This window comes from Micromonospora sp. WMMA2032 (assembly GCF_002688545.1).
Classification (GTDB): domain Bacteria; phylum Actinomycetota; class Actinomycetes; order Mycobacteriales; family Micromonosporaceae; genus Micromonospora; species Micromonospora sediminicola.
Window position 1 is genome coordinate 1,792,501 of record NZ_CP024052.1, and the last position, 56,026, is coordinate 1,848,526.

Below are 56,026 nucleotides of genomic sequence, written 5' to 3' on the forward strand. Positions count from 1 at the left end.
AACCGGCGATGACCTCGGGCGGGTTCAGCGTCCGCTCGGCGCTCTCCTTGGGGTCGCCGATCTGACCGGTGGCGCCGCCGACCAGCAGCAGCGGCCGGTGTCCGGCGAGCTGGAGCCGGCGCGCCATGACGACCTGCATCAGGTTGCCGATGTGCAGGCTGGGCGCCGTGGGGTCGAAGCCCACATAGAAGGTGGTGCTCCCGCCGTCGAGCAGCTCGCGCAGCTCGTCGAGGCCGGTCGAGTCCTGGATCAGGCCCCGCCACAGCAGGTCTTCGGTCAGGGAGTCCCGCCCCTGCGGGAGGTTGCTGTCGGTCACGGTCACCGATTCTCCCCCATCCCCCGGCCCGGGCCGTACCCGGTTTGCCGACGGTGGGGCCGACTAGGCTGGCGGCGCCGTCGAGCGCGAGGAGGAACCGCGGTGGAGATGCCGAACCTGAGCGGGGGTTTCGTGGCCCTGTTGGGGCTGACGTTCGACGAGGTCAGCGGCGACCGGGTGGTGATCCGCTGGAAGGTCCGCCCGGAGCTGCACCAGCCGTACGGGATCCAGCACGGCGGCGTCTACTGCTCGGTGGTGGAGACCGCGGCCAGCGTCGGCGGCGCACTCTGGCTGGGCGAGCGGGGCAACGTGGTCGGGGTGTCGAACCAGACCGACTTCCTGCGCGCGGTCCGCGACGGGGAGCTGACCGCCGTCGGCACGCCGGTGCACCGGGGGCGCAGCCAGCAGCTCTGGCTGGTGGAGATCACCGACGGGGACGCCCGGCTGGTCGCGCGCGGCCAGGTGCGGTTGCAGAACCTCACCGCCGGCTGACCCATTCGCCCGAAACCGGGCGCTGACGCCGATATCGTCGCGTCGATGAGACCGCGTGCCGCCGACCCGACGTGAGGAAGCTCCTCGCCGTCACCCTGGGCGTGCTGTCGGCGGTCGGCGGCTTCGTCGACATCGGCGACCTGGTGGCCGCCAGCCAGGCCGGCGCGCTGTTCGGCATGGCCCACGCCTGGGTGCTGCTGGTCGGGGTGGTGGGCATCTGCGCGTACGCGGAGATGGCCGGCCGGATCGCGGCGGTGAGCGGCCGGGCGGTGTTCGACCTGGTCCGGGAGCGGCTCGGCCCGCGGGTGGCGCTGCTCAACCTGGTCTCCTCGTGGCTGGTCACGGTGGTCACCCTGGCGGCGGAGCTGGGTGGGGTGGCGCTCGCGCTGCAACTGGCGACCGGGCTGAGCCACCTGCTCTGGGTGCCGCTGGCCGCGCTGGCGGTCTGGTTGGTGCTGTGGCGGATGCGGTTCGAGCTGATGGAGCGGATCTTCGGCCTGGCCGGGCTGGCGTTGCTGGTGTTCGCGGTCGCGCTGGTCGCGCTGCCGACCGACTGGGCGGAGCTGGGGCGCGGGGCGTGGCAGGTCGGCGCGGCCGGGCACGGCTGGCCGCTGTACTGGTTCGTGGCGGTGGCGCTGTTCGCGTCGACCGTCAGCCCGTACGAGGTGTTCTTCTTCTCCTCCGGCGGGGTCGAGGAGCGGTGGAGCGCGGCGGACCTGGCGCACGCCCGCTCCAACGTGCTGATCGGTTTCCCGGTGGGTGGGTTCCTGGCGCTGTCGCTGATCGCCGTGGCGACGGTGGCCTACCACCCGTCGGGGACGTCGCTGGGCACGCTGGACGAGGTGGCCCGGCCGGTGGCGGCCGCGCTGGGCGGGGCCGGGCTGGCCGCGGCCGTGCTGGCGTTCTTCGCGGTGACGTTCGGCGCGGCGTTGGAGACCGGGCTGTCCGCGGCGTACGCGGCGGCGCAGTACTTCGGGTGGCAGTGGGGCAAGCGGGTCAGCCCGCGGGAGGCGGCCCGGTTCCACAGCGTCCTGCTGGTCGGGCTGCTGCTCGGCGTGGTGATGCTGATGACGACCGTGGACCCGGTGCGGTTGACCGAGTACATGCTGGTGCTGAGCGCGGTGGTGCTGCCGTTGACCTATCTGCCGATCCTGGTGGTGGCCAACGACCGGGGATACCTCGGGGACCGGGTCAACGGGTGGTGGACCAACCTGCTCGGCGCGGTGTTCCTGCTGCTGATCGTGGCCGCGTCGGTGGCGGCGATCCCGCTGGCGGTGATGACGGGGATGGGGCGATGAGGGTCCAGCTCGCGAAACGGCTGCTCGACCGGCAGATCGTCGACGTCGACGGTCGGCTCGTGGGGCGGGTCGACGACATCGCGTTCGCGGTCGACGACGAGGGCTATCCGTACGTGGACTGTCTGCTCACCGGTCAGGGAGCACTCGGCCAGCGGATCGGCGGCTGGGTGGGGCGGCTGCTGGTGGGGGTGGCCGACCGGTTCACCGACGACCCGCCGGTGCCGCCGTTGCGCGTGCCGCTGGCCCAGGTGGCCCGGGTGGACAGCGCGGTCCGGTTGCGCTGCCGGGCCGCGGACCTGCCGCCGTCACCGGTGGAGTCGTGGCTGCGGCGGCACCTGATCGAACGGATCCCGGGGTCGAACCGTGCGAGCGGGTGAACTTCTCGGCCGCGCCGCGTACGACCTGCACGGGCGGCGGCTGGGCCGGGTGGTGGACGTGGTGGTGCGGGGCGGCTGGCCGCCGGACCGGCTGCGGATCACCGACGTGATCGTCGCCGGGCACTGGTGGACCCGGGTGACGAGCCGGCTGATCGGACCGGAACTGCACCCGTCCGGGCCGTGGCTGCTGCGGGCGGTCGCCCGGCTGATCGGGCGCAGCACGCACCAACTTCCGGCGGACGCGGTGCAGCTGCGGCCGCCGGTGCCCGGTTTCCCGTTCGGCCCGCCGGCCGACCGTCGGTGACCCGGGCCGGCCGGGGGACGGCTCAGTGCCGGGCCTCGTCCAGGGCCCGGTCCGTGGAGCCGTCGGTCGCCTCGTCCGTGCCGTCGGCCGGGTCCCCGTCGCCGTCGTCCGGGCCGCGCCGGCTGCGGCGGCGGACCTGCACCTCGGTGATGGCGCGCTGGTCGACGCCGGCGACGGTCAGCTCCCAGCCGTCGACCTGGACCGTCTCCCCGGCGACCGTCGGGATGTGGCCGAGGCAGATCAGGACCAGCCCGGCGACGGTGGTGTAGTCGCCGGCCGGCCGGTTCGGCAGGTCCACGCCGAGGTCGGTGAGGTCGTGCACCGGGAAGGTGCCGGGCAGCACCAGCGTCCCGTCGGCCTCGGTGCGGACCGCGCGCAGGTCCCGGTCGGTCTCGTCGTAGATCTCGCCGACGATCTCCTCGAGGATGTCCTCCAGCGTGACGATCCCGTCGACCGCGCCGCGCTCGTCCACCACCAGCGCGATGTGCTGGCGCTCGGCCTTGAACTGACGCAGCGCGTCGACCACGGGAAGCGAGTCGGGCAGCAGCATCGGCGGTCGGGCGATCTCGTCGACCGGCCGGTCGTCGGGGACGCCGACCAGGTCGCGCAGGTGGATCACGCCGACCGCGTCGTCCAGGCCACCGTGGCGGACCACGGGCGCCCGGGAGTGGCCGGTGGCCGCGAGGACCAGCCGCGCGGCGTCCGCGGTGGTGCCGCTGTCGAGCGTGAAGACCTGCAACCGGGGTACGAGGACCGCGCGCAGCTGACGGTCGGCGATCTCCACCGCGCCGGCGATGATGGTGCGCTGCTCCTTGGTGAAGCCGTGGTTGCCGGCGACGATGTCGCGCAGCTCGTCCGGACCGATCTCGTCGGGCTCGTGCTTGGGGTCGAGGCCGAAGAGGCGGACCACCAGGTCGCTGGTGGCGCCGAGCGCCCACACCGCCGGCCGGGTCACGCTGGCCAGCATGTCCAGCGGGCGGGCCACCAGCAACGCCCACCGCTCGGCGGACTGCATGGCGATGCGCTTGGGCGCCAGCTCGCCGAAGACCAGCGTGACGAACGTGAGGACCAGGGTGACCGCGACGATGGCGACGGTCTCGGCGGCGTCGCCGAACGCGCCGAGCAGCGGCACCAGCGGGCGGGCCAGCGAGACCGCGGCGGCGGCGGAGGCGAGGAACCCGGCGAGGGTGATGCCGATCTGGATGGTGGCCAGGAACCGGTTCGGGTCCTTGGCGAGGCGGGCCAGCGTACGGCCGGCGCGGCTGCTGCGCTCCAGCCGCTGCAGTTGGCTGTCCCGCAACGAGACCAGGGCCATCTCGCTGCCGGCGAAGGCCGCGTTGACGATCACCAGCACACCGACCAGGGCCAACTGGCTCCAGTAGCTCTGCACGAGCGGTTCTCTCCCTCGGCCCGATCCCAGTCGGCCGATGGCCGACTCGCCGGCCGGCAGATCCGGTCGGCGTTGCCCCTCTGTGCCCCGCCGACGCGCGCCTGAATCCTGTGCGGGCACCGGCCGTACGGGCAAAAAATGCGCGGTCCGCATCTTTGCGTTCCACGCATCTTTTGCTACCGTGGCATCGTGAGCGGACTGCGGGAGCGCAAGAAGGCCGAGACCCGGGCGGCGCTGAGTTGGGCGGCGATCCGGCTGACCGTGGCGCGCGGCTACGACAACGTGCTGGTCGAGGACATCGCCCAGGCCGCCGGCGTGTCCCCGCGCACGTTCAACAACTACTTCGCCAGCAAGGCCGAGGCGATCGCGGCCCGGCACCTCGACCGCAGCCGCCGGGTGGCGGACGCGCTGCGGGCGCGTCCGGCCGGCGAGCCGCTCTGGTCCGCGATCGAGGCGGCGGTCCTGTCGGCGTGGGCGCCGGGGCCGGAGGTTGCGCAGTCGCCCCCGAACGCCCACGACGAGTGGGTCGCCGGCCTGCGCGTGATGCTCGCCGAGCCGGCGCTGCAGGGCGAGATGCTGCGGTCCGGCGCGCTCGCCGAGGCGGAGCTGGCCGAGGCGGTCGCCGAGCGCACCGGCACCGACGCCGCCCACGACCTCTACCCGCACCTGGTGGCCGCCGCGGTCGGCGCGGCTTCCGGCGCGGCGACGCGGCACTTCCTCCGCGCCGACCGGCCGGAGCCGGTCGCCCGACTCCTCTCCGACGCGCTGGCCCAGCTCGCCGCCGGCCTGCCCCCGCCCCGCTGACCCGCCCGCTCCCCCGCCCGGTCGGCCGCCGGCCCACCGGCCGGTTCGCCGTACCCTGGAAAGATCTTGCCATGATCGATGTCCTGGTCGTCGGGGCCGGGCCGAACGGCCTGATGCTCGCCGGCGAGCTGGCGCTGGCCGGGATCCGGCCGGTGGTGTGCGACCGGCTGGTCGAGCCGACCACCGAGAACCGGGCCAACGGCCTGGTCGGCCAGGTGGTCCGGATGCTCGACCGGCGCGGCCTGTACCAGCGCCTCACCGGCGACGCCGCGCCACCGCGACCGGCACCCCGGTTCGTCTTCGGCGCGTTGCCGCTGGACCTGAGCGGTGTCGCGGACAACCCGCTGCACGGGCTGGCCGTGCCGCAGCGGCAGATCGAGCGGGTGCTCGCCGAGCGGGCCGCCGAGCTGGGCGTGCGGATACGCCGGGGGCACGAGGTGACGGCACTGCGGCAGCGCGACGACGCGGTGGAGGTCGGGTTCGCCGACGGCACGTCGCTCACCTGCCGGTACCTGGTCGGCGCGGACGGCGGGCACAGCACGGTCCGCAAGCTCGCCGCAATCGGCTTCCCGGGCGTGACCACGGACCGGTCCGTCTCGCGTACCGCCCAGGTCGGCGTGCCGGCGGAGTCGATCGACCCGGCCACCGGCGGCATCAGGGTGCCCGGTCACGGGGTCGTCCCGCCGTTCCACCACACCCGCACCGAACGTGGACTGATCGTCTGGGCGCCGTTCCCCGACCGCCCGCCCCTGGTCAGCACCACCGAGTGGCCGGACGAGCCGGAGGCGTCGACGCCGATGACGCTCGCCGAGATGCGGGCCAGCATCGCCCGGGTGATCGGCGCCGAGGTGCCGCTCGCCCCGCCGGCCGGCGCCGGACCGCACGTGCTGCGCCGCTTGGTCGGCGGCAACACGCGGCTGGCCGAGCGCTACCGCGACGGGCGGGTGCTGCTGCTCGGCGACGCCGCCCACGTGCACTCCGCGATCGGCGGCCCGGGACTCAACCTGGGGTTACAGGACGCGGTCAACCTCGGCTGGAAGCTGGCCGCGCGGCTGCACGGCTGGGCGCCGGACGGGTTGCTCGACACCTACGAGACCGAGCGCCGCCCGGCGGCCCGGCGGGTCACCGTGTCGACCCAGGCCCAGTCCGCCCTGATCGCGCCCGGAAGCGAGGTCACCGCGCTGCGCGAGCTGGTCGCCGAGCTGCTCGCCCGGCCGGAGAACGCCGCGCACGTGGCCGCGCTGATGGCCGGCGCGGACGTGCGCTACGACCTCGGGCCGGGTGCGCCGCCGGTCGGGAGCTGGGCGCCGGACGTGCAGGTGCACGGCGACGCCGGGCCGGTACGGCTGGCCGAGCTGACCCGCGAGGCGCGCCCGTTGCTGCTCGACGGCACCGGCGCCCTGGCCGACGCCGCCGGGCCGTGGCGCGACCGGGTCGACCTGGTCACCGGCCGGCTGGGCGGCACCACCTCGACCGCGCTGCTGCTGCGGCCCGACTGCTACGTCGCCTGGGCGTCCACCGCCGGCGACCCGGACCGGGACGGGCTGCGCGCCGCGCTCGGCCGCTGGTTCGGCCGGCCCCGGGACTGACCGGACTCAGGCCGGGGCGGGCAGGTCCAGCACGTACGCGTCGCCCTCGGGACGGAAACCGAGCCGGTGGTAGTAGGGGGCGACCATGCCCGGCGGGCTGACCACCCGGCGGAAGCCCCGGTCGGTGAAGAGGCGGCTGCGCCGGTAGACGAACTCGCCGGGGGTGAAGTCGCGGAACGGCGGGGTGACGTAGTCCAGGTCGATCTGGGCCACCCCGTCGGCCTCGGCGTGCGACACCATCACGCCCACCACCTCGTCGGACCGGACCACCAGGAAGGCGGAGCGGTCGGCGTCGGTCGGGTCCCACCGGAACGCCGGGTTGAACCGGGCGATGTCGGCGGCGTGCACCCGCAGCGTGTGGGCCAGGAACGCGTCGTCGGTGCCCACCTCCACCACCTGGTAGGTCTGCTCGTCGTGCCGGGTGGCCAGCAGCCGGCGCAGGTACCAGACGTTGATCACGGCGAGCACCACGTTCAGCCCGACCATCGGCCAGACGTGCACGGCGGCGTTGTAGCCGATCAGGATCAGGCAGCCGACCAGGTTGAGCGCGCGCAGCCGCAGGATGCGCGTCTGCAGCAGGGACCAGACCAGCAGCGCGGAGCCGGCCCAGCCGACGAGTTCCAGCCAGTTCACCCCGGGGAGACTAGTGGGCGCCCTGGTCAGCCGCCCCGGCGGGCAGCTCCAGCACGTACTCCTCGACCTCCGCGCCGCGGCCCGCGGCGTATCCGGAGTCCTCGCCGACCACGACGAAGCCGCACTTGCGCAGCACCGCGAGGGAGGCGGCGTTGTCCTTGGCGGCGCGGGCGTGCACCGGCCCCGGCGGCAGCTCGCGCAGCAGCGCGCGGAGCGCGGCGGTGGCGTGACCGCGACCCCAGCGGGCCGGGTCGATCCAGTAGCTGACCTCGGTGCGCTCACCGACCGGGAACGCGGCCACCCGCCCGACCACCTCGCCGTCGACCACCACGGCGCGGTTGACGATCCGCTCGTCGGCGCGGATGCGCGCCCAGTGGGCGTCGAACGCGGCCCGGTCGGACGGGTCCGCCGGGCCGAAGGCGGCCATCCAGGTGGCCTGCGGATCCTGCTCGTGGGCGAAGAACGCGGGCAGGTCGTCGTCGCGTACCGGGCGGAGCCGCACCTCACTGGTCACGGCCGGGAACGATACGCGGCCCCACCGACACGCTCGGGACCTCCGGCCCGCCTGAGGTCCCGTCCGGCCCTGCCGCGCCGACCGCCGGCACCGCTACCAAGGAGGAGGAACGACACAGCCGAGGAGGCCGGACCATGCCGAAGTACGTCTACGACTTCATCGAGGGTGACCGGAGCCGGGCCGACCTGCTCGGCGGCAAGGGCGCCAACCTGGCCGAGATGACCCGGCTCGGGCTGCCCGTGCCACCCGGGTTCACCGTGACCACCGACGCCTGCCGCGCCTACCTGGCCACCGGCGCCCCGCCGGCCGGGCTGTACGAGGAGATCAACGCGCACCTGCGCGAGGTCGAGGCGCGGCTGGACCGGTGGCTGGGCGACCCGCGCGACCCGCTGCTGCTGGCGGTCCGCTCCGGCGGGCGGTTCTCGATGCCGGGGATGATGGAGACGATCCTGGACATCGGGCTGAACGACGCCACGGTGGCCGGGCTCGCCGCGCGCACCGGCGAGGAGCGCTTCGCCTGGGACTCCTACCGGCGGTTGATCCAGATGTTCGGCCGCACCGTGCACGGCATCCCGGCCGAGGAGTTCGAGCACGAGCTGGCGGCGGTGCGGGCCACCGCCGGGCCGGGCGGGCCGAGCGCCGAGCAGCTGCGCGACCTGGTCGACACGTACAAGAAGATCTTCGCCCGGCACGTCGGTCACGACTTCCCGCAGGCCCCGCACGAGCAGCTCTTCCTGGCCGTGCGGGCGGTGTTCTCCTCGTGGCACTCGGAGCGGGCCCGGATCTACCGGCGCCAGGAGCGGATCCCGGACGACCTGGGCACCGCGGTCAACGTGATGGCCATGGTGTTCGGCAACCTCGGCCCCGACTCCGGGACCGGGGTGGCGTTCACCCGCGACCCGGCCACCGGCGCGCCCGGCGTGTACGGCGACTACCTGACCGACGCGCAGGGCGAGGACGTGGTGGCCGGCATCCGCAACACGGTGCCGCTGACCGAGCTGGCCCGGCTGGACCCGGCGAGCTTCCACCGGCTGCGGGAGATCATGGCGACGCTGGAGCGGCACTACCGCGACCTGTGCGACGTCGAGTTCACCATCGAGCGCGGCCGGCTGTGGATGCTGCAGACCCGGGTCGGCAAGCGCACCCCGGCGGCAGCGTTCGTGATCGCCGCGCAGCTGGCCGAGGAGGGGCTGATCACCGCCGACGAGGCGCTGACCCGGGTCACCGGGGCGCAGCTCGCCCAGCTCGCGTTCCCCGCCTTCGACACGACCGGCGCGCCGGAGCCGCTCGCCGTCGGGGTGGGCGCGTCGCCGGGAGCCGCGGTGGGGCGGGTGGTGTTCGACTCCGCCGCCGCGGCGGCGGCCACCGGGCCGGTGATCCTGGTCCGCCCGGAGACCACCCCGGACGACCTGCCCGGCATGATCGCCGCGGCCGGCGTGCTCACCTCGCGCGGCGGCAAGACCTCGCACGCCGCCGTGGTGGCCCGGGGCATGGGCCGCACCTGCGTGTGCGGGGCGGACGCGCTGCGCATCGACGTCGAACGCGGCGAGTTCCGCGTCGGCGACCGGGTGGTGCCGGCCGGCGAGCTGATCTCGATCGACGGCACCAGTGGACGGATCTGGCTCGGCGAGGTGCCGGTGCAGCCGTCCCCGGTGGCTCGCTACCTGGCCGGTGAGCTGCGCCCGGAGAGCGACCCGCTGGTCGCCGCCGTGCACCGCCTGCTCACGCACGCCGACGCGGTGCGGACGCTCGGGGTGCGGGCGAACGCGGACACGCCGGAGGACGCGCGCCGGGCCCGCCGCTTCGGCGCCGCCGGGATCGGGTTGTGCCGGACCGAGCACATGTTCCTCGGCGAGCGCCGGGAACTGGTCGAGCGGCTGATCCTGGCCACGGACCCGACCGAGCTGCGGGCGGCGCTGGACGCGCTGCTGCCGTTGCAGCGGGCCGACTTCGTCGGGCTGCTGGCCGCGATGGACGGTCTGCCGGTCACCGTGCGGCTGCTGGACCCACCGCTGCACGAGTTCCTGCCCCCGCTGGCCGAACTGACCGCCCGGGTGGCCCGTGCCGAGGCGCGCGGCGAGGACCCGGGTCGCGACGCCACGCTGCTGGCGGCGGTGCGGCGGATGCACGAGGCGAACCCGATGCTCGGGCTGCGCGGCGTCCGGCTCGGGCTGGTGGTGCCGGGGCTGTTCGCCATGCAGGTGCGGGCGCTCGCGGAGGCGGCCGCGCAGCGGCTGCGGGCCGGCGGCGACCCGCGCCCGGAGATCATGGTCCCGCTGGTCGGGGACGTGCGGGAACTCGCCGCCGTCCGGGACGAGGCGCGCCGCGTGCTGGCCGCTGTCGACGGCGCACCGGAGATCCCGATCGGCACCATGGTCGAGACGCCCCGGGCGGCGCTCACCGCCGGGGAGATCGCCGGCGAGGCGAGCTTCTTCTCCCTCGGCACCAACGACCTGACGCAGACCACCTGGGCGTTCTCCCGGGACGACGTGGAGGGGTCGTTCTTCCCCGCGTACCTGGCCCGGGGCATCTTCGGGGTGTCGCCGTTCGAGAGCGTCGACACCGCAGGCGTCGGGCGGCTGGTCCGGCTCGCCGTCGCCGAGGGCCGGGCGGCCCGACCGGACCTGACCGTCGGCGTCTGCGGCGAGCACGGCGGCGACCCCGACTCGATCGCGTTCTTCGCCGCGGCCGGACTCGACTACGTGTCCTGCTCGCCGTACCGGGTGCCGGTGGCGCGGTTGGCCGCCGGCCGGGCCGCGGTCGAGGCCGGCACCGACAACTCCGACTCCCGCTAGGAGGGCACCGTCATGACCGCCATCTTCAACCCGACCGGCCTGGCCACCGTTCCCCCGGTTCCCCGGCCCGCGCCGCCGGCCGCGGACCCGGCGCCCGCCGCCCCCGAGCCGGTGGCCCCGGCCGCCGTCGGTGCGGTGGGGCCGGTGCTGGAGCTGCCCGGCACGCCGGGCGCCGCGCTGGTGCCGGTGACCTGCTCCGGTCGCCCGGTGGGCGCGTTCGTCCTGGCCGACGGCCGGGTCCGCTACCGCCGGGTGGTCGACCCGGACCAGCTGGTCGCGGCCGCCACCGGCGCGTTCGCGGTGGCCGCGCTCACCGCCGCCGTGGCGCTGTGGTCCCGCCGCCGCCCACCGGCGGTCGGCACGGTGACGATGGGCCCCGGCGGCTGGCTCAGCCTCCGCGGCGCGTCGATCCCCCGCCCCCGCCCCGACGACCGTCCCTGGTGGGCCCGCCTCCTGCGGGCCCACCCCCTCCCCCGCTGACCCCCCTGTCCGCGCCGGGCGGCCGCCCGGCGCGGCAGCGGTCGTCGCGTCGACCCGGTCGGCGGGAGGGGCGTAGGTCCCGGGCACGGGGGTCCGTGGGGCTCTGCCGGGAGGGCGGGCGGGGCGGGAGGCTCGGGGTGAAGGTCGAACGAGGGAGCGAGCATGAGCGGCAACCAGCGCACCGTGGATCCGTGGCGGGGATTCCGGGACGGACCGTGGCGGGAGACCGTCGACGTGGCCGACTTCGTCCGGCGCAACCACGAGCCCTACCCCGGCGACGCGTCGTTCCTCACCGGCCCGACCGAGCGCACCCTCGCGGTGTGGGACCGGCTGCGGGCCCTGTTCCCGGAGGAGCGCCGGCGCGGGGTGTACGACGTGGACCCGGCGACCCCGTCGACCATCACCTCGCACGCGCCCGGGTACGTCGACCGGGAGCGGGAGCTGATCGTCGGGTTGCAGACCGACGCGCCGCTGCGCCGGGCGATCATGCCGGCCGGCGGGCTGCGGATGGTGGAGACCGCGCTGCGGGCGTACGGCCGTGAGCCCGACCCGCGCGTGCACGAGATCTTCACCCGGTACCGCCGCACCCACAACGACGCGGTCTTCGACGCGTACCCGCGGGCGGTGCTGGCCGCCCGGCGCTCGCACGTGATCACCGGGCTGCCCGACGCCTACGGGCGGGGCCGGATCATCGGCGACTACCGCCGGGTGGCGCTGTACGGGGTGGACCGGCTGGTCGAGGAGCGGCGCGCCCACCGGGCCGCGCTGGACGACCGACGCAGCACCGACGAGGTGATCCGGGACCGGGAGGAGCTGGCCGAGCAGATCCGCGCGCTCGGCGAGCTGAAGGAGATGGCGGCCTCGTACGGCTTCGACATCTCCCGCCCGGCCGCCACCGGGCAGCAGGCGATCCAGTGGCTCTACTTCGCCTACCTGGCCGCGACCAAGGAGCAGAACGGCGCGGCCATGTCGCTCGGGCGCACCGCCGGCTTCGTCGACGTCTACCTGCGGCGGGACATCGCCGAGGGGCGGCTGGACGAGACCGGCGCGCAGGAGCTGGTCGACGACTTCGTGATCAAGCTGCGGATCATCCGCTTCCTCCGCACCCCCGAGTACGACCAGCTGTTCTCCGGCGACCCGACCTGGGTCACCGAGTCGCTCGGCGGGATGGGCGCGGACGGCCGACCGCTGGTCACCCGCACCACGTTCCGCTACCTGCAGACGCTCTACAACCTCGGTCCGGCGCCCGAGCCGAACCTGACCGTGCTCTGGTCGCCCCGGTTGCCCGACGGGTTCAAGCGCTTCTGCGCCCAGGTGTCGCTGGACACCAGCGCGATCCAGTACGAGAACGACGAGCTGATCCGCCCCGCGTACGACGACGACACCGCGATCGCCTGCTGCGTGTCGGCCATGCGGGTCGGCCGGGACATGCAGTTCTTCGGCGCCCGGGCGAACCTGGCCAAGGCGCTGCTCTACGCGATCAACGGCGGCCGGGACGAGCTGACCGGTGCGCAGGTGGCCCCGCCGACCCCGCCGGTCGGCGGCGAGACGCTCGACCACGACGAGGTGCTCGCCGCGTACGACCGGACGCTGGACTGGCTCGCCGAGACGTACGTGGACGCGTTGAACGTGATCCACCACCAGCACGACCGGTACGCGTACGAGCGGCTGGAGATGGCGCTGCACGACCACCCGGTGCGGCGGTTCATGGCCACCGGCATCGCCGGCCTGTCGGTCGCGGTGGACAGCCTCTCGGCCATCCGGTACGGCCGGGTCAAGGTGCTGCGCGACGCTACCGGGCTGGCCGTCGACTACGCGGTCGAGGGCGAGTTCCCGACGTACGGCAACGACGACGACCGGGCCGATGACATCGCCGTGTGGCTGGTCGAGACGTTCGCCGCGAAGCTGCGCCGGCAGCGCACCTACCGGGACGCCGAGCTGACCATGTCGGTGCTCACCATCACGTCGAACGTCGTCTACGGCACCCACACCGGCGCCACGCCGGACGGGCGGCGGGCCGGCGAGCCGTTCGCGCCCGGCGCCAACCCGATGAACGGCCGGGACACCCACGGCCTGGTCGCCTCGGCGCTGTCGGTGGCGAAGCTGCCGTACGACGCGGCCCGCGACGGCATCTCGTTGACCGGCACGGTCACCCCCGACGGCCTGGGTCACACCCGCGAGGAGCGGATCGCCAACCTGGCCGGCGTGCTCGACGGCTACACCGACGCCGGCGGGTTCCACCTCAACGTCAACGTGCTGGACCGGGCCACGCTGCTGGACGCGATGGCCCACCCGGAGCGGTACCCGCAGCTCACCGTCCGGGTCTCCGGGTACGCGGTGAACTTCGTCCGGCTCACCCGTGAGCAGCAGCGGGACGTGGTGTCCCGGACGTTCCACGGGTCGCTGTGACCGACCGTCCGCCGGTGGCGCCCGTCGCGGCGCCACCGGTCCTGCGCGGGGCGGTGCACTCCTGGGACACCTCGGTGGGGGTGGACGGGCCGGGCACCCGGTTCGTCGTCTTCCTCGCCGGCTGCCCGCTGCGCTGCCGCTACTGCCACAGCCCGGACACCTGGTACGGGCGGAGCGGCCGGCGACGCACGGTGGACGAGATGGTGGCCCTGGCGACCCGGTACCGCCGGTTCGTCGCGGTGGCCGGCGGCGGCGTCACGGTCAGCGGCGGCGAACCGTTGCTGCAACCGGCGTTCACCGGGGAACTGCTGCGCCGCTGTCACGCGCTCGGCCTGCACACCGCGCTGGACACCTCCGGGTTCCTCGGCGACCGCGCCGACGAGGCGCTGCTGGACGCCACCGACCTGGTGCTGCTCGACGTGAAGGCGGGCAGCCCGGCGACGTACCGGCGGGTCACCGGCACGGGCCGGCTCGCGCCGACGCTGCGGTTCGCCCGCCGGCTGGCCGACCGGGGCACGCCGATGTGGATCCGGTACGTGCTGGTCCCCGGGCTGACCGACGCCCCCGACGAGGTGGCCCGGGTGGCCGACGCGGCCGCCGGACTGGCCACCGTCGAGCGGGTCGAGGTGCTGCCGTTCCACCGGCTCGGCGCGCACAAGTACGCCGAGCTGGGCCTGGCCTTCCCGCTGGCGGACACCGCGCCGCCGGACCCGGAGCTGCTGGCCCGGGTACGCGGCCAGTTCGCCGAGCGCGGCCTGACCGTCACCTGATCCGGCCGGCGCGACCCTAGGATGGGCGCATGCCTTCCGTACGATCGCGCCGCCGCCGGACCGCAGACCTCCGCACCGCGCTCGCGAGCGTGACCGGTGCGCGGGCCACGGGCGCGACGGCCGTCGGGGCGAGGGCCACCGGAGCGGGCGCGACCGGAGCGCGGGCCGTCGGCGCGCTGGCCCTGGGCGCCGTGGCGGTGGGTGCCCTGGCGGTGGGCTCGCTCGTGATCGGCCGGCTGGCCGTGCGCCGCGCGGTGATCCGCGAGCTGCGCATCGGCCGGCTGGAGGTGGGCGAGCTGGTCGTGCGGCGCACCACCGACCCGGGTCAGCTCGCCACGGACGTGGGATAGCCGTACAGGTCGAGCAGGCGCACCCGGGAGGCCTGCAGGCGATCCACCACGACGCTCATGAACCGGGCGGTGAGCTGCCGGCCGAGCGTGTCGTCGGACTCCATCAGCCGGCGCACCCCGTCCGCGTCCAGCTCGACCGCCGTGCTGCGCTGGGTGGCCACCGCGCCGAACTGCCAGCGGTAGGGCGGGAACAGCCAGGACCAGCCGAGCACCCCGCCCGCCCCGATCGTCTCGATGCCCACGTCGCCGCGACCGGGCACCGGGAAGTCCAGCGCGACCTGGCCGCCCCGGACCAGCCAGAACCGCTCGGCGGGCTGGCCGGCGCGGAACAGCCGGTGCCCGGGGTGCCAGACCACCGGGCGGGCGTACCCGGTGAGCCGGGGCAGCCACTCGTCGGGCAGCCCGGCCAGGAACGGGTGGACCCGGAGCATCTCCAGCGGGGTCATGGCGCCTCCACGGTCGGCAGAAGGAAGCCGTGGTTCCATCACACCCCGTCACGCCCCCGACGCGGAAGGGGCCGATGGTCCCGAGCTGCGCGGGGCGGTCGCCCCTGCCCGGGCACGGCCCGCCGGACCAGGCTGGAGGTGGACGAAGGAGGACGTGATGACCGACAGATCCGGTGCCCCCGTCGTGGTGGGTGTGGACGGTTCCCCGTCGGCGCTGGACGCGGTGCGGCTGGCCGCGCGGGAGGCGGTGCTCCGGCACCGGCCGCTGCGGGTGGTGAACGCGTTCCTGTGGCCGTTGCTCGGCACGCCGCTCGGCCCGGTCGCCGCCACGCTGCCCGACGACGAGCTGCGGCAGGAGGCCGGCAAGCTGGTCCAGGAGGCGATCGACGAGGCCCGCAAGGTCGACCCCGACCTGCCGGTGAGCGGCGCGGTGGTGGACGGCGGGCCGGTCGCGGTGCTGCTGCGGGAGAGTCGCGACGCGGCGCTGCTGGTGCTGGGGCACCGCGGTCTGGGCGGCTTCGCCGAGCTGCTGGTCGGTTCGGCGGCGGTGCAGCTCTCCGCCCGCGCCGACTGCCCGGTGCTGATCGCCCGGGGCGACGCCCGGGCGGCCGGACCGGTGGTGGTCGGGGTGGACGGCTCCGCGCTGTCGACCGAGGCGGTCGGCTTCGCGTTCGCCGAGGCCGCCCGGCGCGGCGCCGACCTGGTCGTCGTGCACACCTGGCTCTATCCGCAGCCGGTGACGCGGCGGGAGAGCTACGGCGACATCATGCCCCTGGTGTACGACCCGGAGCGGCTGCGCGCGGACGAGGAGCGGGTGCTCGCCGAGGCGGTGGCCGGCTGGGCGGAGCGCTACCCGGAGGTCACGGTGCGGCCGAAGCTGATCGCCGCCACCCCGGCCCGGGCGCTGGTCGAGGAGTCCACCGACGCGCAGCTGACCGTGGTCGGCGCGCACGGACGGGGCACCCTCGGGGGGCTGCTGCTCGGCTCGGTCAGCCACGCGGTGCTGCACCACTGCCGCAGCCCGCTGGCGATCGTGCGGCACCGGCGGGAGCCGGCCGGCTGACCGGTCCGCGTCCACGGGCGCCGGTCGGGCGCGCAGCCGCCCGACCGGCGCCCGGATCCGTGGCGTCGCCCGCGCGGCGGGGCCCGGACGGCCACAATGGCGGGAGTCGACCGAGGGGGTCCCGATGAACCGACCCGTCGTGGCGGGGGTGGACGGATCGCCGTCCAGCCTGGCCGCCGCCGAGCTGGCCGCCGCGACCGCCGTCGCGCGGTCCCGGCCCCTGCTGCTGGTGCACGGCTACCTGCACCCGCTGCGCTACGGGGTGCCGCTCAACCCGTACGACCTCGGGGTGCCGGCGCCGACCGAGGAGGCGGAGAAGATGCTGGAACGCGTCGCCGCCGAGCTGGCCGAACGGCATCCCGGCCTGCGGGCACAGGTGCGGCAGGTCGCCGGCGGCCCGGGCGCGGCCCTGGTCGAGGAGTCGCGCCGGGCCGAGCTGGTGGTGGTGGGCAGCCGGGGCGTGGGCGGCTTCGCCGGCCTGCTGCTCGGCTCGGTGGGCGGGCAGCTGGCGCAGCACGGGCACTGCCCGGTGCTGGTGGTCCGCCCGGCCGAGGAGCCGATCCCGGTGGGCGGCCCGGTGGTGGTCGGTGTGGACGGCTCCGCCTCCGCGGCGTACGCGGTGGAGCTGGCCGCGGACGAGGCCGACCGCCGCGACGCCGAGCTGGCGCTGCTGCACGTCCGGTCACCGGAGCGCGGCGCGGTGGCGCCGGAGGTCGCCGCCGAGGCGGGCACCGCCGAGCGGGCCGAGGCGACGGAGCTGCTGGCCACGGCGGCCGACACGGTCCGCCGGGCGCATCCGGGGCTGCGGGTGACCGAGCGCGCCGTCGTCGCCGCCTCCCCGGAGACCGCGCTGCGGGAGGCGAGCGGCGAGGCGTCGCTGGTGGTGGTCGGCTCCCGGGGTCGGGGCGGCTTCGCCGGGCTGCTGCTCGGCTCGGTCAGCCAGGCCCTGGTGCAGCACGCCCACTGCCCGGTGCTGGTGGCCCACCGGCCGGAACCGGCCGACGACTGACCTCGGTCGGCGACCGGTCCGGCCGACCCGGGTTCAGGACGGGTCGCGGCCGGCGAGCAGGTCGGCGAAGTCGGTGGTGAGCGCGAACGGGTCGGCCGGGCCGGTCGCGGGCGGCCGGTGGTCCACCTGCTCGGCCAGTTCGCCGGCGGCCCGCCGGATCCGGGCCCGCAGCGCGCTGTCGCCGTCGTCGCCGGCCCAGTCCTCGGGCGCGGCGAAGACCGCCGTCGGCAGCACGACCGCCCGCAGGTACGTGAACATCGGGCGCACCGCGTGCTCCAGCGCCAGCGAGTGCCGCGCGGTGCCACCGGTCGCCGCGATCAGCACCGGCTTGCCGGCCAGCGCGTCCCGGTCGACCACGTCGAAGAAGGACTTGAACAGCCCGTTGTAGGACGCGTTGAACACCGGCGTGACGGCGATCAGCCCGTCGGCCGCCGCGACCGCGTCCAGCGTCCGGCGCAGCGCGCCCGGCGGGAAGCCGGTGAGCAGGTGGTTCACCACGTCGTGCGCGTGCTCGCGCAGCTCCACCGCGCGCAGGTCCACGTCCGCGCCGCGACCGGCCAGCTCGTCGCGGGCGGCCGCGGCGAGCTGGTCGGCGAGCAGGCGGGTGGACGAGGGCTGGCCGAGACCGCCCGAGACGACCGCGAGCGTACGCCGGGTCATCGGTCCTCCTCCGTGGTCGTCGCGGCGTCGCGGGCGGCGAGCAGGGCGGCGTGGGTGGGCGCCTCGGGCACGTGCGCGGGACGCATCGAGTCGAACTCCTTGCGCAGCACCGGGACCACATCCTCGCCCAGCAGGTCGAGCTGCTCCAGCACCGTCTTCAGCGGCAGGCCGGCGTGGTCCATCAGGAACAGCTGCCGCTGGTAGTCGCCGACGTACTCGCGGAAGCCCAGCGTGCGGTCGATGACCTGCTGCGGGCTGCCCACGGTCAGCGGCGTCTCCCGGGTGAACTCCTCCAGCGACGGGCCGTGCCCGTAGACCGGGGCGTTGTCGAAGTAGGGCCGGAACTCGCGCACCGCGTCCTGGGAGTTGCGGCGCATGAAGACCTGCCCGCCGAGGCCGACGATCGCCTGGTCGGGTGAGCCGTGGCCGTGGTGCGCGAAGCGCTCGCGGTAGAGGCCGACCATCCGCTGGGTGTGCTCCTTGGGCCAGAAGATGTGGTTGGCGAAGAAGCCGTCGCCGTAGTAGGCGGCCTGCTCGGCGATCTCGGGGCTGCGGATGGAGCCGTGCCAGACGAACGGCGGGATGCCGTCGAGCGGGCGTGGGGTCGAGGTGAACGACTGCAGCGGGGTGCGGAAGCGGCCCTTCCAGTCGACCACGTCCTCGCGCCACAGCCGGTGCAGCAGGTCGTAGTTCTCGATGGCGAGCGGGATGCCGTTGCGGATGTCCTGCCCGAACCACGGGTAGACCGGGCCGGTGTTGCCGCGACCCATCATCAGGTCCACCCGGCCGTCGGCCAGGTGCTGGAGCATCGCGTAGTCCTCGGCGATCTTCACCGGGTCGTTGGTGGTGATCAGCGTGGTCGAGGTGGACAGCAGCAGCCGTTCGGTGCGCGCGGCGATCCAGCCGAGCATGGTGGTCGGCGACGACGGCACGAACGGCGGGTTGTGGTGCTCGCCGGTGGCGAACACGTCCAGCCCGACCTCCTCGGCCTTGAGCGCGATGGTGGTCATGGCCGTGATCCGGTCCCGCTCGGACGGCCGCCGACCGGTGGTCGGGTCGACCGTGACGTCACCGACGGTGAAGATTCCGAACTGCATGACCAGCTCCTCGGGTGGGGTGCGGACCGGGCGGTCCGGGGATCGCCCCGCACAACATACTTGACGAGTCAACTATTCCGGGAGGCGCGTGGCCCCGACCGTCCGGCTAACCTTGCCGCGATGACGTACCCCTGGCTCCGGGCCCCGGCGGCGCAGGTCGCGGCCACCGCGCAGACCCTCCTCGGCTGGACCGTCTCGGCGAACGGCGTGCGCGTGCGGTTGACCGAGGTCGAGGCGTACGCCGGCACCGGCGAGGACCCCGCCTCGCACGCCCACCGCGGACCCACACCCCGCAACCAGGTCATGTTCGGCCCCGCCGGGCACGTCTACGTGTACTTCGTGTTCGGCATGCACTGGTGCGCCAACATCGTCTGCGGTCGGGACGGCGAGGCGGCGGCCGTGCTGCTGCGCGCCGGCGCGGTGGTGGACGGGATCGAGACCGCCCGGGAGCGCCGCCCCCGCGCGTCGGACCGGGACCTGGCACGCGGGCCGGCCCGCCTGGTCAGCGCGCTCGGCCTGGGTCGGGACGCCAACGGCACCTCGGCGGTCGACGGCACCGGCCCGCTGCTCCTGACCCCGCCCGGGACGCCGGTCGACCCGGCGCGGATCGTCGCCGGCCCGCGGGTCGGCGTGGCCGCCGCCCACGACCTGCCGTGGCGCTTCTGGCTCGCCGACGAGCCCACCGTGAGCGTCTACCGCCGCCACACCCCCCGCCGCCGCTCCCCGCTCCCCCGCTAGCCGCCCACCCCGCCCGCACCCGCCCGGCGCCCGCGCCGCGCCCGCCGACCCCAGCCACGCCGATCAAGGGGTTCGCGTCACGGCAGGAGAGGGCGGCTGACGCGAACTCCTTGATCAACGCGCGGCTCGCGGGCGGGAGGAGCGGGACAGGCAGGTGGGGTGGGGTGGCAACCCGACGGTCCCGCGAAGCGTCTCACTGTCAGGAGAGCAGGGCGTTGCGCACGAGTGACTTTCAACGGGGTGTTGACAACATGTCGCTCTCGGGTGTGGGATGGACGACATGGTCACCGTGGACAACGACCCGTTCACCGCTCCGGATGCTGCCCAGGCCCGCGCGCACCGCAACTACGCGGCGCTGCTGCGGATCGCCGAGCGGCACGCCGGCACGAACTCTCGCCGTCGCCGCTACGCGCACCCCGACGTGCCCGACGCGTACGAGGCGGCCACGCTGGTGATGGCGCTCGCCGGCGGCGCCGAACTGGAGGAGGGCGAGGAACCGGTCGACCAGGCCGACCTGATGGCCGCGCTGACCCTGATCCCGCACGTGCGGGCCGAGGTCGACGTGCTGGAGGCCGGGCTGCTGCAGGTGGCCCGCGGGCGCGGCATGACCTGGCAGGCGATCGCGTTCGGGCTGGGGCTGGGCAGCGCTCAGGCCGCCCGGCAGCGCTACGAGCGGCTCACCGTCCGCACCGGCACCGGCGACTGAGCCGGGGCCGGCGGACTGTCACAGCGGCGGGCGAGACTGTGCCGGACGACGGCACGGGAGGACGCGATGACGCGCGAGGAGATGCTGGCCTACTGCCTGGCCAAGCCGGGAGCCTGGCTCGACCGGCCGTGGGAGGGCGACGAGGTGGTGAAGGTGGGCAGCCGGATCTTCGCCTTCCTCGGCTCGCCCGAGGGCGAGGCCAGGATCGGCGTCAAGTGCGGCCCGACGCGGGAGGTCGCCGACGAGTGGGTGCACCGGTTCCCGGCCGACGCCCGCCCGTCGCCCTACATCGGCCGGTCCGGCTGGAACACGCTGCGGCTGGAGGGTGGCATCCCCGACGACGAGCTGGTCGACGCCGCCGACGGCTCCTACGACGCGGTGGTGGCCAAGCTGCCGAAACGCGAGCGGCCGGCCGGTTGACCGCGCGTGGAGCAGGACGCGGCTCGACCGGGGCGGGCGAGCGCCCGCCCCGGGACCGGGTGGCTCAGCGGGGCACGACCCCCTCGGCGGCCCACTCCCGCCAACCCGCCAGCTTGTCCGCCGCGGCGGCGAGCTGATCGGCGACCGGCCCGGGGCCGGTGGAGCCGGGGGTGGTGCGGGCCGCGAGGGCCGAGCGCACCGAGAGCACGTCGCGCACCGACGGGTCCAGGTGCTCGCTGACCGCGGCCAGATCGGCGTCGGAGACCTCGTCCAGCGCGCAGTCGCGGGCCGCGCAGAGCGCGACCAGCCGGCCGGTGATCTCGTGCGCGTCGCGGAACGGCACGTTGCGCCGGACCAGCCAGTCGGCGACCTCGGTGGCCAGGGAGAAGCCGGACGGCGCGCTGGCCACCAGACGGTCCACCCGGACCGTCATCGTGGAGATCATCCCGGCCAGCGCGGGCAGCAGCAGCTCCAGCGTGTCGACCGCGTCGAACGCCGGCTCCTTGTCCTCCTGCATGTCCCGGTCGTAGGTCATCGGCAGGCCCTTGAGCATGGTCAGCACGCTCATCAGGCCACCGACCAGCCGACCGGACTTGCCCCGGGCCAGCTCGGCGATGTCCGCGTTCTTCTTCTGCGGCATGATCGACGAGCCGGTGGCGAACGCGTCGTCCAGCTCGACCCAGCCGAACTCCTGCGACGTCCAGAGCACCACCTCCTCGCCGAGGCGGGACAGGTGCACGCCGACCATCGCGGTGACGAAGAGGAACTCGGCCACGAAGTCCCGGTCGGCGACCGCGTCCATCGAATTGGCGAACGAGGTGCGGAAGCCCAACTCCTTGGCGACGGCCACCGGGTCCAGCGGCAGACCCGAGCCCGCCAGCGCGCCCGCGCCGAGCGGGCTGATCGCGGTCCGCTCGTCCCAGTCGCGCAGCCGTTCCAGGTCGCGCAGCAGCGGCTGCACGTGGGCCAGCAGCCAGTGCCCGAACGTCACCGGCTGGGCGTGCTGCAGGTGCGTCATGCCCGGCGCCGCGGTGTCGACGTGCCGCTCCGCCTGCTCGATGAGCGCCTCGGCCAGCTCGACCAGCCGGGCCGCCACCCCACGGGCGTGGTCGCGCAGGTAGAGCCGCAGGTCGGTGGCGACCTGGTCGTTGCGGGACCGGCCGGCGCGCAGCTTGCCGCCGAGGCTGCCCAGCCGTTCCAGCAGGCCCCGCTCCAGGGCGGTGTGCACATCCTCGTCGTCCACCGTGGGACGGAACGCGCCGGACGCGCACGCCGCCTCCAGGTCGTCCAGCGCGGCCAGCATCCGACCCAGTTCCTCCGGGTCGAGCAGACCGGCGCCGGCGAGGACCCGGGCGTGCGCCCGGGAGCCGGCGAGGTCGTACGGGGCGAGACGCCAGTCGAACTGGACACTCACCGACAGCCGCGCGAGCGCCTCGGCGGGACCGCCGGCGAACCGGCCTCCCCAGAGGCTCGTCCGGTTGGTGGCGGCGCTGTTCTCGGTCAGGCTCTTGTCGTCCACCCCACCCATTGTGAAGGTCACCAGCTCACCTCTCCCAACCGGGCGTCCCGCGCGGCGGCCAGGCCGCTGGGCAGGCCCCACAACCGCACGAAACCCTTCGCCAGCGACTGGTCGAACGTGTCGCCGGTGTCGTAGGTGGCCAGGCCGAAGTCGTAGAGGCTGGCCTCGGAGCGCCGACCGGTCACCACGGCCCGGCCGCCGTGCAGGGTCAGCCGCACCTCGCCGGTGACGTGCCGCTGGGCGTCGTCGACGAACGCGTCCAGCGCCCGGCGCAGCGGGGAGAACCAGAGACCGTCGTAGACCAGCTCGCCCCAGCGCTGGTCGACGCCGCGCTTGAACCGGGCCAGGTCCCGCTCGACCGTGACCGCCTCCAGCTCCTGGTGGGCGGTGATCAGGGCGACCGCGCCGGGCGCCTCGTACACCTCGCGGCTCTTGATGCCGACCAGCCGGTCCTCGACCATGTCGAGGCGGCCCACGCCGTGGGCGCCGGCGCGCCGGTTGAGGTCCAGGATCGCCTGGTACGGGGTGACCGTCTCGCCGTCGATCGCCACCGGGACGCCGCCGTCGAAGGTGATGACCACCTCGTCCGGGTCGCGCTCCAGGGCCGGGTCGGACGTGTACGCGTAGAGGTCCTCCACCGGCGCGGTCCAGATGTCCTCCAGGAAGCCGGTCTCCACGGCCCGGCCCCACAGGTTCTGGTCGATCGAGTACGGCGACCGCGCCGTGACGTCGATCGGCAGCCCCTTCTCCTCGGCGAAGGTGATCGCCTTGTCCCGGGTCCAGGCGAAGTCCCGGGCCGGCGCGACGATCCTCAGGTCGGGGGCGAGCGCGGCCAGGCCGACCTCGAACCGGACCTGGTCGTTGCCCTTGCCGGTGCACCCGTGCGACACGATCGTGCCGCCGTGCCGGCGCGCGGCGGCCACCAGGTGCCGGACGATCAACGGCCGGGACAGCGCGGAGACCAATGGGTAGCGGTCCATGTAGAGCGCGTTGGCCCGGATCGCCGGCACGCAGTACCCGGCGGCGAACTCGTCCCGCGCGTCGATCACCTCCGCCTCGACGGCGCCGCAGTCCAGGGCGCGCTGCCGGACCACGGTCATGTCCTCGCCGCCCTGGCCGAGGTCGACCGCGACCGCGATCACCTCGGCGCTGGTCTGCTCGGCCAGATACGGGATGGCGACGGAGGTGTCGAGACCCCCGGAGTACGCCAGGACGACCCGCTCGGTCATGGTGTGCTGTTCCCTTCGACGTTCTCGTCCCGGCGGGCCCAGGCGGCGAGCCGGTCGCCCAGTGCCGCGCCGCCGTCGGGCTCGCGGGCCACGACGAGGATGGTGTCGTCGCCGGCGATGGTGCCGACGATCTCGGACAGGCCGGCCCGGTCCAACGCGCTGGCCAGGTAGTGGGCCGCGCCCGGCGGGGTGCGCAGCACGGCGATGTTCCCGCTGGCGTCGACCCCGTTGAGCAGTTCCCGCAGCAGGCGTACCAGCCGGGCCGGCGCGCCCTCGGCGTCGCGCAACGGACGGTGGCCGTCCTCCGGGATCAGGTAGACGCCCCGCCCGTCGCCGCCGCGCGCGGTCACCGCCCCCAGTTCCTTCAGGTCCCGGGAGAGCGTGGCCTGGGTGACCTGGATGCCGTCACCGGCGAGCAGGTCGGCCAGCTCGGTCTGCGAGTGGATGGGCGTGTCACGGATCAGCTCGACGATGCGGGCGTGCCGCGCGGCGCGGGTCAACGGGGCGGTCATGTGGATGCCTCCAGGAGAAAGGTCAGCAGCGCCTTCTGGGCGTGCAGGCGATTCTCCGCCTGGTCGAACACCGCGCTGCGTGGGCCGTCGAGCACCTCGTCGGTGATCTCCTCGCCGCGGTGGGCGGGCAGGCAGTGCAGCACGATCACGTCGGCCGCGGCGTGGGCGAGCAGGGCGTCGCCGACCTGGTAGGCCCGGAACGGGGTGATCCGGTCCAGCCCGTCGGCCTCCTGCCCCATGGACGTCCAGGTGTCGGTGGCGACCACGTGCGCGTCCCGGACCGCCTCGACCGGGTCGACGAGCACCCGGACCGAGCCGCCGGTGCCGGCGGCGATCTTCTCCGCCCGGGCCACGATCTCCGGGTCCGGCTGGAACCCGGCCGGGCCGGCGATCCGCACGTGCATGCCGGCGGTCGCGCCGGCCAGCAGGTACGAGTGCGCCATGTTGTTCGCCGCGTCGCCGACGTACGTGAGGATCCGGCCGGCCGTGGCGCCGAACCGCTCGCGCACGGTGAGCAGGTCGGCCAGGAGCTGGCAGGGGTGGTAGGTGTCGGTGAGCGCGTTGACCACCGGCACCGTGGCGTGCGCCGCCACCTCGGCGATCCGGTCGTCGCCGTGGGTCCGCAGCACGATCGCCGCGACGTAGCGGGACAGCACCCGACCGGCGTCGGCCAGCGTCTCGCCCCGACCGAAGTGGGTGACCTGGGTGTCCACGACGAGCGGGTGGCCGCCCAGCTCGGCGATGCCGGCGTCGAACGAGATCCGGGTGCGCAGGCTCTGCTTGTCGAACAGCACCGCCACCGACCGGGGCCCGGCCAGCGGCTTGTGGGCGTACCGCTCGGCCTTCATCCGGGCGGCGAGGTCGAGCACGGCGGCCTGCTCGGCCGGCGTGAGGTCGTCGTCGCGCAGGAAGTGGCGGATCATGCGAGGGCCTCCGTGGCGGTGGGTCCGGTCGGCGCGGGAGCGGCCGCGTCGAGCGCGGCGGGTAGGGCGGCCAGGAACGCGTCGGCCTGCGCGGCGGTGAGGATCAGCGGCGGCGCGAGCCGGACCACGCCGGGCTGCACCGGGTTGACCAGGAAACCGGCGGCGCGCAGCGCGTCGGTCACCGTGCCGGCGACCGGGGCGGCCAGCTCGACGCCGAGCAGCAGGCCGGCGCCGCGCACCCCGCGCACCAGCGGGTGCCCGAGCGCCTCGACGCCGCGCCGCAGCCGCTCGCCGACCCGCTTGACGTGGTCGAGCAGCCCCTCGTTCGCGATCGTGGCGACCACCGCGAGCGCGGCGGCGCAGCTGACCGGGTTGCCGCCGAACGTGGTGCCGTGCGAGCCGGGGGTGAGCAGGTCGGCGGCCGGGCCGAAGGCCAGGCACGCGCCGAGCGGCAGGCCGCCGCCGAGCCCCTTGGCCAGCGTGACCACGTCCGGCTCGACGCCCTCGGCCTGGTGGGCGAACCAGTGCCCGGTACGCCCGACGCCGGTCTGCACCTCGTCGAGCACCAGCAGCGCGCCGCGTGCGGCGGTGATCCGCCGGGCCGCCGCGAGGTAGCCCGGCGGCGGGACGACCACGCCGTTCTCCCCCTGGATCGGCTCCAGGATCACCATCGCGGTGGCGTCGGTGACCGCCTCGGCCAGCGCGTCGACGTCGCCGTAGGGCACGTGGGTCACGTCGCCGGGCAGCGGGCGGAACGGGTCGGCCTTGGCCGGCTGACCGGTGAGCGCCAGCGCGCCCATGGTCCGGCCGTGGAAACCACCGTGGGCGGCCACCACGTGGCGTCGACCGGTGAGCCGGGAGAGTTTGAACGCCGCCTCGTTGGCCTCCGCGCCGGAGTTGGCGAAGAAGACCCGGCCCGGTCGGCCCGCGAGCGCCAGCAGCAGCTCGGCCAGCGCGACCGGCGGTTCGGCGACGTACAGGTTCGACACGTGCCCCAGCGTCGCGACCTGCCGGGTGACGGCGGCCACCACGGCCGGGTGCGCGTGGCCGAGCGCGTTGACGGCGATGCCGCCGACCAGGTCCACGTACTCCCGGCCGGCCTCGTCGACCACGACGGCGCCGGAGCCGGAGACGAGCGCCAGCGGCGGTGTGCCGTAGTTGTCCATCATGGTGGCGCGCCAGCGCCGCACCAGCGTGCTCATGAGCCGATCACCATCGTTCCGAACCCTTCCGAGGTGAAGACCTCCAGCAGCGTGGAGTGCGCGACCCGGCCGTCGACGACGTGCGCGGCGGGTACTCCCCCGCGCACCGCCCGCAGGCACGCCTCCATCTTCGGGACCATGCCCGACTCCAGCGACGGCAGCAGCGTCGCCAGCTCGTCGGCGGTGATCTCGCTGATCAGGCTGGACGTGTCGGGCCAGTCCGCGTACAGGCCGGGCACGTCGGTGAGGACGACCAACTTGCGCGCGTCCAGGGCGACCGCGAGCGCGGCGGCGGCGGTGTCCGCGTTGAGGTTGTGCAGCACCCCGTCGGCGTCCGGGGCGACGGTGGAGATGACCGGGATCCGGCCGGCCGCGATCAGGTCGGTGACCGCGGAGGCGTTCACCGACTCCACGTCGCCGACCTGCCCCACGTCGACCGGCTCCCCGTCCACGTACGCCGGCCGGCGCACCGCGGTGAACAGGCCCGCGTCCTCGCCGGAGAGCCCGACCGCGAACGGGCCGTGCGCGTTGACCAGGCCGACCAGCTCCCGGCCGACCTGCCCGACGAGGACCATCCGGACCACGTCCATGGCCTCGGGGGTGGTGACCCGCAGGCCGCCCCGGAACTCGCTGGCGATGCCGAGGCGGCCCAGCATGGCGGAGATCTGCGGGCCGCCGCCGTGCACGACGACCGGCTTGAGACCGGCGTAGCGGAGGAAGACCATGTCCGCGGCGAACGCCCGCTGGAGCGCGGGGTCCACCATGGCGTTGCCGCCGTACTTGACCACGACGGTCGCGCCGGCGAGGCGGGCCAGCCAGGGCAACGCCTCGATCAGCGTGGCGGCCTTGGCCTGGGCCCGGCTGAGGTCAGCGGTGAGGTTCATGTGGAATACGCCGAGTTCTCGTGCACGTACGCGTGGGACAGGTCGTTGGTCCAGACGGTGGCGGCGGCGCCACCGGCGTGCAGGTCGATCCGGATGGTCACGTCGCGGCCGGTGAGGTCCACCTTGGCGCGGTCCTCGGCGGCGGCCCCGGCCCGGCACACCCAGATCCCGTTGACCGCCACGTCGACGTCGTCCGGCTCGAACGCGGCGGCGGTGGTGCCGACGGCGGCGAGGATCCGACCCCAGTTCGGGTCGTTGCCGAACAGCGCGGTCTTCACCAGGTTGTTGCGGGCCACCGCGCGGCCCACCTCCACGGCCTCGTCCTCGTTCGCCGCGCCCACCACGTCGACGGCGACCTGCTTGGTCGCGCCCTCCGCGTCGGCGAGGAGCTGCTGAGCCAGGTCGTGGCAGGCGGCGGTGACCGCGGCGGTCAGCTCGGCCTCGGTCGGCTCGATGCCGGACGCGCCGCTGGCCAGCAGCAGCACGGTGTCGTTGGTGGACATGCAGCCGTCGGAGTCGACCCGGTCGAACGTGACCCGGGTGGCGGCCCGCAGCGCGGCGTCCAGCACGTCCGGGCCGGCCACCGCGTCGGTGGTGAGCACGCAGAGCATGGTGGCCATGGCCGGCGCCAGCATCCCGGCGCCCTTCGCCATTCCGCCGACGGTCCAGCCGCTGCCGCGCGCCACCGTCGTCTTGGGTCGGGTGTCCGTGGTCATGATCGCCTCGGCGGCCGGTCCGCCGCCGTCGCGGGACAGTCCGCGCACCGCGTCGCGTACGCCGGGCAGCAGCTTGTCCATCGGCAGCCGCTCGCCGATCAGGCCGGTCGAGCAGACCGCGACCTCGCCGGCGCCGACGATCAGCCGGGGGCTGCTGCCGGTGAGCGCGGCGGCGGTGTGCTCGGCGGTGGCGTGGGTGTCCTGGAAGCCGGCCGGGCCGGTGCAGGCGTTCGCGCCGCCGGAGTTGAGCACCACGGCCCGGACCACGCCGCCGTGAACGACGCGCTGGGTCCAGAGCACCGGGGCGGCCTTGACCCGGTTGGCGGTGAACACGCCGGCGACCCCGGCGTCCGGGCCGTCGTTGACGACCAGCGCGACGTCACCGGCGCCGGAGGTCTTGAGGCCGGCGGCGACACCGGCGGCACGGAAGCCGCGGGGGGTGGTGACACTCATGGGGTTACTCCGAAGACGGACAGACCGGTGGTCTCGGGGAGACCGACCATCAGGTTGGCGTTCTGCACGGCCTGGCCGGCCGCGCCCTTGCCCAGGTTGTCGATGGCGCTGACCACGATCACCCGCCCCGAGTCGACGTCCACGGTCGCCTGGAGGTGGCAGGAGTTCGAGCCGGCGGTGGCGGCGGTGTGCGGCCACGCCCCCTCGGGCAGCACGTGCACGAACGGCGCGTCGGCGTAGGCGGCGGCCAGCACCGCGCGCGGGTCGGCGTCGCCGGTCGGCAGCGCGGTGACGGTGGCCAGGATCCCGCGCGGCATGGGCGCGAGGACGGGTGTGAACGACAGGCCGGCCGCGCCGCTGGCCTGCTTGATCTCCGGCACGTGCTGGTGCGCGCCGACCTTGTAGGGCGACAGGTCGCCCATCACCTCGCTGCCGAGCAGGTGGGCCTTCGCGGCCCGGCCGGCGCCGGAGGTGCCGGAGGCGGCGACCACCACCACGTCGTCGGGGCGTACCGCGCCGGCGGCGATCAGCGGCGCCAGGGCGAGGGTGGTGGCGACGGCGTAGCAGCCGGTGCTGGCCACCCGCCGGGCCGCGGCGATCTCCGCCCGCTGGCCGGGCAGCTCGGGCAGGCCGTACGTCCACGCGCCGGCGTACGCGCCGGCGTAGTAGCGGGCCCAGGCGTCCGCGTCGCGCAACCGGTGGTCGGCGCCGAGGTCGACCACCGCGACGCTGTCAGGGAGGGCCGCCGCGAGCGCCGCCGACTGGCCGTGCGGCAGGGCCAGGAAGACCAGGTCCGCGTCGGCCAGGGCCGCCGGCTCGGTCGCCCCGAACACCAGGTCCAGGCCGACGAGCTGCGGGTGTACGGCGGCGACGGGCTGACCGGCCTGGCTGTGCGCGGTGGCGGTGACCAGGTCGAACTCGGGGTGACCGGCGAGCAGGCGCAACAGTTCGCCGCCGGCGTATCCACTCGCCCCGGCCACCGCAACTCGAATGCCCATACTGCCCTCCGCATGACTATGCATAGAGGTTAGCAGGGCCACCCCCTCACTGCAAGTTCATGCGGTCCACTGCATGGACGTGCGCTTCTCGGGCGGAGCCGGGTCAGAGCGGTATCGCCCGCTCGTCCTCCGCGCGCACCATGCGCTCCAGCGGACCCGTGCAGTGCTCGGCCGCCGAGCGGAACTCGCCGTTCATCGCCAGCAACCGGTGCCCGATCTCGATCCACCGCAGGATCCGGCGCGCCGTGCTCTGTTGCTCGTCCTCGGTGAAGAACACACCGCGCTGCAGCCAGCTCGTCCCGTCCCGGACGATCGTGACGATGGTGTGCGGTGACCGGTCGCCCTCCTGCTTCGCGATGCGCTCCAGCTCCCGGAACGCGTCCACCGCCACCTCGTGCAGGCCGTTGTCGGTCGGGCGGGCGCTGGCCCGCCGCAGACACACCATCGCCCAGGTGGTGACCACCTTGAAATGGTCCTGGCCGCCGTCGCAACCCCGGGACGTCTCCAGGTAGGTGGCGGCCAGGTCCAGGTTCCGCCGCTCCAGCTCGTACGACCCGCACTGGAGCCAGTAGTGGAAGTCGTCCTTGAGGTAGTCGTGCAGCTGCTGATAGACCTCGCGCACCGAGTCGATCGGCAGGCCCGACTTCATCATCACCCGGTGGTTGATCAGCGCCACCATGGCGCGGCGGGTCGGGTCGTTGCGGTCGGTGATGCCGGCGCCGCGCTGGACGTAGAACAGCAGCAGCCGAGTGAAGATCTCCAGGAAGTAGTCCTTGTCCTCCCGGATCGACTTCTCCATCGCCTCCGCCACCACCCGGTGCCGGCTGCGGATGTGCCCCGACTCCCGCCGCACCAGCATCCGGCGACCGGACACCAGACGCTCGATCGCCTGGTTGACGGCCGGGTCCGGGGGGCCGTCCGAGGCGATCTGCAGCAGGGCGTTCTGCGGCAGGGTCAACGACCGGTCCTCGTACTGCAGCGCCTCGAAGAGGCAGACCGTGGCGTAGATGTCCCGTTCCCGCGGATCGAGCTGGGCGAACTCGCTGTTGACCCGCTCCTCGAACCGGTATCCGGTGATCACCTCGACCATCGCGGCCATCAGGTCGCGGTCGGAGACCTGCCGCAGCCGGTCCACCCGCGTGTCGTGCAGCTTGTACTGCTTGAGCTTGCCGAGCTGCCGATACGCCTCCAACCTCTCCACCAGGCTGTTCAGGTCGTCGTCGGTCAGCCGCAGCGGTGGCACCCGGGTCAGGCCCGCCACCTCGTCGAGCAGATGACCCCGGGTGCTGCGGATGGTCGCCGCGACCAGGATCGTGCCGCGCTGGCCGAGCCGGGTCATCAGGCGGGCCGCCTCCGCGCCGAAGATGTCGACGTCGTCGATCAGGACCGCGTCCAGTCCGAGTTCCACGCACTCGCTGATGACGTCCTGGCTCGACTTGGTCGTCGCCCGGTCCACCCACCCGACCGCCAGGCCCCGGACGTGCAGGGCGACCGCGAACTGCATCAGCGTGGTGGACTTGCCGGTGCCGGACCGGTCGTTGAGCACGAGCACCGGCTGTTGCGGCCCGGCCGAACCGGCGCGTTCCAGCATCGCCGACAGGGTGGACAACTGCGCCGGGATGTTCTGCGCGACGTCACCCCACGTCGGGTCGGTCCCCCTCAGGTACAGCGGGTCGCCGGGCGGCGCCGCCTCCAGCAGGGTGGAGACGAGCTGCACCCCGGCATTGCGGTCGAGCACGGACCGCATCCGGGCGCGCAGCTGCGCGCCCCGACGCATCGGCTCCCGGGTGGCACCGAGCCGCTCGCGGGCCAACTCGGCGACGGTGAGTGGAACCTGGACGGTGCCCGCCCCGGCCAACTTCCACGAGGCGGTCGCGTCGTCGCCCGGCGCCACCACGAAACGCCGGGGCGCACCCGACGCCCCGGCGTCGCCGGTCAGCGTGTCCAGGTAGAGCGACAGGTGCCGACTGTCGACGGTGCTCGCTCCGAACACCACCGGGTGGGTGATCAGATCCGCCTTCAACTGCCGGAACCACTGGCCGCGGGCGCCACGCCCCCGGTCGTCGATGTCGAACGTCACCGGCCCGGCGGCGCTGCCCGGCGCGATGCCGTGCATCGCCACGACCTCCAGCTGCGGGCGGCCCCGGCCGGGCGGGTCCCGGTGCGCGTCCACCACGACCACATTGCTGCCGACCTCCATCCGCGCGGCGATGTCGTGGAAGACGTTCGTGCCGGTGCAGTCGTACACCCGGTACCACGGGGCCAGCAGCAGTCGCAGGGCGGTGTCGTTGATGGTGGTGCCGTCCGCCACCAGCATCCCCCCGATGGTGCGCCGCACCAGCGACGGGTCCGCCTGCCGCAGCCGCTGCATCAGCGCCGCCAGGGTCACCCGGCCGTCCGCGATCGGTTGGGCGAGCTGGTCCGCCAGCGCGTCGAACAGCTCGTCCGGGCTGGCGAGCGGGCTGGACCACTCGCCGCGCGACTCCGCCTCGATGCCGGAGGTGAGGACCAGGACGGCCTGCCCGGTCGCCATGATCTGGTCGATCTCCGCGAGCAGATCGCCCGGGTCCGCGCGTGCCGGCTCCGGCTCCACCACCGGCTCCGCCGCCGGCGGCACCGGTGCGGGCCGGACGGCGTCGAGCAGGGTGCCCCCGTCCAGGTCGACCAGGCGTACGCCACCCTCGACCCGCCGGGCGACCACGACCTGCGGCCCGGCGTCGGGGATCAGCCAGCCGGATCCGCTCCCGCCCTCGGAGCCGGCGACCGGGAGCACCGGGATCGCGGCATCCCCCGGCAGCTCGGCGCCGGTCGGCGCGACGACCGCCACGGCGTCCACCGGCCGGGCCCAGCCCGTGGTCAGGGCGCTCACCTGACGGGAGTGCAGGGTGGCGAGTTCGGGCGAGGCGTCCGCGGTGAGCATCCGGAAGGCGGTGTTGACGGTCGCCACGCCGAGGCGAACGTTTCCGGTGTCGAGCACCAGGCCGCCCTCGCCGGGCAGCAGCCCGGGCTGCCAGCCGCCCTCGGGCACGTAGCCGGCGTACCAGTCCAGGCAGGGCCGGAAGCCGGCCCGGATCGCCTCCCGTACGTCCGGCGTCTCGTCGCGCCAGAAGTCGTCCCGCACCATGTGCCACCAGTCGGTCAGCGACCGGACGGTCGGCAGGGCCGGGGAGAGCGGTGCGCGGTCCGCGAGGCCGGGCACGGCCAGGACGGCGGGGAGTTCCGTCGGCACCGGAGCCTCACAGCATTCGGCGAGGATCCGGTCCACGACCGCCGACACCGCGGCGAACTCGTCCGCCGAAGCCGACGACGTGAGGTCGCCGACGAGCACCAGCGCGTCCACCGCGCCGCCCTCGTCGTGCAGGCGGGCGACCGCAGCCGCGCAGCGATTCCCCAGGGCTTCCGCGTCGGAGGCGATCGAGGGCGAACCTCGCACGATCAGGAACGTGGGGTCGTTGTGCAGTGCCATCGGCTCAGCCCTCCCTGGTCAGCGCGGCCGACACCGCGCTCCTCGGAACTCGGACGGTGACGTCACGACGATCGCCGCAACGGGCGAGCCTGACGGAGACGAACTGCCCCGACATCGAGCGCACGTCGACCTTCCCCTCGACCTTCGGGCCGACAGCGGGGCCGCACAGGGCACGAAGGGTGGCCTGGCCGTCCGGCCCGAGAATGAGCACCCCGGGTCGGGTCTTGTCGGGATGTTCGACGAACAGGGCGGCGCAGAAGGTCGCCACGGTCGCCGCGAGGGCGACGACGGACACCAGGTTCGCCCACGTCTGCCGGCGGTCGACCTGCCGCGCCTCCCGGTCTCCCCGCCGGAGGACCTCCTCGATGAGCGAGCGGGCGTCGGGCGCCTCGCGCGCGGCGGTCGGCGGTGGCGGCACGACCGTCGCGATGGCGCGGACGTACAGGACCGCGGCGAACAGCCACAACGCGACGGCGACGCACCCGGCCACCCGGGTCACCGGCGCCGCCGACGCCAGCGCCGTGAGGGTGAACGTCGCCACCAGGGCACCGGCGAAGACGGTGACGACCGACTGTGCGGCCTGGGCCCGGGTCCGGGCGCTCGACGCCGCGCGCACGCGGTCCGGGTAGTACGCCTGCACCACGGCCTCCTGGACGGAGGTCAGGAGCGGGGTGGAAGGCGAATCCGGCATGAGCGTCCTTCATCTGACGAATGTCGAAGGACTGTAGGCGCCGGCCGTGCGCGAGCGGGTCCGTCTGTACGAATCCCGACAGCACGAGGACGGCGGCGCAGGCGCGTTAAGAAGGGCCCCCGCCTCTACCGGAGGCGTTAAGCGGGGGCCCTTCCTTACGCCTCAGGCGCCGCGGAGGATGGCGCCGAAGCGCTGCGCGGCGAGCGCCACCGCGGCGTCGCGGGCGGCCACCGCCTCCTCACCGGCCAGCGTGCGGTCCGGGGCCCGGAACGTCAGCTTGTAGGCCAGCGACTTCCGCCCCGCGCCGAGCTGCGCGGAGGCGTAGACGTCGAAGAGCCGGACGTCCTCCAGCAGCGGGCCGGCGCCCTCGGCCAGGGCCCGCCGCACCTCCGCCGCCGGCACCGCCTCGTCCACCACCAGCGCCACGTCGATCAGCGCCGGCGGGAACGTGGAGATGGTCGGCCCGGTCGCCAGCGGCGCGGCGGGCAGCGCGTCCAGGTCCAGCTCCATGGCGCTGGTGCGGCGGGGCAGCTCCAGCGCGGCCACCACGGCCGGGTGCAGCTCGCCGGCGTGCCCGACGACGACGTCGTCCACCAGCAGCTCGGCGCAGCGCCCCGGGTGCCAGGGCGCCCGCTCGCCGGCCCGCACGGTCACCCGGTCGGCCGGGATGCCGGCGGCGTCCAGCACCGCCCGGCCGGCCTCGACGGCGTCCGCCCAGCCGGCCGCCCGGCCCGCGCCCCACCAGCCGGCCGGCTCGATCTCGCCGCAGAGCGCCACGGCGACGTGCCGCGGCTGCGCCGGGACCACCGCGTCGGCGGCGGCGAACTCCTCGTCGGTGGGCCGCCGGTCCACGCCCATGGCGGGCGGGGCGCCGACGCCCGGACGCGGGTGGAAGACCGCGCCGATCTCGTAGATCGCCACGTCCCGCTGGCCCCGACCCACGTTGCGCTTGACGACGCCCAGCAGCGGGCCGAGCAGCGTGGTGCGCAGCAGCGGCTCCTCCTCGGACAGCGGGTTGGCCAGCCGCACCGCGGGTCGGCGCGGGTCGTCGGCCGGCAGGCCGAGCTGGTCGGCCAGCTCGGGCGCCACGAACGGCTGGGACAGCACCTCGACCAGGCCGCGCTCCGCCAGGGAACGGGCGACGGCCCGGCGACGCTGCTGCTGCGGGGTCAGGCCCCGGCCGGCCGGCGCGGTGGGCAGCACCGACGGCACCCGGTCGTACCCGTCGAGGCGGACCACCTCCTCCACCAGGTCGGCCGGGTCGGTCAGGTCGGGCCGCCAGCTCGGCGGCGTCACGGTGAGCACCTCACCCGCGCCGGACGCGGCCACCCCGGCGGCGCCCGGGTCCTCGCCGAGCCGGTCGGCGCCGCGCGTGACCGCGCACCCGACCTGCTCCAGCAGCTCCACCACCCGGTCCGGCGCATACGTCACGCCGACCCGGCGCGACGGCAGGTCCACCGGCAACGCGACCGGCGTCCGCGGACGGACGTGGTCGAGGTCGAGCACCTCGGCGCCGGCGGCACCGCCGGCCAGGTCGGTGAGCAGCCGGACCGCCTTCTCCAGCGCGACCAGCGGCAGCGTCGGGTCGACGCCGCGCTCCCAGCGCTTGGCGGCCTCGCTGAACAGCTTGTGTCGCCGGGCGGTGCGCCCGACCATCGCCGGGTCCCAGTGCGCCGCCTCGAAGAGCACGTTCGTGGTGGAGGCGAGCACCTCGCTGGTCTCGCCACCCATCACCGCGGCCAGCGAGATCGGACCGGTGTCGTCGCAGATCACCATGTCCTCCGGTACGAGGGCACGGCTCACCCCGTCCAGGGTGGTCAGCTTCTCCCCCGGCTCGGCGCGACGCACCACCAGCGGCCCGACGATCCGGTCGGCGTCGAAGGCGTGCATCGGCTGGCCGAGTTCGAGCATCAGGTAGTTGGTGATGTCGACGGGCAGCGAGATGCTGCGCACGCCGGCGACGGTGAGCCGCTGCCGCATCCAGCCGGGCGTCTCGACGGTCGGGTCGACACCGCGCACCATCCGGGCGGCGAACCGGTCGCAGCCGACCGGGTCGCGGACCTCCACCGGGTACGCCGGCTCGGCGGTGCCGCCCGACGCGGGCGCGTCGGCGGGGTCACGGAACGGCACGCCGAGCGCGTGCGACAGCTCCCGGGCGATGCCGCGGACGCTGAGCGCGTACCCGCGGTCCGGGGTGATCTCCATCTCGACCACCACGTCGTCCAGGCCGACGATCGGCCGCGCGTCGTCGCCGGGCTGGGCTTTCACGTCCTCGGGCAGCACGATGATGCCCGAGTGGTCGTCGCCGAGCCCCAACTCCTGCGCCGAGCAGATCATGCCGTGGGAGTTGCGCCCGTACGTCTTGCGCGCGCCGATGGCGAAGTTGCCGGGCAGCACCCCGCCCGGCAGGATCACCACGACCCGGTCGCCCTGGGCGAAGTTGCGCGCCCCGCAGACGATCTCCTGCGGCTCGCCGGTGCCGTTCGCGGCGCCCACGTCCACCCGGCAGAAGCGGATCGGCTTCTTGAAGCCGGTCAGCTCCTCGATCTCCAGGACCTCGCCCACGACCAGCGGACCGGTGACGGTCTCCCGCAGGTCCACGATCGACTCGACCTCGATGCCGAGGTCGACCAGCGCCTGCTCCAGGTCGCCGGTGGGCAGGTCGGTCGGGAGGTCCACGTACTCCCGCAACCAACTGACAGAAACTCGCATGACTCTTCTTCCACCGTTCCCGTAGCTCAGGCGCCGAACACGCGGGTGAACCGCACGTCGCCCTCGGCCATGTCCCGCATGTCGCTGACCCCGTGCCGGACCATCACGGTCCGGTCGATGCCCATGCCGAACGCGAATCCGGAGTAGACCTCCGGGTCGATCCCGCAGGCGCGCAGCACACGCGGGTTGACCATGCCGCAGCCACCCCACTCGACCCACTGCGGCCCGTCCCGGTGCTCCGGGAACCAGACGTCGAACTCCGCCGACGGCTCGGTGAACGGGAAGTAGTGCGGCCGCCAGCGGGTCTTCGCGCCCTCGCCGAACATGGCCCGGGCGAAGTGGTCGAGCGTGCCGCGCAGGTGCGCCATGGTGATGCCCTTGTCCACCACCAGGCCCTCGACCTGGTGGAAGACCGGCGCGTGGGTGGCGTCCAACTCGTCGGTGCGGTAGACGCGGCCCGGCACCACCACGTAGATCGGGGGCTTGCGGCTGAGCATGGTGCGCGCCTGCACGGGCGACGTGTGGGTGCGGAGAACGAGGCCGGAACCCTCGGGTGCGATGTGGAACGTGTCCATGAGGCCGCGGGCGGGGTGGTCGGCCGGGATGTTCAGCGCGTCGAAGTTGGTCCACTCCAGCTCGACCTCGGGACCCTCGGCCACCTCGTAGCCCATGCCGATGAACAGGTCGCTGATCTGCTCCATCAGCACCGTCAGCGGGTGGCGGGCGCCGCGCGGCCGGCGGTCGTACGGCAGGGTCACGTCGACCCGCTCCTCGACCAGCACCCGCTCGGCCTGCTCCCGGTCCAGGATCTCCTGCCGGGCGGCGTACGCGGACTCGATGGCACGCCGGGCCTCGTTGACCCGCTTGCCGGCGTCGGACTTCGCGGCCGGCGGCAGCGCGCCGATCTCCCGGCGCGCGAGCGACACCGGGGACCGGTCCCCCAGGTGCGCGGGACGCAGCGCGGTCAACGCGTCCGGGTCGGCGGCGGCGGCGAACGCCTTCTCGGCGTCGGCCACGGCCCCGGCCAGGGCGTCCGGGTCGAGCAGGGCGACCTGCTTCGGGTCGTACGGATCGTTGCGGTAGCTCATGGTGAACGGGCACTCCCTCACGGCGGCGCCGGCCCTTCTCAGGCGGCCAGACGAGTCTACGGACGCGCGGCTTCGCCGCAGCCCGCCGGTGGGAGTCGTGCAGGGAGGAAGGTCAGGCCTGCCGCCCGCCGACACCGGCGGGCTGGCTAAACGAACGCCGTGGCGCGTTCATCACGTGGCGGACTCCCCTGCTCCGTCCTGCGTGACCGTGGGTCGACGCAGTGCTCTCGCCGAAGAATACAGGCAGACGGCCGCCGCCGCAGCCAGATTGAGACTCTCCGCGCGCCCGTGCAGCGGCACCCGCACCCGGGCGTCGGCGGCCGTGGTCAGCTCCTCCGGCAGGCCGTGCGCCTCGGAGCCGAACAGCCAGGCGGTGGGGGCGGCGAGCCGGCCGGCGTCGGCGAGGTCGTCGAGGTCGCTGTCGCCGTAGCCGGTGGTGGCGAGGATCGACAGGCCGGCGGCCCGCAGCGCCTCGACGGCCGCGAGCGGGTCGGCGGCGCGCACCACGTCGACGTGGAAGAGGCTGCCGGCGGAGGCCCGCACGCACTTGCCGTTGTAGGGGTCGACCGCCTCGCCGGCGAAGACCACCGCGCCGGCGCCGGCCGCGTCCGCGGTGCGCAGCACCGTTCCGGCGTTGCCCGGGTCGCGGATCCCGGCGAGCACCGCCACCAGGCGCGGCCCGCGCGCCAGGGCCTCGTCCATCGGGACGTCGAGGTGCCGGCAGACCGCCACCAGGCCCTGCGGGGCCACGGTCTCGGCGAGCGCCGCCAGGGCGTCGTCGGTGACCTCGGAGACCGGCACGTCGGCGCGGGCCGCGGCGGCGGCGAGGTCGGCGTACCGGTCGAGCGCCGCCGGGGTGCCGAACAGCTCGACCACGGCGCCGCCGAGGGCGAGCGCCTCGCGGACCGCCTGCGGCCCCTCGGCCAGGAACCGGCCGGTCTGTTCGCGGTCGCGCCGGCGCTGCAACCGGCGGGCCGCGACGACCCTCGGGGTACGCGGGGTGAACGGACCGGGAACGGCGTCGAGGCGCCTCCCCTGCGACGGTGACTGCATGGGAGACGCCTCGATCTGCCGTACGGGTGGGTCAGCGGCCTGGGCCGCGTACAGGTGGGTCAGGCGGCCTGGGCCGCGGCGCCACCGGTGCCCTCGGCCGCCACGGCGGCGCGGGCCAGCTCGACGATCGCCGCGAACGCGGCGGCGTCGTTGACGGCCATGTCGGCCAGGATCTTGCGGTCGACCTCGATGCCGGCCAGGCGCATGCCCTGGATCAGGCGGTTGTAGGTCAGGCCGTTGGCCCGGGCTCCGGCGTTGATCCGCTGGATCCAGAGCTGCCGGAAGTCGCCCTTGCGGTCGCGACGGTCCCGGTAGGAGTACTGCATCGAGTGCAGCACCTGCTCCTTGGCCTTGCGGTAGAGCCGGGAGCGCTGACCGCGGTAACCGCTCGCGGTCTCCAGCAGGGTACGACGCTTCTTCTGGGCGTTCACAGCCCGCTTGACGCGTGCCATCTCAACTCCTTCTTCGGTTCAGGTGGCGCGCGTCAGCGGCCGAGCAGCTTCTTGATGCGCTTGGTGTCGGCCTTGGCCAGCTCGACCGTGCCGGTCAGCCGACGGGTCTGGGTGCTGGCCTTCTTCTCCAGGTTGTGGCGGAGGCCGGCCTGCTGGGCGACGATCTTGCCCTTGCCGGTCACCTTGACCCGCTTGCCCATACCCGTGTGGCTCTTCATCTTCGGCATGTGGAACGTCTCTCCCTGTTACTGGCCGCTGGTGTCAGCGGTCGGGCCGGTCTCACCGGCTGCTGCGGTCTCGCCGGCCGCCGGGGCCTCGCCACCTGCCGGGGCTCCGGACTCCTCCGCGGCGCGGTCCCGGGGCCCACCGCGCGACGCCGTGGCGGCGACCGCGGAGGCCTTGACGGCCCGGTGCGGAGCGAGAACCATGATCATGTTTCGGCCGTCCTGCTTCGGCGCGGCCTCGACGTATCCCAGGTCCGTGATCTCGGACTCGAGCCGGCGCAGGAGCCGGTAACCCAGCTCCGGGCGGCTCTGCTCGCGACCGCGGAACATGATCGTCACCTTGACCTTGTCGCCCGCCTTGAGGAACCGCACCACGTGACCCTTCTTGGTCTCGTAGTCGTGCGGGTCGATCTTCGGCCGAAGCTTCATCTCCTTGATGACGGTCTGCTGCTGGTTACGCCGCGCTTCGCGCGCCTTGAGTGCGCTCTCGTACTTGAACTTGCCGAAGTCCATGAGCTTGCACACCGGCGGGCGCGCCATCGGCGCAACCTCGACCAGGTCCAGGTCGACGTCCGCGGCCAGCTGCAGGGCGCGCTCCAGCGGGACGATGCCCACCTGCTCACCCTCGGGGCCGACCAGTCGGACCTCACGTGCCCGGATCTGCTCGTTCACGCGTGGTTCGACGCTGATGGGGCCTCCTCGAGTCGAAGTCTCGTGTGGTGCCGACTCCGTGGGCTCCCGGGCGGGAGCCGACTCGGAAAGCAGAAGGCCCCGGCGTATGCCAGGGCCCACTCGACCGGTCGGCACGATCACAGGATCGCGCATCCGGGATCGGGACGTGCCCGAAACCCGGGGACCGGACCCGGACACCTGGACGGCGACTCGGGTGGGAGCGGGCGCTCCGCTTCATGACCACCCGCGCGTCAGGGACGGGGGCAGTCTGGTCGACTCCGCAAGACTACACCCTCGGCCCAGGCCGACCCAAACCGGGCCCCGCAGGTCAGCGGGGTGCCGGCTGGCCGGCGGCGAGGGCGGCCAGGTGTGCCTGGTGCAGGCGGCGCAGCGCCCGGACCGCCTCGACCGCGCTCTCCTTGTCGGCGGCCTGCAACGCGACCATCGGGAGCAGGTCGTCGTCGTGCAGCTCCAGGCTGGCCCACGGGGCGCCGCGGTCGAACCGGACCCCGCGCACGACCTCCCAGGGCAGCTCGTAGGAGCTGATCACGTTGCGGACCCGCACGCCGCGGGCGTCGGCGGTCACCCGGGGGCGGGTGAACAGCAGGAAGCCGAGCGCGCCGAAGACCCCGAGACCGACCATGGCGAACTGGTCGCCGCGCTGGAACGTGCCGTAGCCCTCACCGGTGGAACCGGACAACGAGGTCGCGACGAGGCTGAACACCACCAGCAGCGCGACGGCCGACGCCCAGCAGACCACCCGGACGCGGCGGGGCCGCACGGTCACCACGGAATCGCTCACCCGACCAGTCTGCCATCCGGCTCGCGCTCACGTTCGGCCGCCACACGGACCGCGCCGCGCCGACGTACCCCGGCCACCAGCACGGCCACCAGCGTGAGCACCGCGCCGGCCAGCACCGGCAGCCGGACGCCGGGCCCGCCGGGCAACGCCAGGTCGAGCAGGAGCGCCCCGCCGAGCTGCCCGGCCACCAGCGCCAGGCCGGTGCGCAGCACCCCGGCCGCGCGGACGCCGACCAGCAGCGCCAGCACGATGCCGACGCCGAACAGGCCGCCGACGTAGAGCCACCACTGCGTCGGCCAGCGCGGATGCTCGGCGAACGCGCCGGCCAGCACCGCCACCGCGCCGATCACCGTGGTGCTGACCAGGAAGTTCACCGCGAGGCCGGCGGCCGGGCCGACCACGGCCGCGACCCGGCCGTTGAGCGCCGACTGCAACGCGACCGCGAGCCCGCCGACCACGGAGAGCAGCACCAGGCCCACCGCGAGGTCACCGACCGGCCGGCCGAGCTGGGCGAGGGCCACCGCGCCGACGCCGAGCGCCGCCCCGGCCACCCGCGGCACGGTGAGCGGCAGCCGCCCGCCGGCGGCCAGCCCGGCCCGGTCGACGGCCAGCCCGCCGAGGCTGCCGCCGGCGACCTGGGCGATCGTGAACACCGCCACCCCGAGCGCCGGGACCACCACCGGGGCGGTCAGCACGATCACCGCGCCGCCGAGCCCACCCAGGTACGCCCACCAGGGCAGCCCGGCGCGGCGCAGCCCGGCCAGCCCGGTCCGCATCGACGGCACGACGGCCAGCCCGACCAGCACGAGCAGGCAGCCGCCCAGGTTGTTGACGACCGCGCCGAGCACCGGATCACCGGTCCGCTCCCCCAGCTCCGCGTTGACCACGCCCTGGGCGGCCGAGGCCACGCCACCCAGGACGACGACGGCCAGCGCGGCCGGCAGCGGCAGCGGCCTCACAGCCGGCAGGCGTGGATGTTGGTGACCAGGATCGCCCGGGCGCCCAACTCGTACAGCTCGTCCATGATCCGGTGCACGTCGTCGCGGAGCACCATCGCCTGCACCGCGACCCAGCCCTCCCGGTGCAGCGGCGAGACCGTGGGCGACTCGATGCCCGGCGTGAGCGCACTGGCCCGGTCGAGCAGGCCGGCCGGCACGTCGTAGGCGAGCATCACGTAGCGGCGGGCGACCAGCACGCCGTGCAGTCGACGCTGGAGCTGCTCCTGCTGGGCGCCGCCGGGCGCGCCGGCCCGGCGGACCAGCACCGCCGAGGAGCGCAGCAACGGCTCCCCGAAGACCACCAGGCCGGCCTGGCGCAGCGTGGCGCCGGTCTCCACCACGTCGGCGACCACGTCGGCCACGCCGAGCCGGATGGCGTTCTCCACCGCGCCGTCGAGCCGGATCACCTCGGCCTTGACGCCCAGCTCGCCCAGGTGTCGCTCGACCAGGCCCGGGTACGCGGTGGCGATCCGGTGCCCGCCGAGCTGCTGGACGGAGGCGACGTCGTCGGGGCGGGCGGCGAACCGGAAGGTGGCCCGACCGAAGTTGAGGTCGACCACCTCCTCGGCCGGCGCGCCGGAGTCGATCAGCAGGTCGCGCCCGGTGATGCCGACGTCCAGGTCACCGGAGCCGACGTAGGTGGCGATGTCCTTGGGACGCAGGTAGAAGAACTGGATGTCGTTGGGCTCGTCCCGGCAGACCAGGTCCTTCGGGTCGGTGCGCTGGCGGTAGCCCGCCTCGCGCAGCATCCCGGCGGCCGACTCGGCCAGGGCGCCCTTGTTGGGTACGGCGACACGCAGCATGGGAGTGCTCCTTCGTTCGATCGGATGATCAGCGGACGGGCACTCAGAGATGTCGGTAGACGTCCTTCAGGTCGAGACCGGTGGCCAGCATCAGCACCTGCGCCTGGTAGAGCAGCTGGGAGATCTCCTCGGCGGCCCGCTCCGGGCCCTCGTGCTCGGCCGCCATCCACGACTCGGCCGCCTCCTCGACGACCTTCTTGCCGATGAAGTGCACGCCCTTCGCGAGCGCGTCGACGGTGCCCGAGCCGGGGGTGCCGGCGGCGGCCTTGGCCTGCAGCTCGGCGAACAACTCCTCGAACGTCTTCACGGAAGGCGATTCTTCCAGCCGCCCGCCGGGGCCGCTCGCCCCGGGTCCGTCGGTCGGGTTCGACCGGCCGCCGTCGCACCCTCCCGGCCGGATCGGGGTGGGCCTCCGCTCCGGCGCTCTCCGCTCGCGGCGGTGCCGGCCCTCCGGCGGCCGCCATCCGTCCGGGTGCCTCCACGCCGCCTGTGGAGCTGATATCAGAAACGACTCGGGCCGCCGACCGCGCCGGACCGGCACCTCGGCGTACTGAGTCGATCATCGGGCCCCTACGGGCGGGGGTCGTGGACGGGGACCGGCAGCACGGGACCGGGCGGCACGGAACCGGGCAGCACGGGACCCGGCGCCGCGGGGGCGATCGCCGGCCACACGACACGCCGGTTCGAACGGGTGAGTCGTTTCTGATATCAGCTCTAAAGGCGGCGCGAACCCAACGGGTCACCGGCCGCCGTCGTCTGCCCCGGCCACCCGACCACGTCGACGCCGGGCGCATTCCGCCGGCCAGGCGGTCAGGCGGTCAGGCGGTCAGGCGGTCAGGCGGTCAGGCGAAGCCGACGCGGTGGGAGGCGTGGGCGTCCAGGGTACGGACGGCCAGCGCGGCGTCGAGGGCGGCCACCGTGGCCGCCCAGCCCTTGTCCTCGGCCGAGCCGGGCAGCCCGGCCCGGTCCCGGGCCTGCTCGATGGTGTCCACCGTGAGCACCCCGTGCGCCACCGGCTTGCCCTCGTCCAGCGCCACCCGGGTCAACCCCTCGGTGACCGACTGGCAGACGTAGTCGAAGTGCGCGGTCGCGCCACGCACCACGACGCCGAGCGCGACGACCACGTCGTACCGGCGTGCCATGGCCTGGGCCACCACCGGCAGCTCCACCGAGCCGGCCACCCGGGCCACCACGGCCCGCGCACCGCACGCCTCGGCCGCGGCGACCGCCCGCTCGGCCATGTGGTCGGTCAGCTCGCCGTGCCAGCGGGCCGCCACCACGCCGACGGTCATGCCGGCGGCGTCCACCGCGGTCACGCCCGGCTCTCCGAAACCCGCCATCGTCCTACGCTCCGATCTCGTCACCGGCGACCGGCCGGCCCATCGGGGCCTCGGTCGCCTCGTCCAGCCCGTCCAGGAGGTGGCCCATCCGGTCCCGCTTGGTGCGCAGGTAGCGCACGTTCTCCGGGTTGGACCGCACCGGCATGCCCTCCCGGCCGGTCACGGTGAGGCCGTACCCCTCCAGGCCGGCCCGCTTGGCCGGGTTGTTGGTCAGCAGCCGCATCGAGCGGACGCCGACGTCGTAGAGGATCTGCGCGCCGGTGCCGTAGTCCCGCGCGTCGGCCGGCAGACCCAGGTCGAGGTTCGCGTCCACCGTGTCGCGCCCCTGGTCCTGCAACTGGTACGCCTGGAGCTTGTGCAGCAGGCCGATGCCGCGCCCCTCGTGCCCGCGCACGTAGAGCACCACCCCGCGTCCCTCCTGGGCGACCCGGGCCAGCGACGCCTGCAACTGCGGTCCGCAGTCGCAGCGCAGCGAGCCGAACACGTCGCCGGTGAGGCACTCGGAGTGCACCCGGACCAGCACGTCGCGCCCGTCGCCGAGGTCGCCCATGACCAGCGCGACGTGCTCAGCCGAGTCGTGTTCGGCGCGGTAGCCGAGCGCCCGGAACACCCCGTACGGGGTGGGCATCCGCGCCTCGGCGGCCAGTTCGACCTGCTTCTCGGTGCGTCGCCGGTGGGCGATCAGGTCGGCGATGGTGACCAGCGTCAGCCCGTGCTCGGCGCAGAACTTCTCCAGGTCCGGCAGGCGCATCATGGTGCCGTCGTCGTTGACCAGCTCGCAGAGCACCCCGGCCGGGCGCAGCCCGGCCAGCCGGGTCAGGTCCACCGCCGCCTCGGTGTGTCCGGCCCGGCGCAGCACCCCGCCCGACCGCGCGCGCAGCGGCACCACGTGGCCGGGACGGGCCAGGTCGGTCGGGTCGGTCCCGGCGTCGGCGAGCAGCCGGATGGTGTGCGAGCGGTCCGCGGCGGAGATGCCGGTGGTGACCCCCTCGCGGGCGTCCACCGTGACCGTGTACGCGGTGCCGCGCCGGTCCTGGTTGGTGTGGTGCATCGGCGGCAGGTCCAGCCGGTCGCACTCGTCCTCGGTCAGCGGCACGCAGATGTAGCCGGAGGTGTAGCGGACCATGAACGCGACCAGTTCCGGCGTGGCCAGCTCGGCCGCGAAGATCAGGTCGCCCTCGTTCTCCCGGTCCTCGTCGTCGACCACGACCACGGGTCGCCCGGCGGCGATGTCCGCCACCGCCTGCTCGATGGAACCGAAGATGGTCATGCCACGACCTCCGAGTACGTCGCCGGGATCCGGGTGCGGGCGGCCGTGGCGGCCCGGGAGGTACGCCACCAGCTGTACAGGCCGGCGGCGCAGAACGCGCCGTAGACCAGGTACATCGCTGCCGACGGATAGAAGCCGCCACGCAGCAGCAGCGGCACGCCGACCGCGTCCACCGCGATCCAGATCAGCCAGAACTCCACCCAGCCCCGCGCCATGCCGTAGGTGGCGAGCAGGCTGCCGACCAGGATCCAGGCGTCCGGCAGCGGGCCCCACGAGCCGAGCGCGGCCAACGCCGGGTAGGCGGCGGCGGTGCCGACGGCCGCGACCGCGAGCAGGCCCAGCCGCTCCCGCCAGGTGGCCCAGCGCGGCACCACGGCCGGCTCGCCGCCACCCGCGCGGCGGTTGCGCGACCAACGCCACCAGCCGTAGACGCTCACCGCGAAGAAGAAGACCTGGCGGCCGGCCTGGCCGTAGAGGTCGTGTGCCTGCGGGGTGGCGAAGACGCCGCCGAGGAAGACGGTGAACAGCAACGCGTTGCCGATCATGCCGACCGGCCAGGCCCACACCACCCGGCGCAACCCGAGCAGCGCCGAGGCGAGCCCGAAGACGTTGCCGACGATCTCCCGGACCAGCACCGGTGAGCCGGCGACGTGCACCTGGGCGTCGAGCAGCCAGCCGAGCGGGCCCGTCACCGGGCACCCCCCATCAGCCGCTCGACGTACTTGGCCAGCACGTCGACCTCGAGGTTGACCGGGTCGCCGACCTGCTTCGTGCCGAGCACGGTGAGCTTCAGCGTGGTCGGGATCAGGCCGACCGAGAACCAGTCGTCGCCCACCTCGGCGACGGTCAGGGACACGCCGTCGACGGTGATCGAGCCCTTCTCCACCACGTAGCGGGCCAGTTCGGCCGGCAGCCGGAACCGAACCGTCTCCCACTGCGCGGCCGGCTCCCGGCCGATGACCTCGCCGACGCCGTCGACGTGCCCCTGCACCAGGTGGCCACCGAGCCGGCTGTTCAGCGCGGCGGCCCGCTCCAGGTTGACCGGGTCGCCGGGGCGCAACACGCCGAGCGCGGTGCGCCGCAACGTCTCGCCCATCACGTCGGCGGTGAACACGCCGCCGTCGACGTCGACCACGGTCAGACAGACGCCGTTGACCGCGATCGAGTCGCCGTGCCGCGCGTCCGAGGTGACCAGCGGGCCGCGGATGGCGACCAGCGCCGAGTCGTCAGCGGTCTCGGTGCTCCGGACGATCTCGCCCAGCTCCTCGACGATGCCGGTGAACATGTTCAGGCCTCCCTCTTCCGGGGCAGCGCGGTGATCCGCAGGTCGGGACCGACCGGCGTAACGTCGGTGATCTCCAGGTCGATGGCGTCGGCGATCGTCGTCACGCCGGCGTCGCGCAGCGCGGTCGGGCCGGCGCCGAGCAGCTTCGGCGCGACGTAGCCGACGATCCGGTCGACCAGGCCGGCGGCGAGGAACGCGCCGGCCAGCGTGGGGCCGCCCTCCAGCAGCGCGGCGCGTACCCCGCGGTGGTGCAGTTCGGCGAGCAGCGCCGTCAGGTCGACCCGGCCGTCCGGGCCGGCGCCGACCTCGGCGGCGGTGGCCACCCAGGTCCGGGCCGCGCCGTCGCGGACCCGCGCGTCGGCCGGGGTACGCCCCGAGCTGTCCACCACGACCCGCAGCGGCTGCCGGATGGCCAGGGTGCCGTCGCGCAGGTTACGGGCGGTGAGCCGGGGGTCGTCGGCGAGCACGGTGCCGACCCCGGCGAGCACCGCGTCGACGGTGCCGCGCAGCGCGTGCACGTCGGTCCGGGCCGCCTCCGAGGTGATCCACATGCTGGTGCCGTCGGCGGCGGCGGAGCGCCCGTCGAGCGTGGCGGCGTACTTCCAGATCAGGTACGGCCAGCCGCGGCGCATCGAGGTGAGCCAGGCGATGTTGCCGGCCTCGGCCTCCTCGGTGCGTACCCCGAGGGTGACCTCGATCCCGGCGGCGCGCAGGGTGGCCGCGCCGCCGGAGGCCACCGGGTTCGGGTCGGGCACCGCGACCACCACCCGGGACACGCCGGCCGCGATGAGCGCGTGGCTGCAGGGGCCGGTGCGGCCGGTGTGGTCGCAGGGCTCCAGCGTGACGACCGCGGTGCCGCCCCGGGCGCGCTTGCCGGCCTGCGCCAGCGCGACGATCTCGGCGTGCGGCCCGCCGGCGTACGCGTGGAAGCCCTCGCCGACGACCTCGCCGTCGGCGTCGAGCAGCACGCAGCCGACGACCGGGTTCGGGCTGGTCGCGCCGAGGCCGCGGGCGGCCAACGCGACGGCACGACGCATCGCCTCGTCGACGGAGACGCTCGCCATGGCCTGCCCTGCCCTCCCGCTCGCCGGTCACGCGCGGGCGGGTTCGACAGGAGCGGCACGGACACCGCGCACACGCGGCGGCGGAGAGACCCGGGGACGGCGACGCCGACCCCGGGGAGCCCACGGGCGCGGCTGAGGGTGCTCAGCGGCCACCAGGGACCTCCCCCGTTCCGCGCGCTGTCTCCCATCCGGACTGTCTGGGGGCGGACGAGCCGCACCCCAACCGTCGGCCCCGGATTCTCACCAGGTCCACCGTCCGGCCGAAGCCGTCCGGGTCGCGGGCTTACCACGGTCGGACCGTGGATCACCGCCGGTTCGGAATTTCACCGAGCCCCGCCAGCGCGTGGTGGGTACACCGGAAGTCTTACACGTTCGGCGGCGGCGTGCGCCACAGAGGCGAGCTACCTCACAGCCGCCGGCGTCCGGTTCAGGTGACGCCCCGGCGACGGTCGACCGCCACGTACGAGCCGGGCTGGCTCTTGGCCACCGTCTTCATCTCCGAGGCCACGGCGATGGCCTCCAGCGGGTCGGTGAACCGCTTGCCGGAATCGGACAGCGACACCCCGATGGAGAGGGTGACCAGGGCGGCCCGGCGGATGTTGCCGCGGCGGTCCTTCAACTCGACGAAGCCGCGTTCCCGGTCGATCGGGTCGTAGAGCCCGTCGGCGGCCTTCTCGAAGTCCTCCACCGCCCGAAAGGTCAGCGGCCGGACCTGTTCGGGTGCGCAGACGATGACGAAGTCGTCGCCGCCGACGTGGCCGAGGAAGGCCGGCGGCAGGCCGATCGACACCACCGCGCGGTGCAGGCTGCGGGCCAGCGCGGAGATGAACTCGTCGCCGCGGACGAAGCCGTACCGGTCGTTCACGCTCTTGAACCGGTCGATGTCGATGTAGCCGACGGCGTAGTCCACCCCGTTGCGCACCCGGTCGCTGATCTCCCGCCGGATGCGGCTGTTGCCGGGCAGACCGGTCAGCGGGGAGACCTCCCGGAACTCCTTGTTGCGGCGCAGCGTGGAGCTGACCCGGGCGACCAGCTCGGCGGTGTCGAACGGCTTGACCAGGTAGTCGTCGGCGCCTGCGCTGAGACCGTTGACCTTGTCGGAGGTCATCCCCTTGGCGGTCAGCATGATCACCGGCAGCGCCGAGGTCATCGGGTCGGCGCGCAGCCGGCGGGTCAGCTCCAGCCCGTCGATGCGGGGCATCATCAGGTCGACCACGGCCAGGTCCGGCCGTTCCCGCTCGATGACCTCCAGCGCCTCCTGGCCGTCCGCGGCGTGCAGCACCTCGAAGCCGTGCAGGCGCAGGTTGAACTCGACGAAGCGGGCGATGTCCTCGTCGTCGTCGACGACCAGGATCACGTCGGGTCGGTCGTCGGCCGGGTCCATCTCAGGCCCCGGTCATCGCACGTTCCGCCAGGCCCCGCAGGCGGCGTACCGCCTCGGCCGGGTCGTCGGCGCCGTAGACCGCGGTGCCGGCGACGAACGCGTCCGCGCCCGCCGCGGCGGCCTGCTCGATGGTGTCCGCGGCGATGCCGCCGTCCACCTCGATGCGCAGCTCCAGGTGCCCGGTGTCGACGTGCCGGCGGGCGGCGCGCACCTTGTCCAGCAGCTGCGGCAGGAAGCGCTGGCCGCCGAAGCCGGCCTTGATCGTCATGATCAGCAGCGTGTCGAAGCTGGGCAGCAGTTCCAGGTACGGCTCGATCGGGGTGTCCCGGTCGATCGCCAACCCCGCCTTCGCGCCGGCCGAGCGCAGGTCCTTGGCCAGCGCCACCGGGTCGTCGCACGCCTCGGCGTGGAACGTGACGTTGTACGCGCCGGCGTCGGCGTACCCGGGGGCCCAGCGGCGCGGGTCGGTGATCATCAGGTGCACGTCGAACGGGATCTGGGTCACCGCGCGCAGGCTCTGGACCACCGGCAGGCCGATGGTCAGATTGGGCACGAAGTGGTTGTCCATGACGTCCACGTGCAGCCAGTCGGCGGCGGACTCCACGGCACGGACCTCGTCGGCGAGGCGGGCGAAATCGGCGGCCAGGATGCTGGGCGCGACGATCGGCGGCGGTACGGTCACGGGGCCAGTGTACGAACGTGGTCACCCGCCGTCCGCAGCGCGGCACCGTGTGGGACAGGCTGTGACCCGCCCGTCACCTGTGGTGCACCATTGACCCGTCCGGGCGGGAAATCGACACGAATAGTCGTCGGTGACTGGCCGATCGATTGAAAGATGACGAAACTCCTACAGGGACGGTCACGTATGCTGCCGCCCGGGCGCGGGGGACGCCGCACGGGCCCGCGGTGTGCGGCTGCCATCTCTCCGGCGAAGGGGCGGACGATGCGACGGTGGCTCCACACGCTCGCGCTGGCCGGTGCCGTGACGGCGGTGATCGCCGGCTGCGTCCCGGCGCACCGGGCCGACGGGGACCTCGTCGACGACTGGGCGGCGCTGCCCGCGCCCCAGCTGTTCGTCCCGGCCACCGACGCGTGCCTGCCCCGGCTCACCGCGGTGGTGCAGGCCGCCACGTACGAGACGGTGAACTGCGCCGGCAGCCACCTGGCCGAGGCGGTCCACGTCGGCACGTTCACCGGTCCGGCGGCCGCCGGCGCCCGCCCGGAGCCCGGCTCCCCGGCGCTGCGCGTCGCGCGCACCGAGTGCGACCAGCGGGCCCGGGAGATGATCGGCGGGGACTGGCACGCCGCCCGGCTCACGCTGAACATCGCGTTGCCCCCGGCCACCGCCTGGGTCGCCGGCGCGCGCTGGTTCCGCTGCGACCTGGCCGAGACCGACAGCATCGACAACACCCGGCCGGTCAACCGGATCGGCAGCCTGCGTGGCGCCCTGGTCGGCGACAACCCGCTGGTGCACCGCTGCTTCGACCCGAAGCTGATCGGGCAGAACCTCAACTATATGGCGCCGGTGCTCTGCACCGAACCGCACCGGGCCGAGTTCGTGGGCGTCTACTCCGAACGCGACGTGAGCTGGGCGGAGTTCACCCGGGGCGCGCCGTCGGTGCACCGGCGCTGCATGACGTTGATCGCCGCCTTCGCCGACGTGCCGGACAACGCCGAGCTGCCGTACCGGGCCGGGTCCATCTTCTACCCGCCGTCGCAGCGGGAGTGGGAGGAGGGCGACCGGGGGGTGCGCTGTTTCCTGTGGAGCGACGACCGGAAGCTGACCCGCTCGATGCGCGGGGCCGGCCCGGAGGGACTACCCGTCATCTGAGCATCGGTGCCGTATGCTGCGTCGCCGAGGCGTACCGGTCGGCCGGGCGGCTCCGGACGGCGGGGAGGTCGGTCGCGATGCGGCGATGGTGGGCGGCGGTCGCCGCGGGCGCGGTGGCGGTGCTGGCGCTCGGCGGCTGCGGCGCGCCGGCCGGGGTGGACCGTGACCTGGCCGACGACTGGCCCGCATTCGCCGCGCCCGTGGGCTTCGTGCCGAAGGCCGACGTCTGCCACCCGACCGTCGCCGACGTCGGCTATCTCAGCGGCTACCAACCGGTCGACTGCGCCACCACGCACCGGGCCGAGACGCTGCACGTCGGCACGCTGACCGGGCCGGAGGCCGCGCGCTCCGCGCCTCCGCGCGGCGGATCCGCCGGTCTGCGCGCCGCCCACGCCGACTGCGCCCGGCAGGTCACCAAGGCCGTCGGCGCGGACTGGCGGTCGGGGCGGTTGCAGCTGTCCGTGGTGTTCCCGTCGGCCCCGGCGTGGTCCGGCGGGGCCCGCTGGTACCGCTGCGACGTCGCCGAGGTCAACGACCTGGACGACGGCACGGTGACCGAGCGTCAGGGCAGCCTGCGCGCCGCCCTGAAGCCCGGTTCGCCGCTGGCGCTGGGCTGCTTCAACCCGAAGCTGGTGAAGGACGACATCGAGGCGATGCGGCCGGTCGCCTGCACCGCCAAGCACCACGCCGAGTTCGTCGGGATCTGGCAGGCGCCGGACATCAGCTACGCGGAGTTCCAGCGCACCTCGCTGCGGGCGCACAAGGCGTGCCGGGGACTGATCGCCACGTACGCCAAGGTGCCGAACGACGGCAACATGCAGTACCGGGCCGGCACCATCATCTACCACCCGTACGAGCAGCAGTGGCGCGACGGCGACCGGGGCGTGCAGTGCTTCCTCTGGGTCTCCGACCGCACGCTGACCCGGTCGGTCCGGGGCGCCGGGGCGAAGGCGCTGCCGGTCACCTGAGCCGGGGGCGGGGCGGGCGTCGGCCCACCCCGCCCGGTGTGCTCAGCCGACCTGGAGCGTCACGTCGTCCAGGACGAAGCTGGTCTGCAGCGAGGCGTCCTCGACGCCGGTCCACTTGAGCGTGACCGTCTGGCCGGCGTACGCGGCGAGGTTGAAGGTGCGCTGGGTGTAGCCGGTGGCCTTGTTCAGGTTCGAGTAGGTCGCCAGCGTGGTCGAGCCGACCTGCACGGTCAGCTTGTCGTACGCGACCGAGGTCGTCGTCTCGGCCGTGTCGATGTGCAGCCAGAAGGCCAGCGTGTAGCTGGCGCAGCCGGCCGGCAGGGTGACGGACTGGCTCAGCGTGTCGGTGTGCGAGGAGCCGTAGCCGTCCAGCCACGCCTTGTACGAGCCGGTCCGGGCCGCCTGGCCGGAGTCGTTGGTGATCACGCCCGAGCTGGCCGTCCACGGCGTGCTGCCCGACTCGAAACTGCTGTTGCCGATGAGCTGCCCGCCGGTGCAGCCGCCGCCCCCGCCGGTCACGGTGAGCGTGTAGCTGGCGGTGCGGGTGGCCGAGCCGGTGCCGGTCACGGTGAGCGTGAACGTGCCGGTGGTCGCCGACGCCGAGGCGGTCACCGTCATGGTGGCGGAGCCGCCCGAGGTGACCGAGGACGGGCTGAAGCTCACCGAGACGCCGCTCGGGGCGCCGCTGGCGGACAGCGCCACGGTCTGGGCGCTGCCGCTGGTGGTGGCGGTGCTGACGGTGGCGGTGGTGGAGCCGCCCCGGGCGACGCTGCCGGAGGTGGGGCTCACCGCGACGGAGAAGTCGTTGGTCGGGGTGCCGCCGCCGACCGCGAGCTGCCAGATGGCGTACGCCACGCCGTCGGCGCTGCGGTTGAGGACGGTCGTGTTGATGTTGCTGGTGGTGTCGCAGGAGCGGTGGTAGCAGCCGTCGTACGCCGCGCCCGCGGTGCCGCCCCACTTGCTGGCCTGGGCCGCGGTCTTGGTGTAGCTGGCGCCCGCCGCGTATCCGGAGGTCTGGATGCCGGCGTTGGCGAACGAGTAGTCGTCGGAGCGGCCCTGGCCCTCGGTGTTCTCCTCCGGCTGGATGCCGAACGAGTCCCAGTACGCCTTCAGCGGCGCCGCGGTGGCCGAGGTGATCCGGTTGATGAAGTAGCCGCCGTTGGGCGAGGCGACCATGTCGAAGTTGTAGTAGCCCTTGATGTAGCCCCGCTGGGTGGAGCTGAGCTGGTTGACGTAGTACTTCGAGCCCTGCAGCCCCTGCTCCTCGCCGTTCCACCAGGCGAACCGGACCCGCTTGGTCATGGTGGGGTTCTGCGCCGCGAGCACCAGGGCGTTCTCCAGCAGGGTGGCCGAGCCGGAGCCGTTGTCGTTGATGCCCGGGCCGGCGGAGACGCTGTCCAGGTGGGCGCCGAACATGACGACCTGGTCGGTCGGGCCCTGCGGCCACTCGGCGATGAGGTTGCTGCCCGGGTAGGTGCAGGTGGTGCAGGTCTGCTCGGTGACCGTGTAACCGGCCGCCTGGAGCTTGCCCTTGACGTAGCTGACCGACGCGGCGTAGCCGGCCGAGCCGGCCCGTCGGTTGCCGCCGTTGCTGCTGGCGATGGAGTTGAACTGGGTGAGGTGGGCCTGGACGTTGGCCAGGGAGACGTCCGGCGCGGCGAGCGCGACGGCGGTGGCGGGTGCCGGGGCGGGGGCCGGCGCGGGAGCGGCGGAGGCGGTGCCGGCCAGGCTCGCCGTCGTCAGGGTGGCGACGAGGGCGAGCGCGAGGCTCGTGGTCGGCGTGCTGCGTCTCATGGAGACTCCTCATGGGGGTCGGCGGGCGGGGGTGACGGGTCGACCGGTGATCGGAACAGTTACATGTATCGATCGCACAGTCAACGGCGCGTCACATCCCACCAACCCCCTACCGCCCCGGGATGCCTCTCCCCCGCCGCCTCCGCGCTGATCAAGGAGTTCGCGTCGGGAATCCGACGGCGAACTCCTTGATCAACCCAGTGGAGGGGCGGAGCCGGTCAGCCTCGGCGGAGGACGGCCAGGAACATGGCGTCCGTGCCGTGACGGTGCGGCCAGAGCTGCACCGTCGGGCCGTCGCCCAGACCCGGCATGCCGGCCGGCAGCAGCGGCCGGGCGTCGACGAAGTCGACCGGAAGACCGCAGCGCCGGGACGCCTCGGTCACCGTCACGTGCGTCTCCACCACGTGCGGCGAGCAGGTCACGTACGCGACCAGGCCACCCGGACGGACCGCGCGCAGCGCGGCGGTGAGCAGCTCACGCTGCAGGCGGGTCAGCGGCGGCAGGTCCGCCGGCTGGCGGCGCCAGCGCGACTCCGGCCGGCGGCGCAGCGAGCCCAGCCCCGTGCACGGCGCGTCGACCAGCACCCGGTCGAAGTGCCCCTCCGGCAGCTTCGGGTCCCCGCCGACAGTGCGCCCGTCGGTGTGCACCACGGTGACCGGCAGCCCGCGGGTGGCCTGGGCGACCAGGCGGGCCCGGTGCTCGGCCACCTCGACCGCGGTCAACCGCGCCCCGCGCGTCGCCGCGATCGCACCGAGCAGGCCGGACTTGCCGCCCGGGCCGGCGCACAGATCCAGCCACCGGCCGTCCGGGCCCTCCAGCGGCGCGTTCGCCAACGCGTCGGCCACCAACTGGGAGCCCTCGTCCTGCACGTGCGCCCGCCCGTCGGCCACCGCCGCCAGGTCGCCCGGCGCGCCGCCGGGCAGGTAGACCGCGTACGGCGAGAACGCGCCCGGCGCGCCGCCGACCTCGTCGGCCAGCGCCACCGGGTCGGCCAGGCCGGGTCGGGCGCACAGGTGCACCGGTGGGCGCTCGTTGTCCTCGATCAGCAGCCGGGTGGTCTCCCCCAGGTCACCGCCGAGCGCCTCGGCGAACGCCCGGACGATCCACTGCGGATGGCTGTACGCCAGCGCCAGGTGGCCGATCGGGTCGGTCTCCTCGGCCGGGGCGAGCTTGGCCACCCACGCGTCGGCGTCCCGCCCGGCGATCTCGCGCAGCACCGCGTTGGCGAAGCCGGTCGCGCCCGGACCCACCGTCCGGACCAGGTCCACGGTGGAGGAGACCGCGGCGTGCGCCGGCACCCGGGTGTGCAGCAGCTGGTAGGCCCCGAGCCGCAGCGCGTCCCGCACCGGCGGGTCGATGCGCTGCACGTCCCGGCCCGCCGCGTCGGTGACGATCGCGTCCAGGGTGCCGGTGTGCCGCAGCGTGCCGTAGGTCAGCTCGGTGGCGAACGCCGCGTCGCGGCCGCTGAGCCCCGCCTCGCGCAGCATCGTCGGGAGCACCAGGTTGGCGAACGCGTCGTCGCGGTGCACCGCGGCGATCGCCTCGTAGGCGACCTGCCGGGGCAGGTCCACCGCGGGCCGCACCGGGCGGCGCGTGTCCCGCCGGTCGTAGCCGCCCCGCGACGGCCCGCCGGACCGGTCACCGGGGCGCCCGGAACCGCGCTCGCCGCGCCCGTACCCCCGGGGACGCTCGCCCTCGACGGGCCGCTCCGGCCGCGTCACGCGAAAACCTCGCCCGCGGCGACCCGGGCGCCGCGCGCCCAGTCGCCGGCCGACATGGCCTTCTTGCCGGCGGCGCGCACCTCACCGAGGCGCACCGGCCCGGTGGCGGTGCCGACCAGGACGCCGGACTTCTCCGCCAGCAGCTCGCCCGGCTTCAGCTCCGGGCCGTCGGCCAGCGGGGTGACCGGGCCGAGCTTGACCCGGTCGTCGCGGAAGGTGGTCCACGGACCCGGGGCCGGCGTGCAGGCGCGGATCCGCCGGTCCACCGCGAACGCCGGGTCGGTCCAGCGCACCCGCGCGTCCTCGACGGTGAGCTTCGGGGCGAGCGAGACGCCGTCCGACGGCTGCGGCTGCGCCCGGGCGGTGCCGGCGTCGATCGCGTCGAGCACCGCGACCAGCAGCCCGGCGCCCGAGTGGGCCAGCCGCTCCAGCAGGTCGCCGGAGGTGTCGGTGGGACGGATCTCGTCGGTGACCGTGCCGTAGACCGGGCCGGTGTCCAGCCCCTCCTCCAGCTCGAACACGCTGGCCCCGGTCAGCTCGTCGCCGTGCAGCACGGCGTGCTGGACCGGCGCCGCGCCCCGCCAGGCGGGCAGCAGCGAGAAGTGCAGGTTGATCCAGCCGTGCCGGGGGATCTCCAGCGCCACCGGCGGCACCAGCGCGCCGTAGGCGACCACGGGTACGCAGTCCGGCGCCAACGCGCGCAGCCGGTCGAGGAACTCCGGTTCGCGTGGCCGGGCCGGGGTGAGCACCTCGACGCCGTGCGCGTCGGCCCACGCGCCGACGGGCGAGCGGTGCAGCCCTCGGCCCCGGCCGGCCGGGGCGTCGGGGCGGGTGACCACGGCGAGCAGCTCGTGGCCGGAGGCGGCGATCGCGTCCAGGGCCGGTACGGCGACCGCCGGCGTGCCGGCGAAGACCAGGCGCATCCGGGTCACCGCCCCAGGCCGAACGGGTTGGTGACGGGATGCGGGCTCAGCTTGACCGTGGGCGGGGCGGCCTGGTCGTACCAGTCCGCCTGCCGGATCGCCTTCATGGCCTCCTTGCGGCCGGCCGCGTCGAGGCGGTCGAGGAAGAGCACCCCGTCGAGGTGGTCGGTCTCGTGCTGCAGGCAGCGGGCCATCAGGCCGGTGCCGACGATCTGCATCGGGTCGCCGTGGGCGGTGAAGCCCTTGGCGATCACGTTCTGCCGGCGCTTCGTGTCGAAGTAGAGCCCAGGGATGGACAGGCAACCCTCCGGGCCGTCCTGTTCCTCCTCGTCGGGGAACTCCAGCACCGGGTTGACCAGGTGGCCGAGCATGTCGTCGACGTCGAAGGT

General features: G+C 74.3%; 56 protein-coding genes and 1 riboswitch (2 of these 57 running past the window's edge). Of the genes, 18 read left to right on the plus strand and 38 right to left on the minus strand.

The features are described 5' to 3' along the window. Positions 1–316, minus strand: the beginning of a protein-coding gene (tyrS, locus tag CO540_RS07650) for a tyrosine--tRNA ligase (RefSeq protein ID WP_091583721.1). 968 nt of this gene lie to the left of the window's left edge; the window shows 316 of its 1,284 coding nt (coding positions 1–316); its start codon is at positions 314–316; its stop codon lies beyond the left edge, outside the window. A 108-nt stretch (positions 317–424) separates the two neighbouring features. Here tyrS and CO540_RS07655 point away from each other — a divergent pair, with 108 nt between their 5' ends. From CO540_RS07655 to CO540_RS07670, 4 genes are all read left to right on the plus strand, one after another. Then, complete coding sequence (locus CO540_RS07655; protein WP_172967997.1) at positions 425–808, plus strand: PaaI family thioesterase; 384 nt, start codon at positions 425–427, stop codon at positions 806–808. A 71-nt stretch (positions 809–879) separates the two neighbouring features. Then, positions 880–2,106: an NRAMP family divalent metal transporter gene (locus CO540_RS07660; RefSeq protein ID WP_099161490.1), complete on the plus strand. Its 1,227-nt coding sequence runs from the start codon at positions 880–882 to the stop codon at positions 2,104–2,106. Beyond that, positions 2,103–2,483 (plus strand): hypothetical protein, encoded by a 381-nt coding sequence (locus CO540_RS07665; RefSeq protein ID WP_091577890.1) that lies wholly within the window; start codon positions 2,103–2,105, stop codon positions 2,481–2,483. The genes CO540_RS07660 and CO540_RS07665 overlap by 4 nt, the downstream gene beginning before the upstream one ends. Continuing rightward, positions 2,470–2,787 carry a hypothetical protein gene (locus CO540_RS07670; RefSeq protein WP_099161491.1) on the plus strand — a complete coding sequence of 106 codons (318 nt, stop codon included), beginning with the start codon at positions 2,470–2,472 and terminating at the stop codon, positions 2,785–2,787. Before CO540_RS07665 ends, CO540_RS07670 begins: the two co-directional genes overlap by 14 nt. A 22-nt stretch (positions 2,788–2,809) precedes the next feature. Here CO540_RS07670 and CO540_RS07675 read toward each other — a convergent pair whose 3' ends face one another. After that, on the minus strand, positions 2,810–4,177 hold the full coding sequence (locus tag CO540_RS07675; RefSeq protein ID WP_253866545.1) for a hemolysin family protein: 1,368 nt from the start codon (positions 4,175–4,177) through the stop codon (positions 2,810–2,812). Positions 4,178–4,366: 189 nt separating this feature from the next. On the opposite strand from CO540_RS07675, the gene CO540_RS07680 reads away from it, so the two are divergent. Both CO540_RS07680 and CO540_RS07685 read left to right on the plus strand, forming a co-directional pair. Then, positions 4,367–4,981, plus strand: coding sequence for a TetR/AcrR family transcriptional regulator (locus CO540_RS07680; protein ID WP_216642355.1), 615 nt, complete (start codon positions 4,367–4,369; stop codon positions 4,979–4,981). Positions 4,982–5,052: 71 nt separating this feature from the next. After that, positions 5,053–6,570: an FAD-dependent monooxygenase gene (locus CO540_RS07685; RefSeq protein ID WP_099161493.1), complete on the plus strand. Its 1,518-nt coding sequence runs from the start codon at positions 5,053–5,055 to the stop codon at positions 6,568–6,570. A 6-nt stretch (positions 6,571–6,576) separates the two neighbouring features. Here the strand turns inward: CO540_RS07685 and CO540_RS07690 are convergent, their stop codons facing one another. Further along, positions 6,577–7,203, minus strand: coding sequence for a YgjV family protein (locus tag CO540_RS07690; protein ID WP_099161494.1), 627 nt, complete (start codon positions 7,201–7,203; stop codon positions 6,577–6,579). 10 nt (positions 7,204–7,213) lie between these two features. Next, positions 7,214–7,717 (minus strand): GNAT family N-acetyltransferase, encoded by a 504-nt coding sequence (locus CO540_RS07695; protein ID WP_099161495.1) that lies wholly within the window; start codon positions 7,715–7,717, stop codon positions 7,214–7,216. Positions 7,718–7,851: 134 nt separating this feature from the next. Between CO540_RS07695 and ppdK the strand changes: the two genes are divergently transcribed. From ppdK to CO540_RS07720, 5 genes are all read left to right on the plus strand, one after another. Then, entirely contained in the window at positions 7,852–10,512 is a 2,661-nt protein-coding gene (ppdK, locus tag CO540_RS07700) for a pyruvate, phosphate dikinase (RefSeq protein WP_099161496.1), read from the plus strand. A 12-nt stretch (positions 10,513–10,524) separates the two neighbouring features. Continuing rightward, positions 10,525–10,992: a hypothetical protein gene (locus CO540_RS07705; protein WP_099161497.1), complete on the plus strand. Its 468-nt coding sequence runs from the start codon at positions 10,525–10,527 to the stop codon at positions 10,990–10,992. A gap of 162 nt (positions 10,993–11,154) precedes the next feature. Beyond that, entirely contained in the window at positions 11,155–13,401 is a 2,247-nt protein-coding gene (gene pflB, locus CO540_RS07710) for a formate C-acetyltransferase (RefSeq protein ID WP_099161498.1), read from the plus strand. A gap of 14 nt (positions 13,402–13,415) precedes the next feature. Then, complete coding sequence (pflA, locus tag CO540_RS07715) at positions 13,416–14,171, plus strand: pyruvate formate-lyase-activating protein (protein ID WP_216642356.1); 756 nt, start codon at positions 13,416–13,418, stop codon at positions 14,169–14,171. A gap of 29 nt (positions 14,172–14,200) precedes the next feature. After that, positions 14,201–14,521, plus strand: coding sequence for a hypothetical protein (locus CO540_RS07720; RefSeq protein ID WP_216642357.1), 321 nt, complete (start codon positions 14,201–14,203; stop codon positions 14,519–14,521). Here CO540_RS07720 and CO540_RS07725 read toward each other — a convergent pair. Beyond that, on the minus strand, positions 14,497–14,967 hold the full coding sequence (locus CO540_RS07725) for a cyclic nucleotide-binding domain-containing protein (protein ID WP_098745310.1): 471 nt from the start codon (positions 14,965–14,967) through the stop codon (positions 14,497–14,499). The genes CO540_RS07720 and CO540_RS07725 overlap by 25 nt on opposite strands. Positions 14,968–15,124: 157 nt before the next feature. Between CO540_RS07725 and CO540_RS07730 the strand changes: the two genes are divergently transcribed. Both CO540_RS07730 and CO540_RS07735 read left to right on the plus strand, forming a co-directional pair. Beyond that, positions 15,125–16,030 (plus strand): universal stress protein, encoded by a 906-nt coding sequence (locus tag CO540_RS07730; protein WP_099161500.1) that lies wholly within the window; start codon positions 15,125–15,127, stop codon positions 16,028–16,030. 124 nt (positions 16,031–16,154) lie between these two features. Continuing rightward, positions 16,155–17,039 (plus strand): universal stress protein, encoded by an 885-nt coding sequence (locus CO540_RS07735; protein WP_099161501.1) that lies wholly within the window; start codon positions 16,155–16,157, stop codon positions 17,037–17,039. A 33-nt stretch (positions 17,040–17,072) separates the two neighbouring features. Here CO540_RS07735 and CO540_RS07740 read toward each other — a convergent pair whose 3' ends face one another. Together CO540_RS07740 and CO540_RS07745 are read right to left on the minus strand one after the other, a co-directional pair. After that, positions 17,073–17,699 (minus strand): CE1759 family FMN reductase, encoded by a 627-nt coding sequence (locus CO540_RS07740; protein WP_099161502.1) that lies wholly within the window; start codon positions 17,697–17,699, stop codon positions 17,073–17,075. After that, the gene (locus tag CO540_RS07745) at positions 17,696–18,796 is read right to left on the minus strand and encodes an LLM class flavin-dependent oxidoreductase (RefSeq protein ID WP_099161503.1); all 1,101 of its coding nucleotides are present in this window, start codon (positions 18,794–18,796) and stop codon (positions 17,696–17,698) included. The genes CO540_RS07740 and CO540_RS07745 overlap by 4 nt, the downstream gene beginning before the upstream one ends. A 120-nt stretch (positions 18,797–18,916) precedes the next feature. Between CO540_RS07745 and CO540_RS07750 the strand changes: the two genes are divergently transcribed. From CO540_RS07750 to CO540_RS07765, 3 genes are all read left to right on the plus strand, one after another. Beyond that, positions 18,917–19,534, plus strand: coding sequence for a DNA-3-methyladenine glycosylase (locus CO540_RS07750; protein ID WP_099161504.1), 618 nt, complete (start codon positions 18,917–18,919; stop codon positions 19,532–19,534). Positions 19,535–19,805: 271 nt separating this feature from the next. Beyond that, positions 19,806–20,240, plus strand: a complete 435-nt coding sequence (locus CO540_RS07760; RefSeq protein WP_253866547.1) for a DNA-binding protein — start codon at positions 19,806–19,808, stop codon at positions 20,238–20,240. A gap of 66 nt (positions 20,241–20,306) precedes the next feature. Next, entirely contained in the window at positions 20,307–20,660 is a 354-nt protein-coding gene (locus tag CO540_RS07765) for an MmcQ/YjbR family DNA-binding protein (protein ID WP_091577928.1), read from the plus strand. A gap of 64 nt (positions 20,661–20,724) precedes the next feature. On the opposite strand, the gene argH is transcribed toward CO540_RS07765, so the two are convergent. From argH to rpe, 27 genes are all read right to left on the minus strand, one after another. Further along, positions 20,725–22,188, minus strand: coding sequence for an argininosuccinate lyase (argH, locus tag CO540_RS07770; RefSeq protein WP_099161505.1), 1,464 nt, complete (start codon positions 22,186–22,188; stop codon positions 20,725–20,727). A gap of 8 nt (positions 22,189–22,196) precedes the next feature. Continuing rightward, positions 22,197–23,408 (minus strand): argininosuccinate synthase, encoded by a 1,212-nt coding sequence (locus tag CO540_RS07775; RefSeq protein WP_099161506.1) that lies wholly within the window; start codon positions 23,406–23,408, stop codon positions 22,197–22,199. Next, the gene (locus tag CO540_RS07780; protein WP_091577936.1) at positions 23,405–23,920 is read right to left on the minus strand and encodes an arginine repressor; all 516 of its coding nucleotides are present in this window, start codon (positions 23,918–23,920) and stop codon (positions 23,405–23,407) included. The genes CO540_RS07775 and CO540_RS07780 overlap by 4 nt, the downstream gene beginning before the upstream one ends. After that, a complete protein-coding gene (gene argF, locus CO540_RS07785) occupies positions 23,917–24,843 on the minus strand; it encodes an ornithine carbamoyltransferase (RefSeq protein ID WP_099161507.1) in 927 nt (308 codons plus the stop codon). The genes CO540_RS07780 and argF overlap by 4 nt, the downstream gene beginning before the upstream one ends. After that, positions 24,840–26,045 (minus strand): acetylornithine transaminase, encoded by a 1,206-nt coding sequence (locus CO540_RS07790; protein WP_099161508.1) that lies wholly within the window; start codon positions 26,043–26,045, stop codon positions 24,840–24,842. The genes argF and CO540_RS07790 overlap by 4 nt, the downstream gene beginning before the upstream one ends. After that, the gene (gene argB, locus CO540_RS07795; RefSeq protein ID WP_099161509.1) at positions 26,042–26,929 is read right to left on the minus strand and encodes an acetylglutamate kinase; all 888 of its coding nucleotides are present in this window, start codon (positions 26,927–26,929) and stop codon (positions 26,042–26,044) included. The genes CO540_RS07790 and argB overlap by 4 nt, the downstream gene beginning before the upstream one ends. Beyond that, positions 26,926–28,098: a bifunctional glutamate N-acetyltransferase/amino-acid acetyltransferase ArgJ gene (gene argJ, locus CO540_RS07800; RefSeq protein WP_099161510.1), complete on the minus strand. Its 1,173-nt coding sequence runs from the start codon at positions 28,096–28,098 to the stop codon at positions 26,926–26,928. The genes argB and argJ overlap by 4 nt, the downstream gene beginning before the upstream one ends. Beyond that, positions 28,095–29,096, minus strand: coding sequence for an N-acetyl-gamma-glutamyl-phosphate reductase (argC, locus tag CO540_RS07805; protein ID WP_099161511.1), 1,002 nt, complete (start codon positions 29,094–29,096; stop codon positions 28,095–28,097). The genes argJ and argC overlap by 4 nt, the downstream gene beginning before the upstream one ends. A 103-nt stretch (positions 29,097–29,199) precedes the next feature. Further along, positions 29,200–32,562 (minus strand): hypothetical protein, encoded by a 3,363-nt coding sequence (locus CO540_RS07810; RefSeq protein WP_099161512.1) that lies wholly within the window; start codon positions 32,560–32,562, stop codon positions 29,200–29,202. Positions 32,563–32,566: 4 nt separating this feature from the next. Then, on the minus strand, positions 32,567–33,253 hold the full coding sequence (locus CO540_RS07815; protein WP_099161513.1) for a hypothetical protein: 687 nt from the start codon (positions 33,251–33,253) through the stop codon (positions 32,567–32,569). Between the two features lie 162 nt (positions 33,254–33,415). Continuing rightward, the gene (gene pheT / locus CO540_RS07820; RefSeq protein WP_099161514.1) at positions 33,416–35,965 is read right to left on the minus strand and encodes a phenylalanine--tRNA ligase subunit beta; all 2,550 of its coding nucleotides are present in this window, start codon (positions 35,963–35,965) and stop codon (positions 33,416–33,418) included. A 26-nt stretch (positions 35,966–35,991) separates the two neighbouring features. Further along, positions 35,992–37,053, minus strand: a complete 1,062-nt coding sequence (gene pheS, locus CO540_RS07825; RefSeq protein ID WP_099161515.1) for a phenylalanine--tRNA ligase subunit alpha — start codon at positions 37,051–37,053, stop codon at positions 35,992–35,994. 171 nt (positions 37,054–37,224) lie between these two features. Then, a complete protein-coding gene (locus CO540_RS07830; protein WP_099161516.1) occupies positions 37,225–38,106 on the minus strand; it encodes an RNA methyltransferase in 882 nt (293 codons plus the stop codon). A gap of 59 nt (positions 38,107–38,165) precedes the next feature. Then, positions 38,166–38,558 (minus strand): 50S ribosomal protein L20, encoded by a 393-nt coding sequence (rplT, locus tag CO540_RS07835; protein WP_091577965.1) that lies wholly within the window; start codon positions 38,556–38,558, stop codon positions 38,166–38,168. A 32-nt stretch (positions 38,559–38,590) separates the two neighbouring features. Continuing rightward, positions 38,591–38,785, minus strand: coding sequence for a 50S ribosomal protein L35 (gene rpmI, locus CO540_RS07840; RefSeq protein ID WP_091309655.1), 195 nt, complete (start codon positions 38,783–38,785; stop codon positions 38,591–38,593). 18 nt (positions 38,786–38,803) lie between these two features. Further along, positions 38,804–39,454 (minus strand): translation initiation factor IF-3, encoded by a 651-nt coding sequence (gene infC / locus CO540_RS07845; protein ID WP_091577968.1) that lies wholly within the window; start codon positions 39,452–39,454, stop codon positions 38,804–38,806. A 328-nt stretch (positions 39,455–39,782) separates the two neighbouring features. Beyond that, positions 39,783–40,256, minus strand: a complete 474-nt coding sequence (locus CO540_RS07850; protein WP_172967807.1) for a PH domain-containing protein — start codon at positions 40,254–40,256, stop codon at positions 39,783–39,785. After that, a complete protein-coding gene (locus CO540_RS07855) occupies positions 40,253–41,215 on the minus strand; it encodes a DMT family transporter (protein ID WP_099161517.1) in 963 nt (320 codons plus the stop codon). The genes CO540_RS07850 and CO540_RS07855 overlap by 4 nt, the downstream gene beginning before the upstream one ends. Beyond that, positions 41,212–42,057 carry an ATP phosphoribosyltransferase gene (gene hisG, locus CO540_RS07860; protein ID WP_091577975.1) on the minus strand — a complete coding sequence of 282 codons (846 nt, stop codon included), beginning with the start codon at positions 42,055–42,057 and terminating at the stop codon, positions 41,212–41,214. Before hisG ends, CO540_RS07855 begins: the two co-directional genes overlap by 4 nt. A gap of 43 nt (positions 42,058–42,100) precedes the next feature. Further along, positions 42,101–42,382 (minus strand): phosphoribosyl-ATP diphosphatase, encoded by a 282-nt coding sequence (locus CO540_RS07865; protein ID WP_216642383.1) that lies wholly within the window; start codon positions 42,380–42,382, stop codon positions 42,101–42,103. Between the two features lie 517 nt (positions 42,383–42,899). After that, positions 42,900–43,397, minus strand: a complete 498-nt coding sequence (gene ribH, locus CO540_RS07870; RefSeq protein WP_091577981.1) for a 6,7-dimethyl-8-ribityllumazine synthase — start codon at positions 43,395–43,397, stop codon at positions 42,900–42,902. A gap of 4 nt (positions 43,398–43,401) precedes the next feature. Beyond that, positions 43,402–44,667 carry a bifunctional 3,4-dihydroxy-2-butanone-4-phosphate synthase/GTP cyclohydrolase II gene (locus CO540_RS07875; protein ID WP_099161518.1) on the minus strand — a complete coding sequence of 422 codons (1,266 nt, stop codon included), beginning with the start codon at positions 44,665–44,667 and terminating at the stop codon, positions 43,402–43,404. Then, positions 44,664–45,359 carry a nicotinamide riboside transporter PnuC gene (gene pnuC, locus CO540_RS07880; RefSeq protein ID WP_099161519.1) on the minus strand — a complete coding sequence of 232 codons (696 nt, stop codon included), beginning with the start codon at positions 45,357–45,359 and terminating at the stop codon, positions 44,664–44,666. The genes CO540_RS07875 and pnuC overlap by 4 nt, the downstream gene beginning before the upstream one ends. Then, positions 45,356–45,952 (minus strand): riboflavin synthase, encoded by a 597-nt coding sequence (locus CO540_RS07885; protein ID WP_099161520.1) that lies wholly within the window; start codon positions 45,950–45,952, stop codon positions 45,356–45,358. Before CO540_RS07885 ends, pnuC begins: the two co-directional genes overlap by 4 nt. A gap of 2 nt (positions 45,953–45,954) precedes the next feature. Beyond that, positions 45,955–47,016, minus strand: coding sequence for a bifunctional diaminohydroxyphosphoribosylaminopyrimidine deaminase/5-amino-6-(5-phosphoribosylamino)uracil reductase RibD (gene ribD, locus CO540_RS07890; protein ID WP_099161521.1), 1,062 nt, complete (start codon positions 47,014–47,016; stop codon positions 45,955–45,957). A gap of 172 nt (positions 47,017–47,188) precedes the next feature. Continuing rightward, positions 47,189–47,361, minus strand: a riboswitch (FMN riboswitch). A gap of 82 nt (positions 47,362–47,443) precedes the next feature. Continuing rightward, positions 47,444–48,400: a response regulator gene (locus tag CO540_RS07895; protein WP_091577993.1), complete on the minus strand. Its 957-nt coding sequence runs from the start codon at positions 48,398–48,400 to the stop codon at positions 47,444–47,446. Position 48,401: 1 nt separating this feature from the next. Then, positions 48,402–49,082, minus strand: coding sequence for a ribulose-phosphate 3-epimerase (gene rpe / locus CO540_RS07900; protein ID WP_099161522.1), 681 nt, complete (start codon positions 49,080–49,082; stop codon positions 48,402–48,404). 261 nt (positions 49,083–49,343) lie between these two features. Between rpe and CO540_RS07905 the strand changes: the two genes are divergently transcribed. Together CO540_RS07905 and CO540_RS07910 are read left to right on the plus strand one after the other, a co-directional pair. Then, positions 49,344–50,231 carry a septum formation family protein gene (locus CO540_RS07905; protein WP_099161523.1) on the plus strand — a complete coding sequence of 296 codons (888 nt, stop codon included), beginning with the start codon at positions 49,344–49,346 and terminating at the stop codon, positions 50,229–50,231. A 77-nt stretch (positions 50,232–50,308) separates the two neighbouring features. Further along, positions 50,309–51,199: a septum formation family protein gene (locus tag CO540_RS07910; RefSeq protein ID WP_099161524.1), complete on the plus strand. Its 891-nt coding sequence runs from the start codon at positions 50,309–50,311 to the stop codon at positions 51,197–51,199. 42 nt (positions 51,200–51,241) lie between these two features. On the opposite strand, the gene CO540_RS07915 is transcribed toward CO540_RS07910, so the two are convergent. The 4 genes from CO540_RS07915 to def all read right to left on the minus strand — a co-directional run. Beyond that, entirely contained in the window at positions 51,242–52,993 is a 1,752-nt protein-coding gene (locus tag CO540_RS07915; protein ID WP_099161525.1) for a M28 family peptidase, read from the minus strand. 218 nt (positions 52,994–53,211) lie between these two features. Then, positions 53,212–54,714, minus strand: a complete 1,503-nt coding sequence (locus CO540_RS07920) for an RsmB/NOP family class I SAM-dependent RNA methyltransferase (RefSeq protein WP_099161526.1) — start codon at positions 54,712–54,714, stop codon at positions 53,212–53,214. Then, entirely contained in the window at positions 54,711–55,637 is a 927-nt protein-coding gene (gene fmt, locus CO540_RS07925) for a methionyl-tRNA formyltransferase (RefSeq protein WP_099164656.1), read from the minus strand. Before fmt ends, CO540_RS07920 begins: the two co-directional genes overlap by 4 nt. A 5-nt stretch (positions 55,638–55,642) precedes the next feature. Beyond that, positions 55,643–56,026 carry the 3' portion of a peptide deformylase gene (gene def / locus CO540_RS07930; RefSeq protein ID WP_091578009.1) on the minus strand. The gene runs 177 nt beyond the window's last position, so only the last 384 of its 561 coding nucleotides appear in the window; its start codon lies beyond the right edge, outside the window; it ends in the stop codon at positions 55,643–55,645.

Coding starts and splice junctions, on each gene's coding strand:
- pheS (WP_099161515.1), bottom strand. CDS start 37,053: ATGAGCTACCGCAACGATCCGTACGACCCGAAGCAGGTCGCCCTGCTC.
- argJ (WP_099161510.1), bottom strand. CDS start 28,098: ATGAGTGTCACCACCCCCCGCGGCTTCCGTGCCGCCGGTGTCGCCGCC.
- ppdK (WP_099161496.1), top strand. CDS start 7,852: ATGCCGAAGTACGTCTACGACTTCATCGAGGGTGACCGGAGCCGGGCC.
- argH (WP_099161505.1), bottom strand. CDS start 22,188: ATGGGTGGGGTGGACGACAAGAGCCTGACCGAGAACAGCGCCGCCACC.
- CO540_RS07810 (WP_099161512.1), bottom strand. CDS start 32,562: ATGGCACTGCACAACGACCCCACGTTCCTGATCGTGCGAGGTTCGCCC.
- rpmI (WP_091309655.1), bottom strand. CDS start 38,785: ATGCCGAAGATGAAGAGCCACACGGGTATGGGCAAGCGGGTCAAGGTG.
- CO540_RS07665 (WP_091577890.1), top strand. CDS start 2,103: ATGAGGGTCCAGCTCGCGAAACGGCTGCTCGACCGGCAGATCGTCGAC.
- CO540_RS07720 (WP_216642357.1), top strand. CDS start 14,201: ATGCCTTCCGTACGATCGCGCCGCCGCCGGACCGCAGACCTCCGCACC.
- CO540_RS07725 (WP_098745310.1), bottom strand. CDS start 14,967: ATGACCCCGCTGGAGATGCTCCGGGTCCACCCGTTCCTGGCCGGGCTG.
- CO540_RS07655 (WP_172967997.1), top strand. CDS start 425: ATGCCGAACCTGAGCGGGGGTTTCGTGGCCCTGTTGGGGCTGACGTTC.
- ribD (WP_099161521.1), bottom strand. CDS start 47,016: ATGGCGAGCGTCTCCGTCGACGAGGCGATGCGTCGTGCCGTCGCGTTG.
- CO540_RS07905 (WP_099161523.1), top strand. CDS start 49,344: ATGCGACGGTGGCTCCACACGCTCGCGCTGGCCGGTGCCGTGACGGCG.
- CO540_RS07895 (WP_091577993.1), bottom strand. CDS start 48,400: ATGGACCCGGCCGACGACCGACCCGACGTGATCCTGGTCGTCGACGAC.
- CO540_RS07765 (WP_091577928.1), top strand. CDS start 20,307: ATGACGCGCGAGGAGATGCTGGCCTACTGCCTGGCCAAGCCGGGAGCC.
- pflB (WP_099161498.1), top strand. CDS start 11,155: ATGAGCGGCAACCAGCGCACCGTGGATCCGTGGCGGGGATTCCGGGAC.
- fmt (WP_099164656.1), bottom strand. CDS start 55,637: ATGCGCCTGGTCTTCGCCGGCACGCCGGCGGTCGCCGTACCGGCCCTG.
- CO540_RS07885 (WP_099161520.1), bottom strand. CDS start 45,952: ATGTTCACCGGCATCGTCGAGGAGCTGGGCGAGATCGTCCGGAGCACC.
- CO540_RS07815 (WP_099161513.1), bottom strand. CDS start 33,253: ATGCCGGATTCGCCTTCCACCCCGCTCCTGACCTCCGTCCAGGAGGCC.
- CO540_RS07750 (WP_099161504.1), top strand. CDS start 18,917: ATGACGTACCCCTGGCTCCGGGCCCCGGCGGCGCAGGTCGCGGCCACC.
- CO540_RS07790 (WP_099161508.1), bottom strand. CDS start 26,045: ATGAGCACGCTGGTGCGGCGCTGGCGCGCCACCATGATGGACAACTAC.
- CO540_RS07915 (WP_099161525.1), bottom strand. CDS start 52,993: ATGAGACGCAGCACGCCGACCACGAGCCTCGCGCTCGCCCTCGTCGCC.
- CO540_RS07775 (WP_099161506.1), bottom strand. CDS start 23,408: ATGACCGAGCGGGTCGTCCTGGCGTACTCCGGGGGTCTCGACACCTCC.
- argF (WP_099161507.1), bottom strand. CDS start 24,843: ATGATCCGCCACTTCCTGCGCGACGACGACCTCACGCCGGCCGAGCAG.
- hisG (WP_091577975.1), bottom strand. CDS start 42,057: ATGCTGCGTGTCGCCGTACCCAACAAGGGCGCCCTGGCCGAGTCGGCC.
- CO540_RS07830 (WP_099161516.1), bottom strand. CDS start 38,106: ATGCAGTCACCGTCGCAGGGGAGGCGCCTCGACGCCGTTCCCGGTCCG.
- argC (WP_099161511.1), bottom strand. CDS start 29,096: ATGGGCATTCGAGTTGCGGTGGCCGGGGCGAGTGGATACGCCGGCGGC.
- CO540_RS07735 (WP_099161501.1), top strand. CDS start 16,155: ATGAACCGACCCGTCGTGGCGGGGGTGGACGGATCGCCGTCCAGCCTG.
- CO540_RS07740 (WP_099161502.1), bottom strand. CDS start 17,699: ATGACCCGGCGTACGCTCGCGGTCGTCTCGGGCGGTCTCGGCCAGCCC.
- rplT (WP_091577965.1), bottom strand. CDS start 38,558: ATGGCACGCGTCAAGCGGGCTGTGAACGCCCAGAAGAAGCGTCGTACC.
- CO540_RS07730 (WP_099161500.1), top strand. CDS start 15,125: ATGACCGACAGATCCGGTGCCCCCGTCGTGGTGGGTGTGGACGGTTCC.
- CO540_RS07705 (WP_099161497.1), top strand. CDS start 10,525: ATGACCGCCATCTTCAACCCGACCGGCCTGGCCACCGTTCCCCCGGTT.
- CO540_RS07875 (WP_099161518.1), bottom strand. CDS start 44,667: ATGACCATCTTCGGTTCCATCGAGCAGGCGGTGGCGGACATCGCCGCC.
- CO540_RS07760 (WP_253866547.1), top strand. CDS start 19,806: ATGGACGACATGGTCACCGTGGACAACGACCCGTTCACCGCTCCGGAT.
- ribH (WP_091577981.1), bottom strand. CDS start 43,397: ATGGCGGGTTTCGGAGAGCCGGGCGTGACCGCGGTGGACGCCGCCGGC.
- CO540_RS07745 (WP_099161503.1), bottom strand. CDS start 18,796: ATGCAGTTCGGAATCTTCACCGTCGGTGACGTCACGGTCGACCCGACC.
- pheT (WP_099161514.1), bottom strand. CDS start 35,965: ATGCGAGTTTCTGTCAGTTGGTTGCGGGAGTACGTGGACCTCCCGACC.
- CO540_RS07780 (WP_091577936.1), bottom strand. CDS start 23,920: ATGACCGCCCCGTTGACCCGCGCCGCGCGGCACGCCCGCATCGTCGAG.
- argB (WP_099161509.1), bottom strand. CDS start 26,929: ATGAACCTCACCGCTGACCTCAGCCGGGCCCAGGCCAAGGCCGCCACG.
- CO540_RS07910 (WP_099161524.1), top strand. CDS start 50,309: ATGCGGCGATGGTGGGCGGCGGTCGCCGCGGGCGCGGTGGCGGTGCTG.
- CO540_RS07685 (WP_099161493.1), top strand. CDS start 5,053: ATGATCGATGTCCTGGTCGTCGGGGCCGGGCCGAACGGCCTGATGCTC.